Below are 57671 nucleotides of genomic sequence, written 5' to 3'. Positions count from 1 at the left end.
ACGTTCCGCAATCCGGCTTTGAAAACTTCTCATATTCTTTTCCTCCTGTAGGTCACTATTCACCAGCGTTTAATAAACCTCGGACAATACGCAGGGGGGCCTCACTTATAATATCCATTTCCTAATTTGTAAAATATGTATCCATCAGGAATACCTGCTGTTGACTTTTCTTATCTTTATACTAGCAGTAATCGTTTAGCTTTGTACAACCATTAGCACTTTTCTTTGTAAGCATAAATCCCCGTATAACTTCATTTTTAAACAAAAGGGAATGGCTGTATCCTTGAATTTCTATCTTACCGTTCTCGATTATGCACTTTTTACATGAATACAAAATGTCTGTCTCTATTATAATATATAAACTGCAAATTCTACATACCATATAGGTATATGCTGCTCTCCATTATTTAACGTTTTTATAAAATTTAACTCGCCTACCGAATTGAAACCATCAACATATTCCTGTCATTTTACCTAATCATTATTCTCTTTATTCTTTAAGCTTTTGGGTAAGATGATTAGCACCAGCTGTTATAGAAAAAATGATATATGTTTTTCTTGTTAAGGGGGATTATATAAGCATATATAAAGCTTTAAAAAGAAAAGAGGAGTAAAATGAAAATTGAGAATATAATGTAACATTATTGGTTCAATCACATTTTCGGGGTCTCCATTTACTGGCTTCTTCGAGATAATCATGAAGTTGATTTGATACGAGATAGCCTATTCATTACCCGTATTTTGTGAAAAATTCAAATCATCCAAAGGAGGAGAAGTAAGTTGAAAAAATTCTATCTTTTGTTTTTAGCATTCACTTTAGCAATTGTACTTGCGGCTTGTGACGGTGATAATGGCAGTGACAGCGGTGATGAAGGGGCTGATAATACGGAAAACAGTGAGGAAACGGAATCATCTGATCCAGGGGGAGAAGCGGAAGATGGAGAATCTGCAAGTATTGAAACTGGAGAAGAAGTTTTTCAAAATAATTGTGCCAGCTGTCATGGTCAAGATTTGTCAGGAGCAGCCGGTCCAAATTTAACCGAAGTTGGCAGCAATTATTCACAGGATGAAATTGCTGATATCGTTGAAAATGGAACAGACGGAGGAATGCCGGCCTTTCCGGATCTTGGTGATGATGATTTGGATGAACTTGCGAAATGGCTGAGCGAGCATAAATAATATAGTGCAATGATCAGAAAAACAACAGTTCCCATGCAGCTGTTGTTTTTCTTTTGCCATATCCGTAAATAAAAAGGGATTTAAAGACTCTCTGAAGAAGTATGAATATATAAAAATCATTTTGGGGCGGAGAAGCTTTGTAATGTGAACGTTATTTCAAAATAATTGGCCAGTTTATTTAGAAGCTTATTTAACCAAAAAGAGAGAAGGGTAGCAAGATGATAAAAAGAATCAGTATTTTTCTTCACATAGTTTTTTTCAGCTTATGTTTTCCCTATACTTTTTCAGCGGCAGAAAATACAACGCCATCTGGTATTCCAATAGAAGAACTGGAGCAGTTCGTTGACGAATATGCTGAAGAATACATAGGTAGCACTGTAGCAGGAGCGGCAATCATTGCTATTAAAGACAATCAAATTGTTCTATCTAAAGGATATGGGTATGCCGACGTAGAAAATCAAATTCCAATGAATCCGGATACAACTGTTCTCGAATGGGGATCGATTACAAAATTATTTGTATGGGTCTCTGCGATGCAGCTTGCTGAACAGGGAGAACTGGATTTAGAGGAGGATATACGAACTTATTTGCCGGAGGAATTTTTGACCAAATTAAATTACGATGACCCCATTACCATCTTGAATTTAATGCATCATAATGCAGGCTTTGAAGAATATATTTTTGATTTGCTGTTTGAATCTCCGGAGCAGTTGGTTGACTTGGAAGAATCCTTAAAATTAGCAGAGCCGGAACAGGTTTATAAGCCTGGAGAAGTTGTTGCTTATTCCAATTACTCAACTTCTTTAGCAGCTTATATTATTGAAGAGATTACCGGACAGCCGTTTTATGATTATGTGAATGAGCATATTTTTGATGAATTGGAAATGAATCATTCCACCATGCATTTACCTGTAGAAGATAATCAGGAAATTACGCGTCATAAAGGGATAGGTTATTTTCCTGGAGAGAATGGTGATTTTATGGAATCACAGTCTTTTTATATTTCTATGTATCCCAGCGGGGGAATAAATGGAACAGCAGCCGATTTAGCAAAGTTCGCACAGGCTTTGATGCCGTCTGAACCAGAAAAGACTTCTTTATTCCAAGAAGACCAGACACTTCAAAAATTACTTACAACAAGCTATGCTCCAGAAGAAGGAGTTCCCGGACTTGCTCACGGTTTTTGGGAATATGATGGCGAATACAGAGGATTGACCCATTCCGGTAATACGGTCGCTTACTCCAGTAATATGCAAATTGTTCCTGAAGATAATTTTGCGATTGTCATCTTAACTAATCAAGCAGATGAAATCGATCTTTTATTTGGTCTGACAGATGAATTAGTGGGCAGAGGGGATCAAACAGTTCGAGAAAACCTCCCGCCGGCTGCTGAAGTAGAAGGATCTTATTTATCGGCACGCCGTACGTTTAATGGTTTTATGAATCTTTACGCATATCTTGCACCACTCGATGTTAAGCCAATGGATGACAATGAAATTGAATTGGATTTAGCAGGGTTCAAAGCAACTTATGTACAAACAAGTCCTTATGTTTATAAATTAAAAAGCGGAGATGACGTATTTATACCAAGTAATGTCATGTACTTTCATGTAAATGATGGGATGTCCGAACAGATTTCAACTGCTTATGCGGATTATCTTCCTATGGACAAAAATACTCCTTCTCTGCTCATTAGCTTAGGACTGTTTATTTGGTGCATGGTTTATTTTTTAATTTCTCCTTTTGTGTTAATGGTGCTGGCATTTTTTCGAAGGAGACGAAAACGAAAAAAAGCGCCAATTGCAAAGTGGAATTGGTTATTAATGCTATCTGGAACTTTACTGGCAGTGAATATAGCGGTTCTGATTATCCGTATGCTATCTAACCCGATGCGCACCTATTCCGAGCTGCTGCCACACTTTATAGGGAATTATCTCTTTACCGCGACCAGTATTATCGCTGTTGTAATGATGATTTTGGTCAGGAAAAAAGCTCCGTTGTCCAAAATGCAAAAGACCGGCTATCTGCTAACGGGTTTCAGCAGTATTCTGTTTATTATTTGGCTGATTATCTGGCAGATGTACGCATAAAAATAGTTGCATTTTTTTACTATGAAAGCTTAAGTTAAATGTGAAAGCTATAATAGAAAATGAACAGACAAAATGAAAATAGAGAGAGGGTGTATTTTCTTGGTTCTTCAATTAAATATTCAAGTAAAAGATGTGAACCCCGCGAAACAGCGAACACTAATCGTATCGGAACAGAGTACTTTTGAAGAATTGCATCTATTCCTGCAGACTGCATTTGCGTGGTCTGACGAACATTTGCACTTTTTTTCACAGAAAGGTACCTCGATTGTGCCACAAGCAGGAGATCTACTTGAACAGACAGGGGCCGTTGATGAAAAAACGGCGATCTTAACGGATTTCTTGAAAAATCCCGGTGATAAGCTGACCTATATTTATGATTTGAATCTGGATTGGCAGCATGAGATTATTTTGGAACAAAAAGTGGAGCTGCCGATGGATCTGCCATTACCATTCTGTCTTGCGGCAGAAGGGAACCAGCCTTTGGAAAAAGGTTTCGAGAATACGTATACGTTTTCCGACAATGAGGAACTTGTAGAATACATCAATCATCAATTAAGTGTGTTTTACGAAGACTGGCTTCTTGGTGAAGAAGGCGCTGAGGAAATAGAGCCGGATGAATCGGAATGGAATCAATTATTTGATGCAGCTGATCAAGTGAAAGAAAAACAACCATGGCTTGAAATTCAAGATAATCAATTTATTGCAGTCTGGTCGGATAGGGTAAATGATTATGTCTATTGTTCCATCATGGGGAATGCAGGAGAAAGTTATGGCGTTTCCGGTTTTCTGGGTAGCAGAGGGTTATTATCTTATCTGGATCTGCTGGATGACGATCCATTTGATGATAATTTAGCAGTTGTTTTCATGCAGTATTCTCTTACAGTTAATTTTAATAGCAGAGAGGAATTGAATGAGGACGAATATGATTTAATTAAAAGTCTCAACAGAAAGTATCGCGGGAAAAATCAATGGCCTTCATTTACCAGCATGATTCCGGATACCGTCCCATGGAGTTTTAATCAAGAAGAAAGTTTGATTTTCACAGAAGTGATGTCTAAACTGGAATCATTCCTTTCACGTACGGATAATCTGTCTAAAATAACTCCGAGCTTTGATAGCGGCAAAATACTCGCTTTAAATAAAGAAGGCGAACAAATCATTTTGTCAACATTTGATCTGGTTGAAAAGGCTGTCCAAGACCCTGATTTAGAATTGGATATGTCAGAAATAGAATGGAAACGGATGAGGAATAAAATAGATAAAATCAATGGCGTGGAGGCGGAGCTGGCATTCATCCAAGCAGGAGAGCCGGTACAGAGGACACCTGAATCCCGGCCATTTCTTCCATATATCCTTGTACTTCTGGATCGACAAACGGGAGCGGTATTACATTATGATTTAGTAGACTCGATTTATTACTCAGAAGGTATCCAAGAAAAAATATTTCAGCTTTTCGAAAAAATAGAAGCCTTGCCGCAAGCGGTCCATATGTTTGATGATTTCTTTGCAACACATGCGGAACCGTTGTTTGATAAATTGTCTCTTCCTTTAGTAAAAACCGAAGAATTACATGGGATGAATCAATTTATTCAAATGATGGAAGAGGATAAGCCTTTTTAGGAAGCTTCTGAGTATAAATAATAGAAACATCCTTTCTTTGTGATGCACATACACATAGAAAGGATGTTTTTCTATCATTTGATTGAATTGAAATAAAAAAGAACAGGAGACCGGTATATGAAGAGATCCATTGAAATAAGCCTAAGCCTCCTTGGCGGGTTATCTTATATATTATCAATCGGATTGTACATGGAAACCATCGATAAGGCATATGGAGATTCAAATCATTTGGGCGGATTATTAGAAGCATTTACCATCGGTTTCGGCATTATGGGGATAGCAATTATCATTTGCATCCTTGCCATTATATGGTTTAAAGGGGATAAGAAATCAAAAGCTGCTGGCATTATACTGCTTATTTTTGCAGCGGCTACGTTACTTATCACCTATGGCGGCGTATTTATCGGGGCTTTCTTTTATATGATTGCGGGTATATTTGGGGTTGTACGTCAAACAAAGACTGGTTAAGTGTCTATCTATAGCAGGTAACACCGTAAAAAATCCAAGCCGAAATTTCAGCCTGGATTTTTTTATGGTAGAATTGACCTCAATTTGCTTTTTTTAATTTCACATCTCTTTTATCGGGTGATTTATTTGCCCAAATGGTTGCGATAATCGGCCCGGAAATATTATGCCAAATCGCACCCCAGACACTTGGTAAGGCCGCAAGCGGACTGAAATGCGTTGTTGCCAAGGAAACGCCGAGCCCTGAATTTTGCATGCCCACTTCGATGGAAATGGCTCTCCGATCATTTTCGTTAAGTCCTATCAAACGGGCAGTAAAATAACCTAAAAATAATCCGAAGCTATTGTGTAAGAACACTGCAGCAAATACAAGTGCTCCTGCAGAAGCAACATTGGCAGCATTGGCAGCTGTTACTGCTGTTACGATAATCAAAATGGCTGTAACGGATATTAACGGAACAACGGCAATACTTTTTTCTACGGCAACAGGGAAGAAACGCTGTACCAAGAAACCAAGAATAATAGGGATAATAATAACTTGGATAATGGACAAAAACATGGCTACCGGATTAACGGGCAGCCATTGACCGGCTAATAAATAAAGCAGTAATGGTGTCATAATTGGAGCCAGCATCGTTGAAAAGGAAGTCATCGCAACTGACAGGGCAACGTTTCCTCTTGCTAAATAAACCATCACATTGGATGCGGTGCCTCCTGGGACAGAGCCTAATAAAACAAGTCCGGCTGCAAGCTCTGGGGGCAGCCTTAATAAATAAGCGATACCAAAAGCAACAAGGGGCATAATTGTATATTGTGCCGCTATGCCGATAATTACCGGCAATGGTTTTGTAACAATTAATTTGAAATCAACAGGCTTTAATGTCAGCCCCATACCAAACATAACCACGCCAAGCAAGAGTGTAATAAAGCTTCCAAAAACAAGGAAGGCGAAAGGGAAGATAAACGAAATAACAGCTGCTATAATGACAAGTACTGCAAAATATTTACCGGCTAATGCGCTTATCTTCTCTAATGTTTTCATAGCTTATCCTCGTTATCGATATCTACTATTTTAGTAGGATTTAAGATATTATTTGGATCTAACGCTTTTTTAATATTTGTCATAACGTCGAGAGCTGCTCCATGCTCCACGCGTTGATAAGGTTTCTTTCCAACGCCGACACCATGCTCACCTGTACAGGTTCCGCCTCGCTCCAGCGCATACTGAACGACTTTTTCATTAAATTGTTTTGCTTTTTTAACTTCTTCTTCATTCTCCATATCAATCATAATCAATGAATGGAAGTTTCCGTCACCGACATGCCCTAATATCCCTCCTGGAATAGCTAGTTTTTTTAATTCTTCTCCGGCATAGATAACGGAATTTGCTAATTCTGAAATGGGAACAGCAACGTCTGTCAGCATCATTTTTTTACCGACATAATCATGAATATAAGCGTATGCCAAATTGTGCCTTGCATCCCATAAACGGTTACGGGCGGCATTGTCTGTTTCCGAATTAAAATGGTCACAGCCGTGATCTTGCATAATTTCCTTAGAAAATGCAAGGTCTTCTTGTAAACCAGATTCATTTCCGTGAAATTCCAGGAAAAGCGTCGGCTTAACAGGATAATTGGTTTCACTGAATTTATTGATTTGTTCCACTGAGGCTTCATCTACAAACTCCACTCTGGCGATAGGGATGCCTGCGTGCAAAATAGAAGTTACCGCTTCGATGGCATTCGTCAGACTCGGAAACGTTGCCCGCGCAGCAACAATATGTTCTGGTATGCCATATACCTGAAGCGTCAGTTCGGTAAAGCAGCCAAGTGTTCCTTCAGAACCAATGAAAAGACCGTTCAAATGATAGCCGGAAGCAGACTTTGCAGCCAAATTCCCTGTATGAATTACACTCCCATCCGCAAGAACCACCTCCATATCTCGAACCTGATCACGCATGACGCCGTATTTTACGGTTGTGGTACCGCTGGCATTGGTTGCTGCCATCCCGCCAAGCGTTGCGTTTGCGCCAGGATCAACGGTGAAAAAGAGACCATATTTCTTTAATTCTTTATTCAGCTGCTCTCTTGTTACACCCGGCTGGACCCTGACAAGTAAATCACCTTCTTTTATTTCCAGAATCTGATTCATTAATGAAAAGTCTATGGTAATACCATTTTTATAAGGGATGACATGTCCTTCTAAACTCGTCCCAACTCCAAATGGCGTTACCGGCGTTTGGTATTCTTGGGCAATCTCCATAATATGCGTAACATCCTCAGTTGATTTTGGGAAAACAACGATATCCGGAAGACTTGTCTGTTGATAGGTTTCGTCTTTGCTATGTAGCTCTCTCACCGTATCATTGTCAGAGATTTGATCGTGCGCTAATTTTGTACCTAATGCTTGTATTACTTGTTTCATAGCTTTACTCCTTTCAATCGTTAAAATGGAAAATCCGTTGTAAATATATCCTGCTATAAGGATAATATGTATTATCCTTATTATAAAGATTTTTCAGATTAATTCAATGATTTAAAAAAGAAATCCTGCTGGATAGGGGACTAGTCCAGAAAAGTTGCATAAAGCCATTTATAAAACGTAAACATCCCGGCTTGTTTATGTTAATTCTGGTAACAAGCCGGGATGTTTGAACACACATGTATAATGATTTCTATTATTTATTTTACTTCACTGGGTTCAGCATTCTTTCAATCTTACCCATAATTAAATCTGCTGCAATTGCCATCAAGGCTGTAGGAACAGCACCTGCTAAAATAATCGCTGTTCCATCGGTAGCGTTTGTTCCGCGCACAATAATAGCACCAAGTCCTCCGGCGCCGACAAACGTTCCAATTGCTACAACGCCAATCCCAACAACAAGTGCTGTACGAATTCCAGCCATCATGACACTGATAGCAAGGGGTAATTCTACTTTCATCAGCAGCTGGAACCGTGTCATTCCTGAAGCGTAGGCAGCTTCCTTCACCGTTTGATTAACCCCGGTTATCCCTACATAGGTATTTTGAATAATTGGTAATAGGGAATAGAAAAACACAGTTGTTACGACGGTTGTTGTTCCTAATCCCATCGCAACCATGGTGATGGCCATAAAACCTAATACAGGAATAGTTTGAATAATACTTCCAAGTGTGAGTACCCACCCACTTAATTTTCCATATCTGGCAATAAGCACACCAATAGGGATGGAGACGATGGAAGCAAACAACACGCCATAAGCGGCCATTAAGAAGTGACGGTAAAATTCTGTCCAAATATAAGAACCATTTTGAGATACATAGGTTATCAATTGCTCCCAGACACTCATTACATGCCCTCCTTATCTTTAAAGTAGTTGTTTTCTTCCAGAAACTCGCGGGCAATGGTGGCAGGACTGACTAATTCCACGTCACCTTGATAGTTCATTTCCTGCATATCCTCTGTTGTTACGGTATCTCTAAGCTTTTGCATGACTTCTTTGATTTCCGGATTTTCCTCCAAGATTTCATTTCTCGCTACAGGAGAAGCATCGTAAGGAGGGAAGAAGTCATCCTCCAATACTTTTAAATCATACGCCGCAATTCTTCCGTCTGAAGAATAACCAAGAACCGCGTCCATATTACCGGAAGCAGCAGCTTCATATACTAAGCCTATTGCCATTGGATAGACATTGCCGAAAGCAAAGTGTGTTTCTGTAAAAGCCTCGTACCCGTCACCTGAACGGTTGACCCAGGCATTATCTACACCAAAATTCATGTCATCGGCAAAAGGCTCCAGATCATCCACATGTGTAATGTTTTCTTCATCTGCAAATTCTTGTGTAATGGAAATCGTATAGCTGTTTTCGAAACCGTAAGAGTCGCCCCATGTCTGGTCAAATTTTTCATCAAATTCCCGCTGTACGATTTCCATCGCTTCCTCAGGGTCAGTAATATCTTCGTAATTTAAGACGCCGGCAATATCTGTGCCGGTATATCTGGTAGCAGTCATATCTACTTCCTCCTGCATCATTGCTTGATGAAGGACCATCGTTGATCCTAAATTCGTTACTAACTCCGTATCTAAATCTGTATAATGCTCAATCATCTGAGACAGTATATTACCCCAAATTTCGGATTCTACCGTATCTAAGGTTGCAATTCGAACCGTACTTTCTGAAGGCCCACTGAGACCTGGCAGGGCACATCCTGAAAGGAGCAGCGCCGAAAGAAGGGGAATCAGCAATAATTTCTTCATTTATAATCCTTCCTTTTTAAACAGTTTTCCTTAAGGCTTTAGGTGTTAATCCTTTTTCAAGAAGCGATAATAATCCGCTGGCAAGTAAAGCCAAAATCGTTGCCGGCACAGTACCTAAAACAATAAGCTCAGGCTGATATAGATTCAGACCATCGAAAATAAGATCACCTAAACCGCCGCCGCCAATAAATGCTGCCAGTGTTGCCCAGCCGATTAAATAAACGGTTGCGAACCGTATGCCTGACATAATAACAGGCAAAGCAAGAGGGAGCTCAACTTTTCGGATAACTTCAAAGGTGTTCATTCCCATGCCTTTACCCGCTTCTTTTAAACTTGTATTTACTTCCATGATGCCGGTATACGTATTTCTAAGTATGGGAAGTACGGAATAAATAAATAAAGCAATAATCGCAGGTACAACACCTACGCCTAAGAAAGGCATCAAAAAAGCTAAAATAGCTAAACTTGGAACAGTTTGTAATATCCCGACAAACGAGATAAACCGATCCGCTGTTTTATTCGGTATGCGAGTGAGTAAAATTCCCAAGGGGACCGCAACCAGAATACCTAAAACAATCGCAGCGATAGAAATGTACATATGTTCTCCTGTTTTTTCGAGCAGCTCCCATCCATAGGATGCAAGTGTATCTCTAATAGCTTGCATTATTTTTTGCCTCCTTTTTATTCTATAGCAGTAATATCTTCTGTTTCATCGCCCCAAATAGTGTTAAAAACCATATCGGCAAGGGTCGCCCTTGTTACGATTCCTGCTAATTTATTATTATCTGTTACAACGGGTACGTAACTGCTGCCACGACGAAGCATACGATGCATTGTATCCCGGAGCAGGCTGTTTTTATCCACGGCATATTTTGCTGTATCCATCGCTTCATGAACATAGCTTTTCTTTTTATAATTGGAGTCGACCATTTCAATATCAATGTATCCTTTTAAAATTCCAGCTCCATCAACTACTAACAAGGAGTCGACACGATTGGCATGCATTTTTTGAATAGCTTCTTTTAAGCTGCTTTCTTCTTCAATCGTAATCGGGTTTGGATTCATAATTTGTTCAACGCGTGTTACTTCCGGGCGGCTTTCTAATAACCGGTCTTTTCCGATAAAGTCTTCTACAAACTCATTGGCCGGATGGCGAAGAATATCATCTGGTGTGCCGACTTGAACGATTTCTCCTTGATTCATAATCACGATTTTATCAGCAAGTTTTATCGCTTCATCCATATCATGGGTAACAAAAACAATCGTTTTATCCATTTCCTTTTGAAGTTTTTTAAACTCCTCTTGTAAGCTGTCACGAGTGATTGGATCAAGCGCCCCAAATGGTTCGTCCATTAAAATCAATGGGGGATTCGTAGCTAACGCTCTCAGTACCCCGATTCGCTGCTGCTGTCCTCCGCTTAACTCATGTGGGTAACGATCTAAATAATCCTCTGGCAGGTCAACCAGTGAAATAAGTTCTTTTGCCCGTTCTTTCTGTTTCTCCTTATTCCATTTTAAAAGCGATCCCACAAGAGAGATGTTTTCTCCCACAGTCATATGGGGCATAAGACCAATTTGCTGAATAACATATCCAATGGATCGACGTAATTGGACAGCATCCTGCTTGAGGACATTCACGCCGTCTACAAGAATTTCTCCCCCGGAAGGTTCAATTAACCGGTTAATCATTTTCATCGTAGTTGTTTTCCCGCACCCGCTTGGGCCGATAAAAACAACAAATTCTCCTCGTTCTACTTTCAGGTTCAGTTTATGAACGGAAGGAGTATTATTTCCTTCGAATTTTTTAGTTACTTCTTTAAATTCAAGCACTACAAGCACCTCCATTGCTTATTCCGTAAAACTAAAATTTAGACTTACTCAGTATAATAAACAGACAGGTAAAAATGAAAATCCGAAAAAAGCGATTTAAACCGTAAAATCTGTGCAATTTAAACTTTACAAAGTATACAGTGCAGTTTATCTTAGAATTGCTTACTTTTACGCTCATTTACTATCAAACTTGATTTTTCCAATTTTATTTAATCCGTGTTACAGTGACACATATACAAGTTAAAGGGGAGCTTGACGATGGAATCATTTTCAAATAATCAATTGCTTCAAGAAATCAAATCCTGCGAAGAACTGCTCACAGATCGAATCGCAGATAACATGGAAACGTTCGGCGTATCCTCGACAGTCGGACGGCTGCTTGGCATTATCTATATGAATCGCGAGGCAATGACATTAGATTCACTGGCTGAAGAAACTGGAATGAGTAAAACAAGAATGAGTCAGGTCATGCGACAGATGATCTCATTTAATATCGCTGAGAAAGAATACGTGAAAGGCAGCCGCAAAGATCATTACAATGTAGAACGCGATTATGCACAAACATTTATATCCTTATTTACAAGTAACTGGTCAGAGGTTGTAAAACGTAATACGAGTTTAGAACGCCGTCTCAGAGAACAAATTCGTCATTTAGAAACTTTTTTGACAGAGGATTCCTCAGAAGAAGTAAAAGTTCGAATGGAGAGATTACAGCAGGAGCTGGATGAATGGAATGCCTATTATAATTGGATAAATAATCTTGTTGCGTTTTTTGAAAGTGGCGAGATTTTTAACCATGTTCCTATTGTCACCCCAACCAAAAAGGAGGAAGCAAAAAATGAAGAATAAACGAATCATCACTGCAGCACTGACTGGTGCAGGTGATACAACAGAGAAAAGCAGACATGTTCCAATTACGCCAAAAGAAATTGCGGAATCTGCTATTGAATCAGCAAAAGCAGGTGCTGCAATTGCACATATCCATGTTCGTGATCCCAAGACAGGGAAACTCAGTCACGATGTGGCCCTTTTTAGAGAAACCGTGGAACGAATCCGTGAATCCGATACAGATGTGATTATTAATATTACGGCTGGCGGGGGCGGCGACTTTGTTCCAAATCTAGAAAATCCAACTTGTGGAGGAGAAGGGACTGATATTCAGACACCAAAAGAGCGTCATGAACCGGTCGGGGAATTGCTTCCGGAACTCACCACCTTGGATTGCGGCAGTTTAAACTTTGGCAATCAAGTTTATTTAGGGCCGGAAGACTGGCTTCGGGAGCACGCAAAGCTGATTAAAGAAAGCGGCGTAAAACCCGAAATGGAAGTATTTGATACAGGACATATCCGTCTTGCTAACCAATTAATTTCTGAAGGACTAGTAGAAGGAACACCAATGTATCAATTTTGTCTTGGTATTCCATGGGGCGCTGATGCGGATGCAGAAACAATCGAATATATGAAAAGAAGAGTGGTTGATGGCGCGCATTGGTCAGCCTTTGGTATTGGCCGTATGCAGCTGCCGATTGTGGCACAGGCTGCTTTACTCGGCGGGAATGTCCGGGTCGGTTTAGAAGATAACTTATATTTAGAAAAAGGTGTACTTGGTACAAATGAACAGCTGGTTGATCAAGCTGTCAGCATTTTAAATAGTGTCAAGCTGGAGCCGATGACGGCTGCAGAGGCAAGAGAACATTTAAATCTTAAAAAATTTAATTCCTAAGAGGTGAAATATGGCGCAAAAAACAATGGCAGTTTTAGGAACCGGCGTGATTGGCAATGGCTGGATTGCACGCTTTTTAGCAAATGGTCATAAGGTCAATGCTTTTGATCCGGCTCCTGATGCAAAAGAAAAAACAGAAAAAATGATAGATGCTATTTGGACAACATTAGAAGAATACGGAATAAGCAACGAAGCTGCAAAGGAGAATCTGACCTTCTACAACGAGCTGGAGGAAGCTGTAAAAGAAGCCGATTTGATACAGGAAAATGTTCCAGAGCAGGAAGCCTTGAAGAAAAAGGTATTAGCGCAGGTGGATGCTGCTGCTAAACCGACAGCGATTATCGCTTCAAGTACTTCTGGATACATGCCTTCTGTCCTGCAGGAAGATTGTGTGCATCACCCAGAACGAATCATTGTTGCCCATCCATTTAACCCCGTTTACTTAATTCCATTGGTGGAAATCGCAGGAGGAAAGCAGACAGAGCGCAGTTATATGGAAAAGGCAGAGGAGCTTTATGAAAGCATGCATATGAAGCCGCTTGTGATGAAAGGTGAAATTGACGGCCACATTGGCGACCGGCTTATGGAAGCAATTTGGCGTGAAGGGCTTCATATTGTCAATGATGGCGTAGCGACAACGGAAGAGGTAGATAAAGCCATTGTCTACGGCCCTGGTCTTCGCTGGGCACTGATGGGACCATTTCTAACGCTTCATTTAGCAGGCGGTAAGGACGGGATGCGGCACATGCTTGAACAATTCGGCCCTGCATTGAAGCTGCCTTGGACCCGTTTAGTGGCACCTGAACTGACGGAAGAATTAAGTGAAAAAGTGATTTCAGGGACTGCTGAACAAAGCGGAGAGATTTCTATCGATGACCTTGAACATCGCCGGGACCGTTTCTTGATTAAATTAATGGGGCTTTTAGAGGAAGAAGGCTTCTGGCCGGCAGAAAGGCTGATCTCCTATGACAGAAAGTAAACAAGTATGGAAGGGCAATGTGTTACGTGCGTGGGTAGACTATAACGGACATCTGAACGATGCATACTACGCATTGATTTTCAGTTATAGCCTCGATGCTTTCATGGATGTGATCGGTCTGGATGAAGAAGGACGAAAAGCAAGTGCTTATACCATTTTTACGCTGGAAGCGCATATTAAATATGTAAAAGAGGCGCATGAAAACGAGGAGCTGCTTACAAAGGTCACTGTGTTGAACCGGGATGCAAAGCGTGTGCATCTTTGGTTTGAAATGAAAAACAAAGAAAATGATACTGTGGCAACCAGTGAACAGATGGTGATGGGGATAGATCAGTCATCTGGACGCCCTGCGCCGTTTCCGGAATCTGTTGATGTACGGATTAATCAATTTCCAAGACTGGCAAAAGAAAACTGGCCAGCAGGGGCAAACACGCTTATGGGGATTCGTGAGAAAAAGTAAAATATACAATAGCAGCTGAAAGCAGAATTTCATGCAGTAATCTGTAATGATGCTCCCTTTATCGTGGATAATGAAACGAATAAAGGGAGCTTTTGTAATATTAAAAAGAGAGAAAAAGCAAACACTGCAAAGCCAAACTGGTTGATGAAACGTAATTTCATGTTTGAAAAAAGAAATCAGGATAACATCATCAGGAAATATATGTTATACTGCCAATTGTAAAAGAAATTGAATAAAATCTACGATACAAAGTAGAAGAGGTTCTAGCTAACACCCTCTATAAAAAACTAAGGATACCCATACCGCGCCTTAGGTATGGTTTTTTGCATTTTTCGGGTGTTTAGAATTCTCTTTTTCAAATTGGAAAGGGGATTTTTTTATGGAAAAAAATAATCGAGCAGTTGTTGTATTCAGCGGTGGTCAGGATAGCACCACCTGTTTATTTTGGGCATTAGAAAAGTTTGAGCATGTAGAGTTAGTCACCTTCGACTACAATCAGCGCCACAGCTTAGAAATTGAGGTGGCAAAGGAAATCGCTGGAGATCAGGGATTGAGACATCATATTTTAGACATGTCTTTACTGAATCAATTAGCGCCCAATGCGCTGACCAGGGAGGACATTGAAGTAGAGAATGCAGAGGATGGCGGCATACCGAATACGTTTGTTCCGGGAAGAAATTTACTGTTCCTTTCTTTTGCAACCATTCTAGCCAAGCAAATTGATGCCAAGCATATTATTACGGGAGTTTGTGAAACAGATTTCAGCGGATATCCGGATTGCCGGGATATCTTTACCAAATCATTAAATGTCACCTTAAATCTATCCATGGATGAAGATTTTGTGATTCATACGCCATTAATGTGGCTGGATAAGGCAGAAACATGGGAATTAGCGGATGAACTGCAAGCCTTTGATTATGTCAGAGAACGGACGTTGACCTGTTATAACGGGGTTAGAGGAGCAGGATGCGGAGAATGTCCTGCATGTCAATTACGCCAGCGTGGATTAGACCAATACTTAGTTAGAAGACAGGAGATGAATCAGTAATGTTCGGGTTTCGTATTGTCGAAGAGCTGCAAAAGCTGGATAAAGATATTCATAGAGAAGAATTGGCCTATCACCAAAAACGCGTGATGGTAAGTAAAGAGTTTTCCTTCGATGCAGCGCACCATCTTCATTGTTATGAGGGGAAGTGTAAGAATCTGCATGGACATACGTATCAGGTTGTATTCGGTATCAGCGGTTTTGTAGATAAGGTGGGTTTCGTAATTGATTTTGGTGATATAAAAGAGATTTGGAAGAACAAGATTGAAACATTTTTAGATCACCGTTATTTAAATGAAACATTGCCCAAAATGAACACAACTGCTGAGAATATGGTCGTCTGGATTTTTGAACAAATGGAAGCGGCAATTCAGGAACTCCCTAACCAATGCCAGGTGGAATTTGTTCGGTTATTTGAAACACCGACAAGCTATGCGGAAGCAAGACGGGAGTGGATGAATCATGCGTAAAATACCGGTCTTAGAAATATTCGGCCCTACAATTCAAGGTGAAGGAATGGTAGTCGGAAGAAAAACCATGTTCGTCCGAACTGCTGGATGCGATTACCGATGTGCCTGGTGCGATTCCGCATTTACATGGGACGGAAGCGCCAAAGAAGATATTGTTCAGATGACGAGTGAAGACATTTGGCAGCGGCTGCAAGAAGTAGGAGGAAGCTGCTTTGATCATGTGACGATTTCAGGAGGGAATCCGGCTTTGTTATCTGCTATTGATAATCTGATTGATTTGCTTCAGGAAAAGTCTATTGAGGTTGCACTGGAAACACAGGGAAGCCGCTACCAGGACTGGTTTGTAAAAATTGATGATCTGACCATTTCTCCTAAACCGCCAAGCTCTAAGATGAAAACAAACTGGGAGACGCTAGATGATATCATCCATCAATTGGAAATCAATGATCGATTAGCGCATGCCAGCTTAAAGGTAGTAATTTTTGATAAAGAGGACCTTCGTTATGCAGAAAAAGTGCATCAGCGCTATCCAAAACTGGCTTTTTTTCTGCAAGTTGGAAATGATGATTTAGAGGAAATCGAACCACAGCAATTATCCCGGCATTTATTAAATAAATATGAATGGTTAATTGATCAGGTAGTGGCATCCACAGTGCTGAATCGTGTTCGTGTTCTTCCGCAGGTACATGCATTAGTATGGGGAAATAAGCGGGGCGTATAGTAAGGGAGATTAAAAGCTATTATCCTATTAAAAAGGCAGTAAGAGCTGTCGCCTTTTTGATAGGGTAATCTTTTCTTTCACTTTCTGGCTTTTCTCCGAATGGACAGGAATCTAAATCAATAAAATAATCCCGCCGATTAACGGCACAGCAACCATTGCAATTTTTAATATCATTGGATTCAGACGAGTGGTGAATTTCGCGCCGATATAAGAACCTATAATTGTTCCGATAACTACTTCTGCAAATAATTTCAAATCGAGAAAACCGACAGAATAATAACCGATACCGCCTACCAGTGCGATTGGTATAATAACAAGCATCGTCGTGCCTGCAGATAGCTGAATCGACAAACCAAAGAATACTAGCAACCCGATTTGGATAAACGGCGTTGAGCCAATCCCGAATGCACCTGATAGTAAGCCGGTAATGATGCCGATCCCAGCAGCTGTCATCCAAAATCTGCTTTTCGAGGAACGGTTTTTCTCAGCAAATTTTTGTGTGGCAAACTTGCCAAATCCTGCTGTTACACGAATCCACAGCAATATGGCTGATACAATGAGCATTCCGGCAGTAAAAAATTTCAATTCACTTTCCGGGATAAAGCTTGCCAGCCTGGAACCAAAAAAAGCTCCAACTGCGCCAAATAGCCCAGTTGCCAGCCCGATTTTTACCATGGTATTTCTTTCCCGCAGGTGACTGAGTGTGCCCGATAAGGATGTGAAGACCATTGCAGCCAGAGATGTTCCAAGCGCTGTGTGGATAGGAATACCAAAAACTTCCGTCAATATAGCAATAATAAATCCGGAACCGCCAGCCCCGACAAAACCAAGCAACAATCCAATCACTAACATCGTACATAAAACAATCAAAACAAAAATCCCCTTCTTTTTCTTTACTACATAAGTCATTATAGCATAGCGGGCGAGAAATTTTGGGATGAAGGCACTTGAAGTATATGTTGACAGTCTATTCAAGTTATAGTGAATACAGCTTTTACTATTATCAATATTATATTTTATTGACTCAACTTTCGCACATTAAAAAGTAACTTCATTTCTATAGAAACAGGGGTTGAAACACCCTTGACCAAGAATAAAAGATGAAGTGTAAAGCACCGCTGCGGCGGACCATTTTGCTTTCCGACGTACAGGACGTACTAGTGCAGGCGTTGTCACAACGCCTGCACTTGCACGTCCTGGGACTGCGATTACTCGCCCCATCAAAAACATTTGTGCATCGCAGGGCGAGCTGAAGATCCACTTGAAAAGCGGTTTTCTTATCAAGTTAGCTGAAGCCGCCCCCATGGCAGACTAGGACCGCAACGTCCTGGGGTTGCGATTACTCGTCCCATCGAAAACATTTGTACGTCGGAAAGCGGAGTGGTTGGTTGCAGGAGCTATGCACCATCACCAATTCCAAAAAGGCCGGATATTTAACCAAAATGCAAGTATGATAATGAAGAACACGTTCATCTTGGAATAGCAAAATATATTTGCTTATTCTTAGGTGCGAAAGTTGAGTTACTGAAAAAAGAAAAGCGATATGGAAGCATACATAATTCAGCTTCCATATCGTTTTTTCAGCTCGTTATAACAATCCAACCCACTGCCAATAGGTTGCACTAAACAGAATAATAAGCAAATACCCAATCACAGTAAGCGGCACACCGGATTTGATAAATTGTTTTAAAGTAAATGTACCTGTGCCATAAGCGAGCATATTTTGCGGAGCGCTGACCGGCAATAGGAAGCCAAAACTGATCACAAATTGCATAATCAAGACAAGACCTGGACCATTAAAGGCTGCTGGCTCCATTGATCCGACCAGAGCAATAACGATTGGAATAAAAGCAGATGCCAGACTGGTGGCACTTGCAAAGCCCAAGTGAATCAAAATATTAAATAAAGCAAGTACGGCAATCATCGCAACCAGAGGCAGGGAAGACACCCCGAGTATTTCAAAGGAATTAGAAGAAAGCCAGGTTGCTCCCTCTGTTGCTAACAGAACAATCCCTAATGAAATTCCTGTTGCGAATACAATTAATGTGCCCCAAGGTACTTTTCTTTGCACTTCTTTCCAGGAAAAGATACCGATAACAGGTGTCAGCATGATGGCAACTGCAACAATGGTAACTGTAGTAGAATCTAAGGGATGCAAAACACCTTCCGTCGACCAGAATAATAATAACAAGCCGGCGATAATGATTAAGCGCCATTCTTTTCCACTGATTTTCCCGAGCTCCTTCAGCTGGTTCGTTATGCTTACTCCTTCCTTTATTTCCGACATATTTGGTTTAATTAGTTTAACCATAACAATATAAAGTACGATAGACATGATAAATGCCCAAGGAGCAGCGTAGAGAAACCATTCACCCCATGTCACATCTATACCAAAAGCAGATTCCATAAAACCTAAAGCAACCATGTTCTGTGCGGCCGCTGTTTTTATTCCGACGTTCCATATAGAAATAGATTGTACGGCGGTAATCATTAATAATGCTGCAAGCTTACTTTGCTTTGCCAATCCAAATGCAGCTACAATTCCTAATAGGATAGGGACAAGCGTACCTGCACGCGCGGTGGCACTTGGTACAAACAGCGCCAGTACAAAGCTGACAATAATGGTTCCGATCACAAGTGCTCCAGGCTTTGTTCCAACCTTTGACATAATATACAATGCGATGCGTTTATGAAGACCTGTAATCTCCATAGCAGTAGCCAAAACAAGCGCTCCTCCAACAAGCAGCACAGCGGAAGAACTGAATCCTTCTACGGCCATGCTTAACCCCTGACTTGTTCCATATATCGTACCTGGATCTTCGATAGCAGGGGAGATTCCGATAAGAACGGCCAGCAGACTGACTATCATTACCGCACTGACAGGATAGGAAACTGCTTCCGTAACCCATAAAACAACCGCAAATGCTAAGACAGCAAGCGCTCGCTGTCCAACTAGAGGCAATGAATCAGGATTAGGCAGAATTAAAATAATAAGAAGAACTAAAAAAGCTGCAATAAGTGCAATAGCATCTTTCTTTTTCATGAAAACCCCTCCCTTTAGTTACTTTAATTGTAATATAAAACCCTATATTTGTGATTGATTTCACATGTTACAAATAAATGAATTTGTGTATTTATTCACAATTCATTCAAAAAATACATTTCATTTTTATAAACTGGCGCTTAATAGAGCCGCATTTTAAATAACTGTTATCCAATCATATAATCGAAAGCTGATTGACGAAGGATATACATTATATTAATATATTCAATATACGAATATAGAATAAAGAAGAAGGTGACAAAGTGGAGAGAAATTTATTTGTACCAGCTTTACCGAAAACAGAGCTGGATGCAGTCCGTTCCTTAGGAGTCTATATTTTTACGAATATCCAGCTGGCGGATTACGATTTAAACAGCTCCTCAGCGCAGAATCGATGGATAAGGAGTTTATCGGATAACTTATCAGATAACGCTAACAATGATTTGAAATTATTAAGAACTGTTTTTGCGCATGGAGTGATTTTAAGGGATTTCTATATCCAAAAGACCGCGGATTTAACCATGGATTGGGATGCTTTTATCGATTGGTGGAAGCAGCTAGAGGAGTCAGACATGATGGAGCTTCTTATTTATGGAATTAGAGAAACAATGGACTATTACTATAAATACCTGCCTCGTATACCGGTTGTGGAAGAGGCAATGCGGGAAGTTTACCTGGACGAAAGGCAATTACAGGACCCTGATAATCGTAAGAAAGCCGTGAAAGCAGTACTGCTCAGCTGGTCTGTTCCGATGGAAAAAGTAGAAAACAATGCAGCGGATTATGATAGTTTATCCGATATAAAAGAAAGCATTATCCGATTGATAAGGGCATTTTGGGCTGCCGGTTTGAAAAAACAGTGGGAAGAAAAGCAGAAAATGCTAGCAGCATGGGTAAGACAGCAAGAGTCTTTACTGTCAAAATCCTATCGTACCAATGGAGAAGCGATTTTTGCAATCACAGGCTTGTATCCAGATACCGCAGAATTGGAGAACATTAACAGAGCAGAAATGATAACCTTTGTTCCTGTTTGTAATATGGAAAGGCTGCTTTCTTTTATTCAATTTGATAAACATGTTTACCTGATGTTTGACCCGCAGATAGAAACGGCAGGAAATAAAGAAAAGCTGGCAGACTATTATACTGCTTTTGAAGGATTGGGTGACAGGACAAGACTGCAAATCATTGACTTATTAGCTGAAAATAAAGAGATGTTCGCCCAACAGATTATCCAGCAGCTGAACCTGAAGCAAAGCACGGTTTCTCGTCATTTAAATCAGTTGCAGCAATCTGGTCTTGTTATGGTGCATCAGGAAGGAAATACAAAGTATTTTTCACTAAACAGAGATGAACTGAAAAAAGTAGCGGAAAGCCTCCATTCATTTTCCAACATGTAAAGAAGAGGAAAATAAAGATGACAGATTTTCGAATCGAAAAGTTAAATACAATCGTTGTTCCAGTAAAGGATTTAGACAGATCCATTGCATTTTATAAGGATATATTACATTTAGAGCAAGGTTTTACTGATCAAAGTATGGCCTTCATTTCTGCAGGGACTTCAGAGCATGATACAACTATATTATTGCATATCATTGATGAGCCAGAACCGGTAGAAAAAGGAATGGTAATAGAATTTCTGGTCAATGATGTCAGCTCAGCTGTTTCATCTCTAAGAAATCGAAACGTAAAAATTATACAAGACCCGATTGAGCGTCCCTGGGGTGTGAAGGAAGCGGTTATTGCCGATCCGGATGGATATCGAATTTGGATAGTAGAAACCATATATCGGGGTTAAAGAAGGGAGGAATCAAAATGGATATAGCTATTGAGACAGCAGTCACAGAGCATGTCAAATCCATTGCTGCTATTTGCTCCTTTGGCTGGAAACAAACTGTAGAAGGTAAGTTAAGTGAGAAGTACCGGAACAAGCATGCAGAGGAATGGTATAACCACGAACGAGTAAAGGCGGATATAGAACAAGGCTCTTATACCCATGTTGCTATCGTTAATTCAAAGGTGGCAGGCGTTATTGGCGGTGCAATAACGGAGAGCAGAGTCAGCCAAGTTTTTGTATTATATGTAGAGGAAAAATATCGATACAAAGGAATAGGAAGACAATTATTAAATATACTTACAGAAGAACATAAGAAAGCAGGAGCAACAGAGCAATGGGTGTCTGTACAGGATGGAAATCAAAGAGGAATCCCTTTCTATGAAGCAAGAGGATTTCGGAAGCAGGAAAAGAAAAGCGGCGTGACGGATACAGGCGAACCATTTGTTAATCTTCGGTATTCGCGAAGCTTATAATATTAACTTAGTATTAGCTTAAATTTATTTTTTTGAAAATATCGTCTATTTATTATGGTAAAATAAAGATTACCTTGGTTTATAAAGGTTATTAAAATGAATTTCATTAAAGGAGGCGTTCATATGATAAATAATAAAAAGAATGTAATAAGTAAAAAAGGGAGAGCGTTTAACTAGTCCGTTACATCGTGTTTCCCTAAATTGGAAGGGGACTTAAATTGAATCAGGTCTTATTAGTTATTGATGCACAACAGGAATTAATCGAAGGCAATCATGAAAGAAACGCAGTTTTTCAAAAATCACAGCTTATTGCTAATATTAATTTAGTAATTGAAAAAGCAGAAAATGCAGTGGTGCCAAGTGTATTTGTAAGGGATTTAGATGTCGGTGATGGAAAAGGAAGCGGATTTGAAATTCACAAAGACATCTATGTGCCTGCAGAATCAAAAATCTTTGACAAATCTGCTACCAATGCTTTTTATGGAACAGGTCTGTTGGAATACCTAAAGTCACATCAAGTAAAACATATTGTTGTTATGGGCTGTGAAACACAGCATTGCATAGACAGTGCCGTCAGAACAGCAAGCATTAACGGATTGGATGTCACATTAGTTAGAGACGGCCACTCCAGCCTGGGGAACGACTTGCTGAATCCAGAACAAATTATAAAACACCATAACGATACACTTCATGGACATTATAACGTGGACCATTTTTCCATAGTAAGAAATGCAAAGGAAGATTTATTTCACCCTGCACATGATTCATATAGATAATTTGATAGAAAAGCGGCATATACCTGTGCCGCTTTTACTGTTTTGAGAATTATTTCACGAAGCTCACGAGACAAGTATCTGTTAGCAAAAATTTTTGTGAAAACAGTCTTGGATATGTCTTCCATTTATGTTCCATTTGTACTATAATAAAAATGTCATTTTAAAGAATAATTTGTCAAATAGAGGAGGATAAAATGAATAAACAGCGAATTATTATTTTTATGTCATTATTACTATTTATTGCCGGATGCAGTACGTCCGAGGAATCCACTGCATCAGAAACTTCTTCATCTGAATCTTCCGAGGAAAACACGAATTCAGAACAAGCAGAGGAAGAGGAAGCGGAACAATTATCCTCTGGTTCAAGCACCAGTACATATTCATTATCAATGAAGCTGCAGCCTCTATACGCGAATGGAGATTATGAAGAAGCTTTAGAGCTAATCGAGGAATCTCTGGAAGATCACGCTGAAGAGCCTTTCCTTTATAATGATAAGGGTTTTATTCTCATTGAACTTGGACGACCGGAAGAAGCAAGAGAAGCGTTAGAAAAATCAATTGAACTGGATGACAAGATGGAAGCTGCTTACAGCAATCTTGCATATGCGTTAATAGATCTGGGCGAATATGAAGAGGCTATGGAAGCTGCGCAGGAAGCGATTGATTTAAATCCGAATGCACCGGAACAATATGTTGCTATGGGAAATGCACTATCTTTTCTTGATGAAGATGAAGAAGCTCTGACTTATTTTGAAGAAGCTTTAGAAATTGAACCCAAGGCAGATTTCGCTTTATATGGTATGGGAGCCAGCCTGCTCTATTTAGATGAAACAGAAGAAAGTATTGTTTATTTAGAAGAATATTTGAAACAGCATCCGGAAGATGTCGATGCACTGGATATGCTTGTATATGCTTATGAACTTATAGAGGATTATGAAGAAGCGTTGGAATACGCTGACGCCGTATTAGAAGTAGATGATGAAATGCATATCATTTATAATCTGGATTATAAAGGCATCCTTTTAACAAAAAATGGGCAGCTGGATGAAGCAGAAGAACTCTACGAAGAAATGCTAGAGGAGCATCCGTTAGATAAAGGAATTGCTTATTACGGCCTGGCTTTTATCGATATTGAGCGCGGGGAGATAGAAGAAGGCTTGGATCATTTGGAAGAGGCAATGGATGAGGACCCCAGCTTAATTGATTATGCTGTGACAGATCCTTTATTTGAAGATGTTTTAGATAATGAAAGATTTATAGAACTTGCTGAATCCTATGAGGACTCCTATAACGAGCTGTAGTTAAAAAAGCAAAAGATGATTGATAGTTGTAAAACAATCATTTTTTGCTTTTTCGTTTATTGGAAGCATTGCGGAACAGGATGCTTCATCGTCAAATAAGGATATACTTGGTATCCTTTTATCATGAGAGGATAATATATTGAATATTATTGCAAATAGAGAGAGGTTGGTATTTCAACACCCGATCTTTACCTATTCAAAACATTGCATTGGTTAAGTTTTAAGAAGTTTAAGTGGATAGAACGTCAGATATTACAGATTCAACGGGATCTTGAAACTGCGAAGAGCAGGAAGATTTTTTGATATGAGAAGACGGTGAATGAGCGAATAAAGGCTTCTCTTGCCGAGTCAGAAGGAGAAAAAACAGCTTTCTCATAAGTACAGCTTGTATTTCTCCTTGAAAAATTTCTCTGAAAGTTATTTTTCATTTTATAAACTATGTTCCGAAATCTTTTCTCTATTGATTCTCCAAATTCCAAAAGATACACCGGCGATAATAAAGAAAATACTAATCGATTCTCATACGGAGGGGAATGACAATTGATAAATAAAAGAATAAAGCAGTCCAAATAAAGACTCAAAAACAATCATCATCCCTGCCATGGAAACCGTCAGACGGATGGAAGTTTGGTTCCATGCCCATGTTGCCACCCACAAAGCAACGATGCCCAACACGATAATACCAATCAAATATGCAGCGGATGGACTGTTAAAAAAGGAATTAGAGGAGGTATTGGATACCCTTCCTCTCCGGGAAGAAAGTATTCTCCGTCTCCGTTTTGGATTGGATGACGGGAAGTCACGAACGCTGGAAGAACTGGGAAAAGTATTTGGCGTGACCAGAGAGCGTGTCCGTCAGCTTGAAACAAAAGCATTGCGGAAATTAAGGCTTCCAAGACACAGTAAACGTTTAAAAGATTTTCTTGATTAGCGTAGGCGGAAGCGGTATATTTAAAGGATAATTAATACAATCTACCTTCATGTATTTAAGCCCGATAACTTCATTGTGATTCGGGCTTTTTTGGTGGAAAGAATAAAATCCCAATCATTTCATCTGTGAGTTGCTTATTTAGGTCATTGTTCGCTATGATAGTAGAAGATATCTTTGATTAGCAGAATGAAGCTAAAAGTCTAGAATATATTCATTTTAGTGCGCGAATAAAGAGTATTGGCAGGGTTATTCACTGTACGTTAAAATCTACAACACAATTGGGGAATCCATATGCACTTCACACTTGACCGTTCAGCAAAAACACCACTATACAAACAAATCGCAGCATATATTGAAAACGGAATCTCTACGGGTAATTTTTCTCCGGATATGCCGCTTCCTTCAGAACGCCATTTGGCAAAAGAGCTGCAAGTTAATCGCAGCACGGTCGTTGCCGCTTATGATGAGCTGCAATCCATAGGAATTGTTGAAAGAAAGAAAGGAAGCGGTACGCATATTAGTACGGATATATGGGGAATCTCCGATAAAAGAATTCCCAACTGGGGAAGGTATGTGGAGGATGGCTCATTTCTTCCTAATTTGCCGTTAGTTCAAAAAATACGGACGGAGACACAAAATAATGAAATGATCAATATGGCAAGCGGAGAACTGGCGGCGGATCTATTTCCGGCAGAACAATTTTATTCCATTTTTAAAGAGAAGCCTTTTACAGAGCATCTGGGATATGATCACCCTCAGGGCAATGTCCGTTTAAGAGAAACGATTTCTAATCATTTGTATGCGTATAAAGGAATCTCTATTGATGCAGAATCAATCCTGATTACCTCTGGTGCGCAGCAAGCTCTTCACCTTATTGTGCAATGTTTACTGAAGCCTGGTGATGCTGTCGCAATAGAAGATCCATCGTATGCTTACTCATTGCTATTATTTAAATCAGCAGGTTTACGTCCCTTTCTTTTAAAGAGCAGTAAAAATGGGATTGATCCGGATGATATCGTCGAACTGCATAAAAAACATCGTATTCGAATGGTTTTTATCAATCCGGATTTCCAAAATCCAACCGGAGTGCAAATGCCTTTAAGCAGACGGGAAAGAATATTAGAGATTTCTTCGGAGTATGGCATTCCTGTTGTAGAGGATGATCCGTACAGCATTACGGCATTTGATGGAAACGTAGCAGCTTCTTTAAAACGAATGGACGATAACGGAAATGTATTATATATCAGTTCTTTATCCAAAATCGTTGCATCTGGATTACGAATCGGCTGGATCGTTGGACCGAAAAAAGTTATTCAACGCTTAGCTGATGCAAAACAGCAGATTGATTTTGGACATAGTATTTTTCCGCAATGGGTTGCAAATGAGTTTATCGGATCTCCGCAATTCGATGAACATATTCATAAAATCAGGAAGCAGCTGGAAGTACGGAGAAAGCAATTATCCAAAGCACTGATTCATTTTTTAGGCGATCAGGCAGAATTCCTGGAACCAGATGGCGGGATTCATTTATGGTGCAAGCTGAAAGATCCGGTGGATGAATTTCAATTGCTGGATGAATCATTGAAGAGAGGAGTTGCTTTTGTTCCAGGCTCTATTTTTGGTGAGAGCAAAGGATTTGTTCGTTTTACGTATGGCAGGAGTACGCCCACAGATATTTGGGAAGGAATATCCAGATTTTCGAAAGCTCTTCAGCATTTGCGCGGAAAATAAAAAAGCGATAAAAATCTGTCTGCTCGTAAAGTGGATGGGGGATTTTTATGCGAATTGGATGGTATCATTTTTGGGATATCCAGTACAATAAAACTAGGTTAGGATAAAATCAGCAAGCTGTGTAACCTTATATCAAAATTAGAAAGTGATAGTTTATCAGGGAGATGGAATTCGAAAATGACATGGACATTTATATTAATTACGCTGGCAGGAATTATATTGAAATTTTTAACCAGCCCGCCAAGCGCTTTGGTAGGATGGGTTTTAAATAAATTTGAACTGCATCCTAAAATTGATGCAGGAAACAGTACGATAACCATCGACGGAGCACCGCTTGATGGAGATGAAAAAAGGAGATTTATAGATTCTTTCAATGAAGCTCAATTTTTATATAAGAATCATATCTTTCCAGGGAAGGAAGCTTTGTTTCTTCATCCTGAAACAAAGATGCCCCCATATATTATTCATTTTAAAAAGAAAAATAAAGAAATGACCTTCCATGTTTTCGGATATGAAAATCGGGTAGATGTCGTGAAACAATGGAAGAAAAAGACCGCTTCCTATACGCTGGATTCAGATTATCTGCAACAGGCTGCTTTAACAAATAATCAGCTGCATAATGCCTGAAGTTATTGTTATGCGGCTGCGTTGACTATTTTATAAAGGTGGGGAAAGGGAGATGTTGAATACCCTTATCATACTGGTGATTATCGTATGTGTTCTTGCATTAATCGGAACACTTTTTGTCACAAAAAAGCTGGACGATACTTACGAACGAAAGAAGAGTTTTTCAAGTCTTACTTATATTTATTTTCTTGGACTGCCCGCGATTATTTTGGTTTCTGTTCTTATATGGGTTTTCATTTAAGACTGGGTTCAAATGGAATAGGTGTAACAATAGAACTTTCTAGGAAATAGGAAGTTCTATTGTTATTTAAAGGGCATTTTCAATTATTCTGATGTTGGAAATTCGATTGATTAAAAAATGCTTTTCTTACATAGATTGTATAAGCTAGCATAGCCAGAGAAGGAAGCATATTAACTATATATGGCAGGTGAGTTTGATTGTTTACGAGCAGAGAGCTAATCATTCCAAAATAGACTAAATAAGCTACCATTGTCCAAAAGCCCCATTTTTCAATTGGATATAACCATAGACCATTACTAATGAAAATAAAGCTACTATTGCTCTCATTAATTGCTCAGGTATATTCGGTAATGCAAAACGTTTCGCTATACTGCGCATGGAATCGGTATCCGCATCATAAAAAATAGCAGAAAATAATAAAAGCATTGAACTAAAAGCAAATATATAACTTATTATTATAACTCCCCACGGTCTTTTCAAACGTTGTGACACCTCCCATACTTTATTTTTTTAATAAGTATAATTGCTTGTTTTTAACTTTTCTTCTAATTGCAGTCTCTATCCGCTGATGCTGACAGGAAAAGAGTACAGACTTATAGAAAATTTACCCTCTTCATCGATTCTTTACACTAAAATAACAAATTCCTTTCATTAATTATTTGCTTATATTCGTTCTTGTTCGCTATCATAAAGGTATAAACTGGATGAAAGCGAGAGGAACGACTATGCGTAAATTAAATATTGCTAATTTGGATACACCCATTAAAAAGCTGGAAAAACTCAGTAATGAACTTGGGAAAAATATTTATATCAAACGAGATGATTTTACAGGAGTGGAAGTCTCGGGAAACAAAATAAGAAAGCTGGAATACCTTATTGCCTATGCATTGGATAATAAATATGACACAATCATTACTACAGGAGCCTGCCAATCAAACCATGCCAGAGCGACAGCCGCGATTTGTGCCATGATGGATTTAGAATGCCATCTGGTGCTTAGAGGCGAAGCGAAAGAATATGAAGGAAACCTGTTTCTTGACGATATGCTTGGAGCGAATGTAAATATTATTCCGCCGGATGCATCCCGAGAAGATGCGATGGAGGAGAAGAAGCAGGAGTTAGAAGAACAAGGGAAAAAGGTATTGATTATTCCGGTAGGTGCTTCAAATGCCATCGGGTCTTACGGTTATATTAATTGTTATAATGAAATCATGAAGCAGGAAGTAGAGATGGGTGTTCATTTTGATTCTATCAACCTTGCAATTGGTTCTGGCGGAACATATGCAGGGCTATGGTTTGCAAATGAGGGGGCAGATACCAGAAAGAAAATCATTGGCTATTCTGTTGACCAAATAGCAGAAGTGTTCAAAGAAGATGTGATGGAAATAGTAAATGATTTGGAAAACATCAGCCATCATTTTGATTCTATTACTATTAATGATAACTATATTGGACTTGGCTACGGTCAGGCAACTGATGAAGAACTGGCATTTTATTTGGATATTGCTAAAAATGAGGGAATGATTCTTGACCCTGTTTATACAGGGAAGGCTTTTAAAGGGTTAGTGACTGAAATTAAAAACGGAAACTATGCTGACCAGGAAAATATCCTTTTTATTCATACCGGCGGACAGCAAGGCTATACGAAAGAGATGAGAGAAAGAGTGAAGGATATTTTAAGAAAGAATGATGGAGAATAATTTTTGTTAAATGATAATGCAAGCATTAACTAAAAGGCAAAGGGTCAGTGTGAAAACAGCGTCTCTTTGCCTTTTGGCATAAGTGCTGCTTGTTGTACAACCATAGTAGGTTGCTGAATTCGCAAGCAAAATATAAAACAGATCTTGAAGATAGGGGGGACGAAGAAAGTGAGAAGCTGGAAAGAAAGTAAAAACTGCATTTTCATAAAAGCACCGGAGCCGTTTAATTTTAAAGTGAATGTAGACTATTTCCTGAGGGATCCAAATGAATGCATGTATGAAATAGAGGAGAATACGATTACCCGTGTGATTGAAATAAATCATCTGCGTACATTGATACAGATAAGTGAAGCAGGAAGTGACTATCTGGCTGTTGAGTGTTTAGCCGGTACAAAACCGGAATCATTTGAAGATAAAGAGACCATCGTAAATTATATTTGTGAATGGTTTGACTTTGACACCGACCTGCTGCCTTTTTATGAAATGGGTCGCCGGGATTTGTTACTGCAACCAGTCATTGAAAGATTTTACGGACTTCGGATTATGGGTTTAAATGATTTATTTGAGGCCTTATGCTGGGGGATATTAGGCCAGCAGATTAACCTGAAGTTTGCGTACACATTAAAACGTCAATTTGTTGAAAAATTTGGAGAACATTTGGATTATAATGGAAAAAATTATTGGATTTTCCCTTTGTATGAAAAAATTTCTAAATTAACTGCGGAAGATATGGCTGATATTAAAATGACAAAAAGGAAAAGGGAATATATTATTGGTGTAGCAAAGTTAATGGCAAATGGAGATTTATCAAAAGAAAACTTATTACATGTAGATGATTTGAAGCAAGCGGAAAAAGAATTGATCCGTATTCGCGGGATTGGTACATGGACAGCGAATTACGTATTGATGCGCTGTCTTCGGTATCCGGACGCTTTTCCTATTGATGATGTGGGATTAATCAATGCCATCCAATTTGTAAAGGGAATGGAACGAAAGCCGACAAAAGCTGAGATTAGAGAATTATCGGCAGCATGGTCAACCTGGGAAGCGTATGCTACGTTTTATCTGTGGAGAATGCTGTATTGAACGGCCGATTGGAATGCTAGATGGTTCTTCCTTTTTTCTTAACATCTGCGTCTAAACCTGCTCCAATCGCTACACCAACAGCTAAGCCAATTGGCAAACCTAATGCAAGGCTATCGAATAAGAGTCCAAAAACTAGTCCTAAGCTGAGACCACAGGACATATAGATACTGAGATAATAGTCTTTCGCAACTAGTTTGTGTTTTTTCATGAGGTGTGTACGGATGTTATTTAATATTTGGTGATGGTTTTTAAAATCATTTTTTGTCAGCTGATCTGACTTGTCTAAAAGCTGGGCTATATGACCTTCTAAATCAACAAAATATTGGTTACATGCTTCACAGCTGGAAGAAAGCTCAACCAATCTTTGAATCATTCGATGACAGTTATCCAAATCAAGCTTTTTGGAAACTTTTTCTTCTAAACTATTTTTTAAATCTTCTATACTGGCGTTAAGTTTGTCAGCAGCTTGGGGACTTATCATCATGGTTGACCTCCTTGTATGTCCGGATAAGAAATGATTAGATATTTTCAATATGTAAAAAAGCTTAGTTTATATAATTATATTCAAATGGCACAAGCGATGCAAATTTCATTTAAAATGAAGACTAATATAAAAAGTTAAGTATATCATTTAAAAACTCGATTTAAATATACAACTGTGACTTGATTGTTCTTTATATCAATTGAGAAAGATTTTAGCAGGAAATTTAGTCCGATTTGTCGAAAGGAGGATATAGGCATTACTAAAAATTATTAAAATAGCAACCTGTCTTGATATAAAAGTGAGGGAGGAATTCAAAATGTATGAAAAAATAGTAGAAGCAGCAAATCGCCTAGAAGGAATTGCACATAAAACCCCAGTCCATACGTCAACATTATTGAATGAATTAACCGGAAACCAAATGTTTCTCAAGTGTGAAAATTTCCAGCGGATGGGAGCATTTAAATTTCGGGGTGCTTATAATGCGATAAGCTCTCTGCCGAAAGCGTCCCAAAATAAAGGAGTAATCGCTTATTCTTCCGGAAATCATGCAATGGCTACGGCTTTAACCTGCAAAATACTTGGTATCCCTGCGACAGTAGTCATGCCGGATGATGCGCCGCAAGTCAAAGCAGCAGCTGTGAAAGACTATGGTGCAACGATTATAAGATATAACCGCAAGACGGAATCCCGAGAGGAAAAAGCGCAGGATTTAATAGATGAATTTGGTTATACATTAATTCCTCCTTTCAATGCGGAGCCAATTGTAGCCGGACAAGGCACCGTTGCAAAAGAATTGATTGAAGAAGTCGGGGAGCTTGACTATCTGCTCGTTCCTTGTGGAGGCGGCGGGTTGATAAGCGGATGTGCCATTGCTGCAAAACAGCTGTCGCCTCAATGCAAGGTGATTGGAGTGGAGCCTGTGGTATCCAATGATGCGACGAAATCATTTAAGGCAGGAGAATTGCAGACGATTGAAGCTCCAAACTCGATAGCTGACGGTTTAAATACACCTTCGTTAGGAAAAATTACTTTTTCTTTCATTCAAAAGCATGTAGATGATTTTATCACGGTTTCTGAAGAAGAGATAAAAGCTGCTATGTACTTCCTATGGACGCGATTAAAACTTGTTGTGGAGCCATCTGGAGCAGTCGCTTTAGCAGCATATCAAAAGCTTTCTGTTAAAAACAAAAGAGCAGGTGTCGTATTAAGCGGCGGAAATGTGGATGTAAGAAAAGCCGGGGATTTGTTTAAGGATATAACAGATTGATTTGATGAGGGAGTTTGCATAATGATTGATGCACATATTCATTTAGATTGGTACCAGCCTGACGAGCAGGAACAGTTAATTCAAACGCTTCAAGCAGATGGGATGATAGCCGTTTCAAGTGATTTTGAGAGCTGTCAAAAGGTATGGTGGTTAGCACAGAAATATCCGTTTGTTTATCCTGCTTTCGGCTGGCATCCGGAACAAGCATTGCCGCCTGATCAAGAAATCAATCGTATCTTTCAGGAGATTGAACAAAAATTCGAAAAAATCGTGGCTATTGGAGAAGTAGGGCTTCCGTATTATACCAAACGTAATGATGACTCGCTGGATATTGCACCTTATCATGCCATATTAGAGCGGTTTGTACAGGCTGCAAAAAAGTATAATCTGCCAATCGTATTACATGCTGTTTATGAAGATGCCTCTGTTGTCTGTGATATGCTTGAAAAATATCAACTGGAACAAGCCCATTTTCATTGGTTTAAAGGGGATAAAGCTACGATTAACCGTATGATAGATAATCGATATATGATTTCTATCACGCCTGATTGCTGGTATGAAGAGGAGATTCAGTCTTTAATCAAACAATATCCGTTAGAACTTATTATGGCAGAAACAGATGGGCCATGGCCGTTTAAAGAGCTTTTTCAAAATCAGATGACACATCCAAATATGATTATCGATGTGATAAAGAAAATAGCTGAGGTAAAACAGCTGCCTTTTGATAAAGTTCGACAACAGCTGACGAATAATACGTATCAGTTTTATCATTTAGAACGGTTTAATAAATAAACTGTAAAGGGATTAATATCCATTCAGGTTTTGTGAAAAGAAATGGAATGATAGCCCGGACTCTAAAGGGAAGTACGTTAATTAATTTCAAAATAAGGGAATAAGATAGTGAAAGAGGATGCTTTTTTATAAGGGATTAAAAATAACATCCTAAAAAAATCCTGACTTGATAAGTTAGCATTCCTGATTGGATTCAAATTAAAAGGGTGAAAACCATATCTAAAAAAAGCATATATTTGAATTTATAATGGGAATTATTTATCTTATTGTTTACGGTATTGTGCCTATCATTTGGGGATCTATTATGTACTCTGGTACGGGTGAACCATTATTCCTTGTGCTTCCATTAATCGGGGTTGCAGCTATTATGATAGCGATTGTAAAACTAAAAAGTTCTAAACGTAAAATGAAAGATTCGTAATATTCCCCCTGAGCAGCTCATTACAGATTGTAATTTAAAAGGAAGTCCAAAAAACGTAATCGAAGGTAAAAGTGTCACCTAGATACACTTTTACCTTTTCATCCGTTGATTTTAGCTGAAATAGTCTTCTAATCCGGCAATAATACCTTCTGCTGCATGATTTTGATAATTATCCGTTTGAATTGTCTGCTGTTCCTCTGAATTGCTGATAAAACCAAGCTCAATTAAAATCGCAGTTTGCTGATTCTCTCTTAGTACTTGGAAATCTGCTTGTTTAGCTCCACGATTGTCGAGATGAACATGACTCATCAATGACGTTTGTACATACTCAGCAAGCATCTGGCTTTCGCTTTCATTCTTGTAAAAGGTTTCCACTCCATGCGCAGCCTGGTCTTCCGACGCATTATAATGCAGGCTGATAAATGCATCTGGATTGGCAGAATTACTTATGTTGACCCGTTCTCCCAATGAGAGATACGTATCATCTTCTCTGGTAAACGTAACAGAAGCTCCTTGATGGCGTAATTGTTCTCCTAATTTTTTTGCTGTGGTTAAAGCTAATGTTTTTTCATGTGCTTCGGATCCCACTGCACCGGGATCTTTCCCGCCGTGACCTGGATCAATCACAAATTGACGGCCGGCAAGCGGATTTTCAGTGCTTTGTTCCGCTTGAACTTCTTTTGTTTCGCCATTTTCCTTTTCGCTTTCACCGTCTTTTGGCTCAGATGTTGCTTCTGACGCTTCATTTTCGGTTTCTTCTACTGTTTCTAATGATTCTGTTTTTTCATTTTCTTCTGATGTGTCACTATTTCCATTTGATTCGTCATCTTTATCAAGTAAATATAAAGTGATCCATACTTCTTCATCATGATAATATGTTTTGCCCCAGCCGTACAATTCTTCAAAAATAGTAACCTTCTCACCATGATTCATCTGCGTAACGACAGCTGCATTCTTATCAGGCGCATTGCGTACATTTACTGCTGGTGCTTGAATTCGGTACAGTTGTCCGTTTTCTGCTGGTTCGGCAGTTTCTGTATTTGTTTCTGCTGCAGCAGCTGCTGTTTCAGCTTGATTATCTTCTGTATCGGATTGTTCGTTTTCTGGCTCTGTCTGTATCTCATCCACTGCTGATAGGTGATGTAACGCGACCCAAGCTTGTTCGCCGTTATAAAATGTTTTGCCCCAGCCATTGGATTCTTCAAAAATAGTAACCTTATAGTCTTTTTTTAATTCACTTAGAAGGACTGTATCCTGAGCAGGCGCATCCATTAACTCTGTTGTTTCCGTATCAACTTTGTACAATGTCCCATTATCTGCATGTACTGTTGGTATAAAAATGAATAGGCAAATAAGAAAAGCAATGCCTATCATTAGGTTGTACTTCATATTGGAAATACCTCCAATTAATAGTTTGTTATATTGACAGGCTCTCCAATAAATTTCATAGATATACCTTTTATTCAAAATTATTAGATTGGAAGTTTGCGGGTACAGGTTAATATGAAAACTGTTTCCTGGATGAAGCTGCGTTTTATCAGTGTTAACACATTGGGGCATCGCAGAGCAGATGCGTTGATTGCAGTCTATTAAAAATGGGTGTCTTGACAATAGGATGTACATTGCCATAACATATATATATTGTGCAAAATTATTCCTCCTCCTTTCCTGTAAAGGGGGTGGAAAGTAGAAAAGAAGGTATTAGATGGAGAAAAATAGAGCAAGAACAAATAGTCTGACTGAGGAAGCATCCTCTAATAAGAGAATGCTATATTTGATTGCTATCATGGTGATTGGTTTTAACCTGAGGCCGGCAATTACTTCCGTTGGACCGTTGTTAGGGACCATTCGTGATCAGATTGGACTGGAAAACTGGAGTGCGGGGACGATTACCAGTTTACCGCTTATCGCATTTGCCATAGTATCGCCGCTTGCGCCAAAGCTTGGCCGGAAGCTGGGGAATGAAGGAGCGGTCTTGCTTGGCCTGATCCTGCTGTTCGCCGGAATAGGCACCCGGTCCATTCCATATACACCGACATTATTTATCGGAACAGCTATTATCGGGGTTGGCATCGCAGTAATGAATGTGCTGCTGCCGGCAGTCATCAAGGAAAAATTCCCGCATAAAGTCGGTCAAATGACGAGTGTCTATTCCACATCGATGGCAATATTCGCGGCCACGGCTTCTGGACTTTCAGTTCCGCTTGCAAAAGGAGCAGGCTTAGGATGGGAATTGGCTTTATTATCGTGGGCTGTGCTGGCTCTTGTCGGAATCATTGTTTGGATTTTTGTTATCAGCCGGAACCCTGCGCCTAAAGAAGAACAAGTGGAGTTAAGCAATAAGCCTTTTAATGACAGCAACCTGTGGAAATCCCCATTGGCTTGGCAGGTTACGTTATTTATGGGTCTGCAATCTTTTATATTTTATGTAATGGTATCGTGGCTGCCAGAAATCATGCAAAGCTTTGGATTTTCCGTATCTGCTGCCGGCTGGCTGATAGCTTATGTGCAGTTTGTCGGATTGCCGTCTACTTTTCTGGCACCGGTGCTGGCAGAGAAATTCTCTAACCAGCAGGGGATCGTACTGGGAATCAGCGGCGGTGCAGCAGTTGGATTTATCGGACTGCTAATCGGGGGACCGCTTCCGCTGATTTTCATCTGGGTAACACTGATTGGAGTTACTTTTGGAGGGGCCATCAGCCTGTCACTTGCTATGCTTGGCATGCGCGCACGTAATGGACGTCAGGCTGGAGCGCTGTCTGGGATGGCGCAATCCGTCGGTTATATTTTTGCTGCCATTGGACCGTTATTTATCGGGCTTCTATTTGATATTACGCAGGCCTGGTCTGCGCCGATTATTGCTATCATCGTTGTTTGCTTGTTAATGATGGTTGCAGGATTAGGTGCTGGCAGGAATAAGTTTGTGTAACGATCTGCCCTTTGATAATTAATAAGAATGTTTGATAAAAATCCTGCTACGAGCAGGATTTTTTGTTGTGTAGAGAGTTAAACGAGAGCTCCAGAGTGTTTACAGGATCCACTGACCAAGTCCAAGGGGGCCTATTTTTGATTTTGCGTTAATCTTCATCCCGGTTTATTTCTCGAGCATGAAAAAGAATACATCAGATTTTCAGTAATTGTGTCCATTAATTTAAGAATGACTTGTGTTCGGGGATATTGTCTTATTTCATATGAATGTCCGTTCCATATTGTATTAAATGTAATTTTCTTGCTACAGATTGGGATGCAAAGTTATCCCAGGAGGTACTATACAATGCAAGTAATCCTTGACTTTGAATTTCAGCTGCCCAAGCAATGGAAGCGTCTATCGCGTATGCTCTTCCACGATACGTTTCAAATGTAGCTAAGCTTGCTTCAGCCGCTTCATTAGTTTGTCTCGCGCTGCAGCAAACGGATACAGCTGCTTCATCTTCAATAATAGCAAAGCAAGGCTGTTTATATTTAAGCACTTCGTAGATATATGGGAAATTTTGCTTCAGGCAGTCTTTGTTGAAGTCGGTAATTCGTATTGCTTTTGTTGTTATGCTGCTGACATCAGGAAACACGAAAGCAGGTCCAGTCCAAAAATTGCTGATTTGCCGGTCTGTGTTTAAAATGGTGATTATTTCTGCCAAGTCTATAGCAAAATCTGCATGAATGCTTCGTTCCAGCTTCTTTATTACGTTCTCCTCAAGGGCATTGGAGTATCTTACTACATTACCAAGCTGCGTCCCGCCAATGAAAATACGAGGTGCAGCCTCGTTTGGCGGCTCATTCACAAAGGTCATTCGATTATTATCATCCTTTTTAAATAACACGTTTACATGATGTTTCATCAATGCTATATCAGATACCAATAAAGTGTTCCTCCCTTTCCTAACCATTTGCTTAGCTAACAATATGATTTTTTAACAGAATATTATATGTTCTTTTTACCATAAAAGGCATCCTTAGGCAAAGTACATCTATAAAGTGCAAAGGAATGTGTTAAACTTTATGAAATACCTGTAAAAATCTCTGTAATATATAAAGAGGCAGGCAAAAGGGTATAGTCGGCAATAAAGATAATAGAAATCTATTAAACTAAAATTTCATAGGAGGCTGTCTCACTTGAACAATAACATTCTCATCGTAGAAGATGATATCTCAGTAAGCGAAATGATACAAAATTATTTAGAAAAAGAAGGCTATAAGGTAGTTACTGCTTTGGAAGGCGAAGAAGGAATGCAAAAATTTCAAAACGATACATTTGATTTAATCATTCTTGATATTATGATGCCGAAATTAGATGGCATAGAGGTAATGAAACAAATTCGAAGGGACAGCTCCGTCCCGATACTAATTGTATCAGCGAAGGATACGGACGTGGAAAAGGTGCTAGGCCTGGAGCTTGGTGCAGATGATTACATAGCGAAGCCTTTTTCCATGATAGAGCTTTCCGCCAGAGTAAAATCGGCATTGCGGCGTGCCACCAGTTATTCGGAGACAAAAAAAGAAGAGCAGGTGATAAACCATAAAGATTTAACAATTGATATCAATAATTTCTCTGTTCAAAAACATGGTAAGGAAATCAAACTGACTTCCAAGGAATTCGATATTTTAAAGCTGTTTCTCAAGCATCCCAATAATGTTTTTACAAAGGCTCAAATATATACCACGGTCTGGGGAAACGACTACTTTGGAGACGAAAATGTCATCAATGTTCATATTAGAAGACTAAGAGAAAAGATTGAGGACAACCCGGCTGAGCCTCATTATATTATGACCATTTGGGGAATTGGCTACAAACTAGGGGAATAGATGTGTGAATATCTTTTGAAAAGGGGGGAAAAGGCATGGCTTATTTCTTTATAGGGATTACCCTGATTTTAACCGGGATTATCATTTTTCAATATAAAGCAAAGATAGCAAGAGACAAGCAAATAAAATATATGCATGAAAAATTGGATAAGATTATCGCTGATAAAACCAGTGAGAATCTGCTTGTTTTTACCGATGATAAAGAGCTTATTCCTTTATTGATCAGCATCAATCATCTTTTAAACCATAATCAGAAAATATTGGCGGATTATACAAAAAAGGAAGAATCGATTCGGAAAATGATTTCAAATATTTCTCATGATTTAAAAACACCGCTGACTGTTATTGTTGGATATTTAGAAATCATTCAATCGAATAAAGTTATCGAAAAAGAAGCGGGCAAAGAGGTTCGTAAAGCACATGAAAAGGCGGCAGAGCTGCTGACATTGATCAATACGTTTTTTGATTTGGCAAAGCTGGAGTCTGGAGATAAGGAGATAACACTCGAAAAGATACATATTAATGAAATTTGCAGAAAGAGCATTTTAGAGTTTTATGAAATGTTAACTCAGCAAGGATTAGATGTTTCCATTAACATTCCAGATGAGCATATCTATGTAGCTGGAAATGAAGAAGCTCTGGACAGAATCCTTAGAAACCTGATATCGAATGCCATCAAGTATGGAAAGGATGGTCAAGTAGTGGGGTTAAACTTAAAACATGATAACGCATTTGCTTACATCGAGGTTTGGGACAAGGGGAAAGGTATTGATGAAATGAATAAAGAAAGCGTATTTGAAAGATTGTATACGCTTGAGGACTCGCGAAATAAGCTGTATCAAGGAAGCGGGCTGGGGCTTACCATTACGAAAAGATTAGTCGAAAGTCTGGAAGGTGAGATATCATTATCCAGCAAAGCTTATGATAAAACAGTATTTACTGTGAAATTAAAGAAACTGTCTTCGCAGGAAAACTAAAAATCCGCTTCCGTCCCGTTCTTTGCAAACTTAAGAAATTCGTAAGACATTGTTAAGAAAAAAGATAATTTTAATGTTTATGATTATTAATATAGCAATTTTGCAGAGAAAGGGAGGGATTTATTATTATGGAATACATTTTAAGAACACATGATTTAGGAAAATCTTTTCATGGAGGTCATGTTGTTTCCAATGTCAATATGAATATCAAGAAGGGAGAAATCTATGGGCTTTTAGGCCCGAACGGCGCAGGTAAAAGTACAGTCATGAAAATGATTTTAAATCTGTTTAAACCAAGCCAGGGTGCCGTTGAAGTGTTTAACGAAACATTGACGGATACTTCTTATGAGTTATTTAAAAGGATGAGTGCAATTATCGAATATCCCATTTTTTATGAGAAGCTAACTGCAATGGATAACTTGGATTTGCATTGTGAATACATGGGTTATCACAATAAAAAAGAGATAGAGACCGCTTTGAATCTTGTGAATCTAAAAAACATCGATAACAAGCCGGTTAAAAATTTCTCTTTAGGTATGAAACAACGGCTGGGAATTGCCAGAGCGGTAATCACGAAGCCAGAGCTGTTGATATTAGATGAGCCGGTTAATGGACTGGATCCAGTTGGCATTATTGAGATGAGAGACTTACTGGCAAGCCTGAATAAAGAGTATGGCATAACCATTCTGATTTCAAGTCATATTTTAGCGGAAATAGAGCAAATTGCTGACACAATAGGCGTAATGAATAATGGATATCTAGTAGAAGAAGTTTCCATGGATTCGATTAGAGAAAATAATGCAGAGTATATAGAATTAGAAACCGATGATGCCGGGAAAGCAGTATATATTATTGATTTAGAGCTGAATATAAAAAATTTCAAAGTACTTGATACGAACAAAATAAGGATATATGAATCAGGGACATCACAAAATCAAATCTATAAGAAGTTAATGGAAAAGGATGTTTCCATTACATCAATCAATACGAAGTCGGCTTCATTAGAGGACTATTTCTTGTCCTTAATTGGAGGCGGAAAAAATGTTTAAATTAATTCGTTTAGAATTAAGAAAAATAAATCTCAGACAGTATGTCTTTGGTGCTTTAGCAGCAATTTTTATTCTTGCCGGATTGTTATTCTTTGCAATGTATACGGATAGAAACACGATTGGTGCCACCAGTGAAGATTTTTTCTTTGTTGTTGACAGCACGAGAATGGTTTTTATTGTGTTTGCAGGTATATTAATTTCGAGGCTGTTTATTGAAGAATACAATGATAAAACCATCTCTTTGATGTTTACGTATCCCATCAGCAGAAAAAAGATTTTTATCTCTAAATTATTGATTATCATTTGTGCTACATTTTTCCTTATACATGTATCAAGAATCTTTGTAGCAGCAGTTTTATACATGTTAAACAGCCAATTGGATTTTATCGATGGAGGCATAACGATTCATTTGATAATGGAATATTTTAAAAACACCGTGATCTATGACCTTTCTTTCAGCGGTATCAGCTTAGTTCCTTTATTTTTTGGGATGCTCAAAAAATCTGTTAGAACAACCATTATCACATCGATTATTATTGCCATTTTCTTTGGCATAAGTAATGAAAATCTATCAGACCTTTCGATAGGTTCCTTCATTGTCAGATCATTGGTATTTATCATTATTGGTGCGGCTGCTTCGTATTTAGCGATAAGAAATATGGAGCGCAAGGATGTAACGTAGCGATGAGGGTATTCCGGAATATTACTGCCAACAATGTAATTTTCAATGTCAATAGGAAGAGTGGTGAGAAAAATCTTTAAGTTAATGAGTTTGGAAATGAGAAAAATAAATTTTAGCCGATATATAAATAACTCCTTAGCGGCATGCTTTGCCGTTACCGGATTTTTATTCTTCATGCTATATATAGACAGGGAACAATTTGCTGCCAGCAGTACAGATTTTTTATTTCTGATTGACAGTATAACACGAATGGTATTCATCGTTTTTTCAGGAGTGTTAATTTCAAAATTAGTTATCGAAGAATACAATGATAAAACCATTACCTTGATGTTCACATACCCAATCAGCAGAAAAAAGATCATTATCTCGAAGCTATTGATTATCATAGGCTTTACCTTTTTCTCTATGCTTCTGTCCAGAATTTTTGCTGCATTTGTTTTATCTATGTTAAACAGCAACTTAGGATTTATTGACAGTGACATAACGATTCCCATGCTCATCGAACATTTTAGAAATACGATTTTATATGACCTTTCTGCCAGTGGTGTCAGCTTAGTTCCTTTGTTCTTTGGAATGCTTAAAAAATCAGTTAGGACGACCATTATTACCTCTGTTATTATTGCCATTTTCTTTGGTGTCAGTAATGAAGACTTATCGATAGGATCCTTTATTGGTATTCCGGTGACACTTAGTCTTATTGGTATCGTTGCTTCTTACTTATCAATAAAAAACATTGAGCACAAAGATATATCTTAATGACATAAGGTCTCTATTTTGAAAAGACCGAAAAATCAAAATATACAGGAGTTACTAGCGATGAAACAAGACTACATTTATTTGTTATTTACAAACACTGGTACTTTATTGACGAAAGCTATTAGTCTGTATACCAAAGCAGAATACAATCATGTTTCGTTAGCCTTGGATTTGGAATTAAATGAAATATACAGCTTTGGCAGGAAGCATTTACGCAATCCATTTTGGGGAGGATTTGTGAAGGAAAATACAGAAGAGGAACTGTTTCAGAAAGCGGACTGCTCCATCTATGCTTATGCAATCAGTTCAAAACAAAACAAGAAATTACAAGAAACGTTAGCATTTTTTAAGCAAAGAAAAGACAATTACCACTATAACGTAATAGGACTGTTTGGAGTCATGTTTAATAAGCCCATTCCACGGTCAAATGCTTACTTCTGCTCGCAATTTGTGGCTTATCTGCTGATGGAAGCTGGTATGGTTTCTTTTGACAAGCCGCCGGAGCTTATCACACCGCAGGATATTCAGCAGCTGCCTGGATTAATTTCTATCTATCAGGGCAAATTACAAGGCGCAGTTTAACCAGAAGAGGGAGGCTCAAATTTCATACATTTTTTACCGAATAGGAGGATGCTGTTTGAAAAGATTCGTTTTATTAGTTTTCATGCTGATTGTATCCATCGTAACGTTGTTTGTCACTGCTTATTTTCAACGGGATGTCAATACACTGTCGTTAAATGATCCGCAAGTTATCCAAGCAAGTATTATCATAATGATTATTTTGTTCATTCCTCCTGTGTTATTATCTTTTTTCAACCATAAATTTTGGAGGGTTATCTCAGCGATTTATCAATCTATTTTTTTCTTGGGGTTTATCATCCTTGTACCGACCGGTGTATTCAGCTTCCAGGCTGTGGGTATCAGTATTGTGTCATTAATTGGTGCAGTTATCAGTCTTTGGAGCATTTTTAGCACATTGCCAGAAAGCTTTTTTAAAGAATATTGATTTAGCGTAGAGGTAGGAGACTTTCTGTATAACCCAGCATCCGCAGTTCAAGAAATAACATACGACATTGTCTCGGGAAAGGGTCTTATCCATGGTAAGGCCTTTTCTGTATGGGATAAGACCCATCTTACTTTTATTAAAAAATGATCGTTTAAAAATTTTTAACAAAATCTTTTTGACTGTAGAATGACTTATGATACTCTAGCGATAACTTGCATGACTCGAAAAGTATGTTGATATGTAACCAAGTGAATGCCGATTGTACAGCACAGCGTATTTCACTTTGAAAAAATGGAATCATAAGACGAAATATTATGCAGTGGGAGTCAGCGCCGTTATCCCCCGCTAAAATAAATTCATTTTCCACGCTCTATTTGAAGGCGGAAGTTTTACGGGCGTTTCTCCGTGATAAAAAGTCAGGTTCGGACGTTTACAAGTTTGATTTATGGTGAATAAAGCAAACTATAAAAGATTTTTTATTAAGTCTCGATATCCTCTTAGCTTTTCTTATTGTAGAAAAGGGAGTTTTTTTACAAATATACCCGATAGATTGAATCGTTTCCCGAATATTTCTATTAAATAGGTATCTGGATTGTCTTAAAAGATTTCAAATAAATCAAGGTGGTGAACCGCATGGAAGTTTTATATTTTTCAGCTGGACGTTCTCTTTATGAAATGAAGAAAGAGGCACAGGAATGGATAATGGAGGAAAGACCGGCCCCGGTTTCATTTATATGCCTTGCTGCAGATCCCAGCCGGAAAGGACGGCTGTATGGAGGGACCTTTAACGAAGGGTTATGGATAAGTAATGACAGCGGCAAGACATGGGTACCCGCTGGATCAGGAATATCACATAACAGGGTGATGAGTGTTGCGGTCAGTTCAACAGAGGTTAAAAATGGATGTCATGTCGTTTGGGCAGGCACCGAACCGAGCGGGCTTTTTCGTTCAGAAGACGGAGGAGAAACCTGGGTTGATTGCCCGGCTTTACTGGATTTACCTTCAAAATCTTCCTGGAGTTTCCCGCCTCGGCCGTACACGCATCACGTACGTTGGATTGAACCGGATATTCATGAGAAAAACCGCATATTTGTCGGCATTGAACTTGGCGGCGTGATGAAAAGTGAAGATAAAGGGGGCAGTTGGGAAGATCGAAAACCGAATTCCCAACATGATTGTCATGCTTTAACAACACACCCGCAAGCTCCAGGACGGATATACGAAGCTGCGGGCGGCGGGTATGCTAAAAGCTTTGATAGCGGAAACTCCTGGCAGACGTTCAATGAGGGTTTGGAGCCTTATAACTATTTGGTTGATATTGCCGTAGATTCAGGGGATGCAGATACAATGGTGGCTGCTGCGTCCAGGAGTCCTTATGAAGCATACGATCCATCCCGTGCAAGAACGATTTTAGTACGGCGTGAAGATGGCGGTTCTTGGTCGCCTGTATACAAAGGCTTGCCGGATGCAGAATGCTCCTCTGTTTTTGCGTTAACTTCTCATCCATTCCAGTCAGGTATTTTTTACGCTGTGAATAATCTCGGCTTCTATCTTTCTTTTGATGCAGGACAAAGCTGGGAAAAAGCACCGCTGGATTGGCCGGATGATTTAACGGGAGAAAGAATTCATGGATTCGCGATGGTCGTTTCCGAGGATTAAAAGACCATCGTGTCCATGGTCTTTATACGAATACGGGAATGTTAGATAAATGATATTTAACAAAAAAAAGCGCAATGACATCATGGAAGGAGTTGCATTCATGCAGGTGAAAAGGCGTAACCAGCGCCAGAGCAGTTTAATTTTTACTTTTACCGCAACGGTATTGCTGTTGCTTAGCGGATGTGTCTCAGAGGAAGAGACGGACCAGCAGCCTGAGCCGAATCCATCAGAAGATGAAAGCGAGAGACTGATTCCGCCAGAAAATGAAGAAGAGCCAGAACCTGAAACAGATGTGCCAGAGGCTTATGGTGTCAGCGCAGGGCATCCAGATGCTGTAGAAGCTGGAATGACTGTTTTGGAAAATGGAGGTAATGCCGTGGATGCGGCCGTTGCAGCGGCGTATGCCATTTCTGTTGTAGAGCCCTTTGCATCAGGAATTGGCGGCGGCGGAGTAACACTCGTTCAAGAGCAGGGTCAAGACCCTGAGGCATATGATTATCGTGAAGTTGTCCCTGAAGGCGGCATTCCTTCATCAGATATTGGTGTACCTGGATTTGTAGCCGGGACAAAGGAATTACATGATGACTATGGGACTGCTGACTGGGAGACAGTAATTGACCCGGCGATTGATTTGGCAGAAAGTTCGGAGGTATCTGCAACGTTAGCACAGCAGCTTCAATCTGCTCAGGACCGTCTGCCGGTTGAGCAGCTGGAGCATTTCTATCCGGATGGGACAGCGATTGAGGCAGGAGCCACTTTAGAACAGCCGGCATTGGCCGAAGCATTGCGTGATATCCGTGATAGTGAAGGAGCTTCCTTTTATGAAGGGGATACTGGAGAAGCGTTAGCAGCGATTCAAGGTCTGGACGGAGACTCACTTGCTGACTTTCGTGTCGGACGGCATGCCCCCGTGACCGGAGAGTTTGCTGGATACGAGGTGACTGGTGCTCCGCCGCCGCTTCCTGGTGCCAGCGTCATTCAAATGCTGCAAATCCTTGAAGAGCGGGGAACATTAGAAGAAGAACGGAATAGCACGCCATTTGTGCATGACATTGCGATGTCGTGGCGAATCGCTCAAGCATTTATTTATACGGATTTCGGTGACCTTTCGTTTGTGGATGTTCCGGTTGATTCTTTCGTTGACCGTGAACAGAATGCTGCTTTAGCAGAAGAAATCTCCGGTGACAGCTTGCTTCCTGAGGACGAAGAGCGGAGTTATGACGACTCGGACCCTAATACGACACATATTACAGTGATTGATGACAACGGCACTGTTGTTTCCATGACGAATACACTGACCAATTTCTTTGGCTCCGGTGTCTACACAGAAGGTTTCTTTTTGAATAATCAAATGTCTCGATTTGATATTGGTCAAACGGAGCAAAATGAACCTGAGCCTGGACGGCGTTCCGTTACCTGGTCCTCTCCAATGATTGTGGCAGATGAGGAGGGACCTGTTTTAGGGATTGGCAGTCCGGGAGGCGAACGTATTCCAATTATGCTTACGCAGGTGATTGCTGACTGGGTTCAAGAAGACTCGGACCTGGAAGCTGTTGTTGAAGCGGATCGTTTCCACCTGACGGATAATGCGCTTGTGATGGAATCCGCTCCGGAAGCAGATGTAAGGGAAGGATTGCTTAATATTGGGTATAACGAGATTCGTGAAGCTCCGACTCCGCTGTATTTCGGGTCTGTTCAGGCTTTGATGATCGATCGGGAGAATGATGACATCTCTGGTGCGGCTGATCCCCGGCGAGATGCTGATTGGCGTGTAGAACCACGGGATTAGGCAAGAATCTAGTATTCTAAAAAATGTACTTGGGCATTTTAATGTAAGGAGTTAAAGAGGATTCTATGACATCAATGAAGCAAAAAAATCAACATCAACGAATTGCTATATTAGACCAAATGCGGGGCGTTGCTTTACTTGGAATCTTTTTAGCCAACGTCCCGGGGCTGTCTTCCGTCGATACGGAAAATTTGTCTCCGGTTAATGAAGTACTAAGAAGCTTAGAGGAGATTATATTAACAGACAGTACCCGGCCGCTGTTTGCATTCATGTTTGGCCTGAGCCTTATGTTACTTTATAATCGCCTAAAAACGAAGCAAATCAACCCTTATCCAGTATTATTCAGACGATTATTTTTGCTTGCCCTCGTTGGTGCTGTGCACGGTTTTGCAATTTGGTCGGGAGATATTCTGCTCATGTATGGGATGGCGGGATTTTTCCTTCTGCTGTTTATGAATTGGTCAGCAGCCGGATTGGTTATTACTGCTTTCCTTTTCTGGATCGGCTATACCATTGGAGCGGATGTAATCAGTTATTTCTCATCCTATCATTTGTCTCTGGAAGCCGGTTTGAAAGGTCTGTTGCCTGACTCAAAAGAGCCGCCGACAGGAACAGAATATCTTATTATTGAATTTTCTTCCATGGTCGCACACATCAGCTTTTTCCTGTTTGGTATGTATGCGTATCGGAAGGGGCTGCTTACAATAATCGAAAAGCGAAGAAAAACCATGAGCTTATTGTCAGTACTTTTTCTTGTGATTGGGTTAGCAGGGAAAGCAAGCCTTTATGATAGAATTGCATTACATCCATTGGAAAGCTTCTACCCCTTTTTGGTGACAATCGGCATGATTTTATTCATTGTCCTTTTAGGAACTAGCAAGGGGAGCATGTCGAAGTTGCTTGTCCCGTTCACATCGGTCGGTAAGATGGCGTTTACGAATTACATCATGCAATCTCTGGTTTTTGTAAGTTTGTTTCAATCGAGCGGACGAACGGTTTTTATCAATTTAGGGATTTGGGAGGAACCAAGCTATGCGTTCGCTCTTGGGGTTGGAGTCATTTTATTCGCGGCACAAATGATTTTCAGTCATCTCTGGTTGAAAGAGTTCTCCTATGGACCGTTTGAATGGCTTTGGAGGATAGGGACTTATGGGAAAATGGTTTCTATCAAAAGAAAAGCAGAATAGATACATTTTATATACTAATGTAAAAAAATCCAACTGCAAGCTAGTTGGATTTTTTTACTGACTATTACTAATGAGCAAATTAAGCCCAAGCACCTTTTCGGAAGACCGGAACACGGCTGCCGTCTTCTTTAATGCCATCAATATCCATTTGATCCGAACCAATCATGAAGTCAACATGTGTTGCTGAACGATTCAGACCAGCTTCTTTTAATTCTTCTTCTGACATCTCCATTCCGCCTTCTAAGTTGAACGCGTATGCAGAACCCAGCGCTAAGTGATTTGAAGCATTCTCATCAAATAACGTATTGAAAAAAGTCAATCCGGATTGAGAAATAGGGGACGCGTCCGGAACTAAAGCAACTTCTCCTAAGCGGGAAGCACCTTCGTCTTGCTGGACTAATTTTTGAATAACCTCTTCGCCTTTTTCAGCAGTCACTTTGGTTACTTTCCCATTTTCAAAATGAAATTCCATCCCTTCGATGACAGAACCGGCATAACTTAATGGCTTGGTTGATACGACAACGCCATCGACCCGGTTGGCATCTGGGGCTGTAAATACTTCTTCTGTCGGCATATTGGCTATAAAGCGTTCTCCGCGGGAGTTAAAGCTTCCAGCACCTTCCCAGCGGTGGTTTTTCGGCAGGCCGACCGTTAAATCTGTACCCGGCGCAGTGTAATGCAATGCTGTAAATTGTTCCTTATTCAATGATTCCGCTTTCGTTTCCAGGGTCTTATCTTTATCCTCCCATGTGCGGATCGCATCGTCATCATATAAGTGAATCGCTTTGAAAATAGCATCCCATAATGCATCCGTTTGTTCTTCCGCTGAATCTAAATCCGGAAAGACTTTCGCTGCCCATTCCGGACCGGCTGCAGCTGCCACGACCCATGAGATTTTATTCGACTGTGTTGCTTGCGATAATGGCTGAAATGCTTCACCAGACGCTTTTTGCGTTGCAGCGATTTTTTCACCATCTAATCCTTTTAAGGCATCCGGATCATTGGAAACAACATTGATACGGCTGGCACCTTGTTCAATAATATAGTTCATTTCTTCAATGCGATAATCTGGAATATCTGTTAGGGTTTCGGTTGATTGATGCTCAAACCCAAGTCTTGAGATTTTATCGTCTCCCCATTTGACAATAACACGTTTTGCGCCTTTTTCATAAGCAGCTTTTGTGATTTTACGTGCTAATGGAGCCTGTTCAACATCAATCGTTAGAACGAGAGAATGTCCTTCTTGAACGTTGACACCGGTAGAAACGATTAATTCAGCATATTTTTGCAGGTATTCATCAAAATTTTCCAAAGCCATACATAGAGCCTCCTTGTGAAGTTGATATACGATTTTATCGTAGCACAATCATTTATGAATCACAAAAGAGGAGCTAGGCATTGATTCACCTCAAACGATTTTTCTTCATAACGATAACGTAAAAATGAAAAACTCGGCTTTTTTATTCCATTTCCAAGCCTATATTGCCAAATTGATTCCCGGATTTCATTCTCTCCAATGCATGTTCGATTTCAATAAGCGGATAAACGCTATCAGCACCGGTTTTATGTTGTGATGCGTTATACTGTTCGAATTCTTCCTTACTTTCCATAGAAGTTCCTAAGATATTAAATTGCGGGTAAAAGAGGGAGGGTAAAGAAAGGTCAATACTGTCTCCGGAGCTCGCTCCAAAATTAACCAAATTTCCATCTGGCTTTAAGACATCAATGTATTTTCGGGAAGAGTGCCGGCCCAATACTATCTAATATGATATCGAATTTTTCATCTTTCATTTTAGCTGTCCAATCCCTGTCTGTTTTTAAAAGATAATCCGCTCCGAGATCTCCAGCTTTACGCAGCTTCTCTTCATCTCTTGAAGTGACGCTCACCTTTGCTCCGATACAAACTAGATGATATAAAGAAAAATAGCATTTATTCATAAAAACTGATTTTATTGATTAACTTACCTTAGAATGTCTTGATTTCTTTTTTGCATTAACCAAAATAACGCCAAAAATAATCACCGCTGCGCCGATAATATGGTAATAATGAAAAGGCTCGTTTAAAATCAGTACTCCAGACAGGATGGTAATTAACGTAGCCACATTATTAAACACACTTACTTGAATAACCGGCAATTTGGACACAGCATAAATAGACAATAAAGACGTTCCAAATGTAGACAGGACACCCAAAAATAAAATTGATAATAAATATGGAATTTCTGTCAGGGAATCGATATACTCGCCGGCAGAACCGCCGTTTATGAAGTAGATGACATTAAAGAACAGAAAACCAATGAACATGATATATATCGTAATTTGAATTGGTGCGATAGATTTTGTTGCACTTCTGGACATTACCTGCCAAATCGCTGTTGCAAGAATAGATACGATAATCAGCAGGTTGCCAAGCAGATGAAAATCATAGCCTCCCGAGCTGTTCATCAGCTGCAGGAAAACGACTCCGGCAATGCTAAAAACGATTCCTAATCCTTGTACTATTCGGACCTGTTCCTTCAAAAATACACTTGCTAAGAGAACAGTTGTGGCCGGAGCAATCGCCTGAATGATTCCTGCCTCATAAACCGTTGTTTGATCAAGACCAAGTATTTGACTGCTGAAAAATATAATCGGGTAGAACAAGGAAATAATAATCACAATCATGATTTCCTTCCGATTCAACCGTAAATGGATTGGTTTTATGACAAGAAATAAAAGCAATCCCAAAAAAGCAAATATAAATCGCTGCGCCAATATAAGTAATTGCCCTTCATACGTCAAAGAAATTTTCACAAACATAAAGGACAATCCAATAATAATGGAAAAAGTGACTGCTGCCAGTAATGCATTATTTTTTTTCATGACTTCCTCCTCCTTCTATTCCAGAGTATAGAAAGAATGTCTAAACGGAAGCAATTCTTTTTTTAGGTGTATCGATACAAACAAGATAAAGGAAAATACAATTGAAATAGATTCATGGTAATCTGTTTGTAGAGGGAAAAGGGGCTGCTTATGAAGAAATATCAATTCGTAGCTGATAAAATCTTAAAACGTATAGAGGAAGGAATATATATAGATAGACTGCCGACGGTACGTAAATTAATGGAAGCCTTTGGAGTAAGTCAAGTGACGGTAACGCAGGCGCTTAAATATCTAGTTGAGAACAATAGAATATATGCCAAGCCTAATGTCGGTTATTATATTATTTCCAGAAAAGAAAAAGCTGCTGCTTTTAACGGGGTATATGATTTTTCAACTGCTTCCACTTCCTGGACGGACTTTCCATTGGACAGCTATTCGCAATGCTTGGAAGCTGCTATCCAAAATGAAAAAACAGAATTATTTACGTATGGTGCAACGACCGGCAATGAGGAGTTGAAAACCTTATTTCAGAAGCTGTTGATGGAGGACCAGATATTCACAAAAAAAGAGCAGATTATGATTACAAGCGGTACACAGCAGGCTTTGCATATTCTTGCTTTAATCATGCTGACCAGAAAGGAATCCATTCTAATTGAACAGCCCACCTATCATCAGGTCATCAATCTTATAGAACGCCTTCAGTTAGATTATGTCACATGCTGCCGAGGGCTGGATAAAATAGATTTGCAGGAATTAGAGAAAACGATTAAAATCAAGCGTCCAAGCTATGTTTATTTAATGCCGCGCCTGCATAATCCGCTTGGTACAACCATGAATGAACAGGAAAAAAAGCTGCTGTTGGAATTAGCAGAGAAATATGATTTTTATATGATTGAAGATGATTACCTGGGAGATTTTGAAGGGGACAACAGTTATAAAACACTCTACGAAATGGATAATGATCAACGTGTTATTTACTTAAAAAGTTTTTCTAAAATCATGTTTCCAGGGCAGCGGTTAGGTATTACTGTCGTGCCAAAGAAATTAATCGAGCCCTTTCGGAGTTTTAAAGAAATTATTGATATCCATACCAATTCTTTGAGCCAGGTTATTATGCAGACATTTATGGAGAGCGGTCTATATGCACACCATAAAGACAAAATCGTCTCCAAACATCAGCAGAAAGCAGAGATACTGCGGCATGCATTAAATACCTTTTTATCCGGGTATGCATTTAATGACAATCATCAAATGCATACCGTAATCAAGCTGCCAAAACAGATAAATATACAGAAACTTCATGAAGCATTAGCGAAACGTCATGTTTTAGTCGATGACTATAAAACAAATTATATAGCTGATTATAAGCAGAAACATAAATTCTTAAAGTTGAATACAACGAGTATTCAAGAAGGAAGAATCCATGAAGGTGTTCAATTAATCCATGAAGCAATAGAAAGCAGCAAATATCTCTAAAGCAAGAGGCGTCTGTATCGATACAGGCTTTACATATTTTTAAACAAAGGGAGGTCACTTCTATCATAATGAAACGTAACAAATAAGATAGGAGTGATTTTCAATGGAATCAGAATATATTTTAAAATGGATGCAAGAGCGAAAAAGCGTCCGAAGCTTTACAGAGCAGGAGGTAGATACGAATCTGGTAGCTAATATTATCGATCATGTCCGTTTGGCTCCGAGCGGATTCAATGCACAGCCTTGGCGATTTGTTATTGTGAAAGACAAAACCATGATTCAAAAGCTCTACCAATATTCCGCTTATCAAAAGCAATTAGATACTGCCTCCTGTGTCATCGTGCTATACAGTAATCTGATGGATGTGCGGGAGAAAGCAGATGATGTCCTTCATCCGGAAATGAATTTGGAAAAGAAGAAAAGTGACAAGGAAGCTCTTTTAGAAACGCTGGATATGGCTCCTGAGGTGCTGCAATCGCAAGGGTATATTGCGCTTGGGTATTTGCTGTTAGCGCTCACCGCTTACGGTATATCCAGCGTTCCGATGCTGGGTTTTGATCTGGAAAAGGTAAAAGCATTATTGGAGATAGAGGGGAATATTCTTTCTGTGGTTGCAGCAGGATATGGAGCTGACGAGGGGCATAGTCACCACCGTCTGACTTTGGGAAAAATTGTTCGTATATATTAGAGGTAGCAGGATATCATGGTATTTTTAAGCTTCTGTGTGCAGCATCCTATTTAACAAACCTGTATCTGCTGATAAAATGAAGAAAAGCAATTTACCCGTTTAATTTATCAGATGAAGGTGATTTTAGTGAGCAGAGATGCAGTTATACATTATGCAAAAAGAAAATACGATACAGAGCCAGATTATCCTTGGGCTAAATTTTCTAATTACGCTGTGCTTCGGCATAAGGAAAACAGCAAATGGTTTGGGTTGCTGATGGATGTGAACAAAGAGAAATTAAATATAGAAGGAGAAGGGACTGCAGCCGTTTTAAATGTCAAATGCGACCCGGAATTGGCATCGATTTTAAGAAAAGAAAATGGAATACTGCCAGCTTACCATATGAACAAAGAACATTGGATCAGCATTCTGCTGGACGGTTCTATTTCAGAAGAGGAAATATTTGAACTTTTAGATGCCAGTTATCATTTAACCATGTAGACAAATCATGACTGCAGCAGACAATAATGTTTGCTGCATTTTTGAATAAAAGGAAATTAATTGAAAGAAACGTATGTTCTTTTTCTTAGGATAGTGTTATGATAAGATAACGCAATTTACAAATGAAGGAGAAAAAAGAGCATGACAGGAAAAACACATATTATGGCTGGAATCACAGCGACGACAGCCATCGTCGCCATCACAGATGCATATCAGCCCGAATGGTTCATTGCAGCAGGCGCAGCAGGGGGCTTGCTTCCGGATATTTGCCATAGCGGCAGCAAAATCGGACGGAGGTTTCCAGCGGTTTCGAAAGTAGTTAATACCCTCTTTGGTCATCGAACCTTTACACATAGTTTATTATTCTTAGCGCTGGTGGCGTTTATTTTATCTAAGTTCATCAGTAATCCGTCGATCACCATGGGGATTTTAGCTGGTATGGTTACGCATTTTATACTAGATGCTGCGACAAAGCAGGGAATCAAGCTGCTGTACCCTGCAAAGATTACGATTCGTTTTCCATTCGCTGCAACAACTGGCGGAAAAGCGGAAGGGGTTGTTTTACTGGCGTTGACAGTAGTTACGCTATTTTACGCCAACAGTATACTGGCATTTTTCTAAGCATGTGTTTTTGACCAGCTTCACAGCAGGCAAGGAGGTTATCATGGAAATTCAAATTTCAAAAATACAGAAAGAACAAGCATGGGAGCTTAGGCATGAAGTCATGTGGCCGAATGAGGATTTCAACTACATAAAGTTAAAGGATGATGCTTCGGGTATTCATTTGGGACTTTTTAAAGATAATATACTGATTTCCATTGTTACGCTGTTTATAGACAAAGAGGAAGCTCAATTTAGAAAATTTGCGACGCTGATATCAGAACAGGGAAAAGGGTATGGAAGCAGATTGTTAGAGTCCGTATTTGAGGAAGCGAAAAAACATGATGTGAAAAGAATTTGGTGTAATGCCAGAAAGAATAAGAGCCATTTTTATCGGAAGTTTGGTCTCCAGGAAACAGATAGAAGTTTTATGAAAAATGGGGAGGCCTACGTTATCATGGAGAAATTTCTGTAGTCCTCCAATAAATGAAAGAAGCCGTCTGTGCAGCACAGACGGCTTCTTTCATTGTGGAAGCTCGGACGTCTTCCCGACTAATTATGGTGCATGGTGTATTAAAGTTGTTCCAGTCATACACAGAAAGAAACCTTCAATGAATACTTTTCATTTTTTTGCTAAAAATAAATTCTATTACCATAAGGAACAGCAATTAGAACCATCTATTCGGGATACCCGTAATCAAGAGATGATTTCTAATGAAGGGAAAAAGATCGTGGATGATGAAAATTCACTGACTGCCGGAGACCGCGGCCCGACTCTGATTGAAGACTTTCTTGCCAGAGAAAAGATAGCGCATTTTGATCGAGAGAGAGTACCGGAACGGGTCGTGCACGCTCGAGGAACAGGTGCTTATGGAGAATTTGAACTGTATCAATCTATGAGTGAAGTGACTATGGCAGATTTCTTACAGGATCCTTCCAAAAAAACACCGTTATTTGTACGTTTTTCACAAGTAATCGGTTCACGGGGCTGTAATGAAACCGTTCGCGATGTACGAGGTTTTTCTATTAAATTCTACACAGATGATGGAAACTTTGATATTGTGGCCATCAATTTCCCCATTTTCTTCATCCAAGATGCGATTAAATTCCCTGATTTGATTCACTCTGTCAAACCGGAGCCTGATAATGAATATCCTCAAGGGCAGACGGCACACGATACATTTTGGGACTTTATGGGAAGTAATCCGGAGACGACTCATATGGCGATGTGGATTATGTCTGACCGGGCTATTCCAAAGAATTTTCGTACCATGGAAGGCTTTGGCGTTCATACGTATCTTTTTGTAAACAAAGAGGGAGTTGCTCATTTTATCAAATTTCATGTCAAGCCTGTCCTGGGTGTTCATCCATTGATTTGGGACGAAGCACAAAAACTTGGCGAGGATGCCGATTTTCATCGAAGAGACCTTTGGACAAATATCAAAATGGGCAATTATCCGGAATATGAACTTGCTGTACAGATTATCAGTGAAGATCAGGAGTTTATGTTTGATTTCGATATTTTAGACCCGACAAAGTTTTGGCCGGAGGAGGAAGTCCCGCTTCAAAAAATAGGAAAAATAACGTTAAACAAAACGGTCGATAATGCTTTTTCGGAAACAGAACAAAGTGCGTTTCACCCAGGGAATATTGTTCGGGGAATGGATTACTCCAATGATCCGCTGCTGCAAGGGCGATTATTTTCGTATACAGATACACAGCAGGTGCGAATAGGCGCAAATTATCAACAGCTTCCTATCAACAAGCCGGTTTGTCCGGTTTTTAACAATCAGCGGGATGGAAACTCGCGTCATGTGATTGACCGAGGAAAAGTATCTTATCATAAAAACATATTAGCGGATAATACACCATCAGAAGTTCCGCCAGACAAGGGAGGCTTTGTTACGTATCCTTCCACCGTAGAAGGGTTGAAGCAGCGTAAAACAGCGGATTCTTTTAAAGATCACTATACGCAGGCAAGGATTTTCTGGAACAGCATGACACCTGTAGAGCGGGAGCATATTATTGGAGCGTATAGCTTTGAGCTGGGAAGATGTCTTCATGTACCTGTGCGTCAGCAGATGGTGGACCGCTTGGCAAGGGTCAGCAAAGAGCTTGCAGAGGCTGTTGCGTCAAATGTTGGTGTTACTGTACCAGACGTAGAAGAGTCAACTGCTACGAAATCATCGCCGGCTGTAAGCTTAATGAATACCAATTTTGTGGCGAATACACTGAAAGTAGCTGTTTTTCTGGCAGAAGGTTTTCCGGGTAAGGAAGTGGATGCTTTGCTCAAGCAATGGAAGAAGGCCGGGATGCATCCCGTTATTGTCAGCAATAAGCTCGGTGAAGTAAAGAGCAGCGAGGGAATGACTTTTGATGTAGACCAAAACTTTCTGACAGGATCTCCGTTAAGCTATGAGGGTGCATATCTTGTTGGCGGTACCGGAGTCAATGACTATTTTCATCATCAAGCCCGTACCTTTATTATGAATATGTACAATCATTTCAAGCCGATAGGTGCTAGAGAAGAGAGTGCTCATTTATTGAAGGAAATGGGTATTGAAGGACAGCCTGGAGTCGTGATGGATATCGATTCGCAATTCGGACAGAAGTTTATTGATGCGATGGCGAAGCAGCGTTTTTGGGAGCGTCCGAGTTTCCTTTATAATATGTAAGGTAAAATAAGAAAAACATCAAATTACGATAAAGTGAGTAATTTGATGTTTTTTTTATTTGGGATTTCATTCTGTGTAAGGTTTATAAACGTTTCTTTCTGAAAAGAAATTATTCTGCATTTCTTAAGAAAAGCGGGGAAGGGAAGCTTTTTATTGAATAATAATTATCGCCATGCAATGGAATAATGTTCCGCTTTATTGTCCCTTGTCATTCTCCATCCTTTCTGCCTTTAATTTTGATTGGAAATTCCTAAACCAGTCGATTTCAAATTTAATTTTCTCTATACCTAAATCCAGCGTTGCATATTGGAAATAGGCAATTGATTTTACTCCCTCTTCCGTCATAAATTCTGTTGCACCGCCAGCTTCTTTTAAATTATTTATATAGTCACGGCTGAAATTATTTCTCTGATCAATCGTTATGTTAATAGCTTCCAAGCGATGTAATTCTTTTTCTAATTCTTCCAGATAGCTGTTGATAAACGCTTCGTGCTCTGAATGATCTGCGAACCCTTGAAAGAAAAATTTACTTAATTCCATATTTTTTTCCTTGTATAACATAGGTGTTGATATATTTTCTCTAAAATGTTTTACTCCAGCTTCTGTAATATAATATGTTTTTTTGTTTACACTCCCCTCTATGTGTTCTTCAAAAGTAATCCATTCCTTTTTCAATAATTTTTTGATTCCTGCTTGAATACTGCCTGTGCTGTCGCTGCTGACATTAGATAAGGTTTGTTTGATAGATTGCCTTAACTCATAAATCGTTGAACCTCGAATCATCAGAAAGCCTAAAATAATAGTATCCATCGTAATCCATTCTCCTTTAGTTAAAAAATGCTGTAATAAAAAAACACATAGATGACAAGAAAGACAAAGGGGTCATAACATACTTTTCCTTTTTGCTGGAAGATATGATGTTCATCCCTGTATTCAATAATAAATAAAATCCAAAGAAAATACATAATCCTCTTTCGATAGAAAAAGGGAAATCTATTATAATTATCCCGCCAACGTCAAGTATCGTTATAATTGCAATCATTTGGATGACCAGCGAGATTCCGCTTATTATTCGCATTTTTATAGGTAAGATCCTGAATTTACCTCCTAAAGTAAATTCACCTAATGGCAACCCTAAAGTTACCAGCAGCGTAAAAAGTGCAATGAACCCAAAAATAAACGCACCTAGGAATGAAAAAGAAAGCATCACAGTTCCTCCTTGGTCAGCTTTTAAAGCTGACGTTACTATTAGTAATATTACTAATAGTAACATTAATTATAACCATTGTCAGCATTTTTTAAATAATAATGAAATGAATTAACTGGAGTAAAAAATCAAGAGAGAATAGATAATATAACTCAACTTTCGCACCTAGAAAAACTTAATAAAATCAATAAGCTCAAGTACTTGTAGCTACTGTAGTAGGTTGCTTGACACAGATTTTAAACATGAAAAAACA

At 39.4% G+C, this 57671-nt stretch carries 58 protein-coding genes, 1 pseudogene and 1 riboswitch (1 of these 60 running past the window's edge); of the genes and pseudogenes, 40 read left to right on the top strand and 19 right to left on the bottom strand.

All coding sequences use genetic code 11. From position 1 onward, the window contains the following. Positions 1–33, bottom strand: partial view of an alpha/beta hydrolase fold domain-containing protein gene (locus ACFO3P_RS15880; RefSeq protein ID WP_042533920.1) — the start only. The gene continues 870 nt to the left of window position 1, outside the view; 33 of the gene's 903 nt are visible here — the first part of the coding sequence; the start codon lies at positions 31–33; its stop codon lies beyond the left edge, outside the window. A 747-nt stretch (positions 34–780) separates the two neighbouring features. Between ACFO3P_RS15880 and ACFO3P_RS15875 the strand changes: the two genes are divergently transcribed. The 4 genes from ACFO3P_RS15875 (at position 781) to ACFO3P_RS15860 (ending at position 5357) form a co-directional block, all read left to right on the top strand. Further along, positions 781–1179, top strand: coding sequence for a c-type cytochrome (locus ACFO3P_RS15875; protein ID WP_042533922.1), 399 nt, complete (start codon positions 781–783; stop codon positions 1177–1179). A 218-nt stretch (positions 1180–1397) separates the two neighbouring features. Beyond that, positions 1398–3269: a serine hydrolase domain-containing protein gene (locus tag ACFO3P_RS15870; RefSeq protein ID WP_289585263.1), complete on the top strand. Its 1872-nt coding sequence runs from the start codon at positions 1398–1400 to the stop codon at positions 3267–3269. Positions 3270–3368: 99 nt separating this feature from the next. Continuing rightward, positions 3369–4889: a plasmid pRiA4b ORF-3 family protein gene (locus ACFO3P_RS15865; RefSeq protein ID WP_193062099.1), complete on the top strand. Its 1521-nt coding sequence runs from the start codon at positions 3369–3371 to the stop codon at positions 4887–4889. A gap of 117 nt (positions 4890–5006) precedes the next feature. Continuing rightward, positions 5007–5357, top strand: coding sequence for a hypothetical protein (locus tag ACFO3P_RS15860; protein ID WP_052485059.1), 351 nt, complete (start codon positions 5007–5009; stop codon positions 5355–5357). A 79-nt stretch (positions 5358–5436) separates the two neighbouring features. Here the strand turns inward: ACFO3P_RS15860 and ACFO3P_RS15855 are convergent, their stop codons facing one another. The 6 genes from ACFO3P_RS15855 to ACFO3P_RS15830 all read right to left on the bottom strand — a co-directional run bounded on the left by ACFO3P_RS15855 (position 5437) and on the right by ACFO3P_RS15830 (position 11420). Further along, on the bottom strand, positions 5437–6396 hold the full coding sequence (locus tag ACFO3P_RS15855; RefSeq protein WP_289585262.1) for a bile acid:sodium symporter family protein: 960 nt from the start codon (positions 6394–6396) through the stop codon (positions 5437–5439). Further along, positions 6393–7778: an FAD-binding oxidoreductase gene (locus tag ACFO3P_RS15850; RefSeq protein ID WP_042533927.1), complete on the bottom strand. Its 1386-nt coding sequence runs from the start codon at positions 7776–7778 to the stop codon at positions 6393–6395. Before ACFO3P_RS15850 ends, ACFO3P_RS15855 begins: the two co-directional genes overlap by 4 nt. A gap of 262 nt (positions 7779–8040) precedes the next feature. Then, the gene (locus tag ACFO3P_RS15845) at positions 8041–8682 is read right to left on the bottom strand and encodes an ABC transporter permease (protein ID WP_289585261.1); all 642 of its coding nucleotides are present in this window, start codon (positions 8680–8682) and stop codon (positions 8041–8043) included. Next, positions 8682–9590: an osmoprotectant ABC transporter substrate-binding protein gene (locus ACFO3P_RS15840; protein WP_289585260.1), complete on the bottom strand. Its 909-nt coding sequence runs from the start codon at positions 9588–9590 to the stop codon at positions 8682–8684. Before ACFO3P_RS15840 ends, ACFO3P_RS15845 begins: the two co-directional genes overlap by 1 nt. 16 nt (positions 9591–9606) lie before the next feature. Next, a complete protein-coding gene (locus tag ACFO3P_RS15835) occupies positions 9607–10254 on the bottom strand; it encodes an ABC transporter permease (protein ID WP_042533932.1) in 648 nt (215 codons plus the stop codon). Between the two features lie 17 nt (positions 10255–10271). Further along, positions 10272–11420: a betaine/proline/choline family ABC transporter ATP-binding protein gene (locus ACFO3P_RS15830; protein WP_042533934.1), complete on the bottom strand. Its 1149-nt coding sequence runs from the start codon at positions 11418–11420 to the stop codon at positions 10272–10274. Between the two features lie 258 nt (positions 11421–11678). On the opposite strand from ACFO3P_RS15830, the gene ACFO3P_RS15825 reads away from it, so the two are divergent. The 7 genes from ACFO3P_RS15825 (at position 11679) to queE (ending at position 16818) form a co-directional block, all read left to right on the top strand. Beyond that, positions 11679–12269, top strand: a complete 591-nt coding sequence (locus ACFO3P_RS15825; RefSeq protein WP_042533936.1) for a GbsR/MarR family transcriptional regulator — start codon at positions 11679–11681, stop codon at positions 12267–12269. Then, positions 12259–13143, top strand: coding sequence for a beta-keto acid cleavage family enzyme (locus ACFO3P_RS15820; protein ID WP_042533939.1), 885 nt, complete (start codon positions 12259–12261; stop codon positions 13141–13143). Before ACFO3P_RS15825 ends, ACFO3P_RS15820 begins: the two co-directional genes overlap by 11 nt. A gap of 10 nt (positions 13144–13153) precedes the next feature. Further along, a complete protein-coding gene (locus ACFO3P_RS15815; RefSeq protein WP_042533941.1) occupies positions 13154–14122 on the top strand; it encodes a 3-hydroxyacyl-CoA dehydrogenase NAD-binding domain-containing protein in 969 nt (322 codons plus the stop codon). Next, the gene (locus tag ACFO3P_RS15810; RefSeq protein WP_042533943.1) at positions 14109–14582 is read left to right on the top strand and encodes a thioesterase family protein; all 474 of its coding nucleotides are present in this window, start codon (positions 14109–14111) and stop codon (positions 14580–14582) included. The genes ACFO3P_RS15815 and ACFO3P_RS15810 overlap by 14 nt, the downstream gene beginning before the upstream one ends. A gap of 251 nt (positions 14583–14833) precedes the next feature. After that, positions 14834–14879, top strand: a riboswitch (PreQ1 riboswitch). Positions 14880–14961: 82 nt separating this feature from the next. After that, positions 14962–15630, top strand: a complete 669-nt coding sequence (gene queC / locus ACFO3P_RS15805; protein ID WP_289585259.1) for a 7-cyano-7-deazaguanine synthase QueC — start codon at positions 14962–14964, stop codon at positions 15628–15630. Further along, on the top strand, positions 15630–16097 hold the full coding sequence (gene queD, locus ACFO3P_RS15800) for a 6-carboxytetrahydropterin synthase QueD (RefSeq protein WP_289585258.1): 468 nt from the start codon (positions 15630–15632) through the stop codon (positions 16095–16097). The genes queC and queD overlap by 1 nt, the downstream gene beginning before the upstream one ends. Beyond that, complete coding sequence (gene queE / locus ACFO3P_RS15795; RefSeq protein WP_193062104.1) at positions 16090–16818, top strand: 7-carboxy-7-deazaguanine synthase QueE; 729 nt, start codon at positions 16090–16092, stop codon at positions 16816–16818. The genes queD and queE overlap by 8 nt, the downstream gene beginning before the upstream one ends. 111 nt (positions 16819–16929) lie before the next feature. Here the strand turns inward: queE and ACFO3P_RS15790 are convergent, their stop codons facing one another. Together ACFO3P_RS15790 and ACFO3P_RS15785 are read right to left on the bottom strand one after the other, a co-directional pair. Next, the gene (locus ACFO3P_RS15790; protein WP_289585257.1) at positions 16930–17688 is read right to left on the bottom strand and encodes a sulfite exporter TauE/SafE family protein; all 759 of its coding nucleotides are present in this window, start codon (positions 17686–17688) and stop codon (positions 16930–16932) included. A 718-nt stretch (positions 17689–18406) separates the two neighbouring features. Beyond that, entirely contained in the window at positions 18407–19861 is a 1455-nt protein-coding gene (locus tag ACFO3P_RS15785; RefSeq protein ID WP_042533951.1) for a DASS family sodium-coupled anion symporter, read from the bottom strand. Positions 19862–20124: 263 nt separating this feature from the next. Between ACFO3P_RS15785 and ACFO3P_RS15780 the strand changes: the two genes are divergently transcribed. The 8 genes and pseudogenes from ACFO3P_RS15780 to ACFO3P_RS15745 all read left to right on the top strand — a co-directional run bounded on the left by ACFO3P_RS15780 (position 20125) and on the right by ACFO3P_RS15745 (position 27534). Continuing rightward, entirely contained in the window at positions 20125–21258 is a 1134-nt protein-coding gene (locus ACFO3P_RS15780) for an ArsR/SmtB family transcription factor (RefSeq protein WP_289585256.1), read from the top strand. Between the two features lie 17 nt (positions 21259–21275). Further along, a complete protein-coding gene (locus tag ACFO3P_RS15775) occupies positions 21276–21656 on the top strand; it encodes a VOC family protein (protein ID WP_193062106.1) in 381 nt (126 codons plus the stop codon). Positions 21657–21673: 17 nt separating this feature from the next. After that, positions 21674–22168 (top strand): GNAT family N-acetyltransferase, encoded by a 495-nt coding sequence (locus tag ACFO3P_RS15770; protein ID WP_212928205.1) that lies wholly within the window; start codon positions 21674–21676, stop codon positions 22166–22168. Between the two features lie 218 nt (positions 22169–22386). Then, a complete protein-coding gene (locus tag ACFO3P_RS15765) occupies positions 22387–22944 on the top strand; it encodes an isochorismatase family protein (protein WP_289585255.1) in 558 nt (185 codons plus the stop codon). 194 nt (positions 22945–23138) lie between these two features. After that, positions 23139–24245 (top strand): tetratricopeptide repeat protein, encoded by a 1107-nt coding sequence (locus ACFO3P_RS15760; protein ID WP_256706248.1) that lies wholly within the window; start codon positions 23139–23141, stop codon positions 24243–24245. A gap of 694 nt (positions 24246–24939) precedes the next feature. Then, a pseudogene (locus ACFO3P_RS15755) lies at positions 24940–25176 on the top strand (sigma-70 family RNA polymerase sigma factor); the annotation flags it as partial. Positions 25177–25467: 291 nt separating this feature from the next. Beyond that, entirely contained in the window at positions 25468–26907 is a 1440-nt protein-coding gene (gene pdxR / locus ACFO3P_RS15750) for a MocR-like pyridoxine biosynthesis transcription factor PdxR (protein ID WP_289585254.1), read from the top strand. A 177-nt stretch (positions 26908–27084) separates the two neighbouring features. Continuing rightward, on the top strand, positions 27085–27534 hold the full coding sequence (locus ACFO3P_RS15745; protein ID WP_289585253.1) for a YfmQ family protein: 450 nt from the start codon (positions 27085–27087) through the stop codon (positions 27532–27534). Between the two features lie 484 nt (positions 27535–28018). Here the strand turns inward: ACFO3P_RS15745 and ACFO3P_RS15740 are convergent, their stop codons facing one another. After that, positions 28019–28255, bottom strand: coding sequence for a hypothetical protein (locus ACFO3P_RS15740; RefSeq protein ID WP_289585252.1), 237 nt, complete (start codon positions 28253–28255; stop codon positions 28019–28021). A 245-nt stretch (positions 28256–28500) separates the two neighbouring features. Between ACFO3P_RS15740 and ACFO3P_RS15735 the strand changes: the two genes are divergently transcribed. Beyond that, entirely contained in the window at positions 28501–29475 is a 975-nt protein-coding gene (locus ACFO3P_RS15735) for a D-cysteine desulfhydrase family protein (RefSeq protein ID WP_289585251.1), read from the top strand. Positions 29476–29643: 168 nt separating this feature from the next. After that, positions 29644–30561 (top strand): DNA-3-methyladenine glycosylase family protein, encoded by a 918-nt coding sequence (locus ACFO3P_RS15730; RefSeq protein ID WP_289585250.1) that lies wholly within the window; start codon positions 29644–29646, stop codon positions 30559–30561. 16 nt (positions 30562–30577) lie between these two features. Here the strand turns inward: ACFO3P_RS15730 and ACFO3P_RS15725 are convergent, their stop codons facing one another. Further along, positions 30578–31045: a glycine zipper domain-containing protein gene (locus ACFO3P_RS15725; RefSeq protein WP_226894679.1), complete on the bottom strand. Its 468-nt coding sequence runs from the start codon at positions 31043–31045 to the stop codon at positions 30578–30580. Positions 31046–31361: 316 nt separating this feature from the next. Between ACFO3P_RS15725 and ACFO3P_RS15720 the strand changes: the two genes are divergently transcribed. After that, a complete protein-coding gene (locus ACFO3P_RS15720) occupies positions 31362–32312 on the top strand; it encodes a threo-3-hydroxy-L-aspartate ammonia-lyase (RefSeq protein ID WP_042533969.1) in 951 nt (316 codons plus the stop codon). 21 nt (positions 32313–32333) lie between these two features. Next, a complete protein-coding gene (locus ACFO3P_RS15715; RefSeq protein ID WP_042533971.1) occupies positions 32334–33104 on the top strand; it encodes a TatD family hydrolase in 771 nt (256 codons plus the stop codon). A 532-nt stretch (positions 33105–33636) separates the two neighbouring features. Here the strand turns inward: ACFO3P_RS15715 and ACFO3P_RS15710 are convergent. Further along, a complete protein-coding gene (locus ACFO3P_RS15710; RefSeq protein ID WP_052485062.1) occupies positions 33637–34914 on the bottom strand; it encodes an N-acetylmuramoyl-L-alanine amidase in 1278 nt (425 codons plus the stop codon). Between the two features lie 316 nt (positions 34915–35230). Between ACFO3P_RS15710 and ACFO3P_RS15705 the strand changes: the two genes are divergently transcribed. Beyond that, positions 35231–36454, top strand: coding sequence for a CynX/NimT family MFS transporter (locus ACFO3P_RS15705; protein WP_084612967.1), 1224 nt, complete (start codon positions 35231–35233; stop codon positions 36452–36454). Positions 36455–36707: 253 nt separating this feature from the next. Here ACFO3P_RS15705 and ACFO3P_RS15700 read toward each other — a convergent pair whose 3' ends face one another. Next, positions 36708–37382: a GNAT family protein gene (locus ACFO3P_RS15700; protein WP_042533973.1), complete on the bottom strand. Its 675-nt coding sequence runs from the start codon at positions 37380–37382 to the stop codon at positions 36708–36710. 253 nt (positions 37383–37635) lie between these two features. Here ACFO3P_RS15700 and ACFO3P_RS15695 point away from each other — a divergent pair, with 253 nt between their 5' ends. The 10 genes from ACFO3P_RS15695 to ACFO3P_RS15650 all read left to right on the top strand — a co-directional run bounded on the left by ACFO3P_RS15695 (position 37636) and on the right by ACFO3P_RS15650 (position 47430). Further along, a complete protein-coding gene (locus ACFO3P_RS15695) occupies positions 37636–38325 on the top strand; it encodes a response regulator transcription factor (RefSeq protein WP_042533975.1) in 690 nt (229 codons plus the stop codon). A 35-nt stretch (positions 38326–38360) separates the two neighbouring features. Beyond that, complete coding sequence (locus ACFO3P_RS15690; protein ID WP_042533977.1) at positions 38361–39302, top strand: sensor histidine kinase; 942 nt, start codon at positions 38361–38363, stop codon at positions 39300–39302. Positions 39303–39430: 128 nt separating this feature from the next. After that, entirely contained in the window at positions 39431–40351 is a 921-nt protein-coding gene (locus ACFO3P_RS15685) for an ABC transporter ATP-binding protein (protein WP_289585249.1), read from the top strand. Further along, on the top strand, positions 40344–41033 hold the full coding sequence (locus ACFO3P_RS15680; RefSeq protein ID WP_289585248.1) for an ABC transporter permease: 690 nt from the start codon (positions 40344–40346) through the stop codon (positions 41031–41033). The genes ACFO3P_RS15685 and ACFO3P_RS15680 overlap by 8 nt, the downstream gene beginning before the upstream one ends. Positions 41034–41129: 96 nt before the next feature. Beyond that, on the top strand, positions 41130–41789 hold the full coding sequence (locus ACFO3P_RS15675) for an ABC transporter permease (protein ID WP_175297059.1): 660 nt from the start codon (positions 41130–41132) through the stop codon (positions 41787–41789). A 60-nt stretch (positions 41790–41849) separates the two neighbouring features. Further along, positions 41850–42371 (top strand): hypothetical protein, encoded by a 522-nt coding sequence (locus ACFO3P_RS15670; protein WP_042533983.1) that lies wholly within the window; start codon positions 41850–41852, stop codon positions 42369–42371. A 55-nt stretch (positions 42372–42426) separates the two neighbouring features. Continuing rightward, positions 42427–42795, top strand: coding sequence for a hypothetical protein (locus tag ACFO3P_RS15665; protein WP_042533985.1), 369 nt, complete (start codon positions 42427–42429; stop codon positions 42793–42795). Positions 42796–43428: 633 nt separating this feature from the next. Then, a complete protein-coding gene (locus ACFO3P_RS15660; RefSeq protein ID WP_289585246.1) occupies positions 43429–44454 on the top strand; it encodes a WD40/YVTN/BNR-like repeat-containing protein in 1026 nt (341 codons plus the stop codon). A gap of 100 nt (positions 44455–44554) precedes the next feature. Continuing rightward, positions 44555–46243, top strand: coding sequence for a gamma-glutamyltransferase (locus tag ACFO3P_RS15655; protein WP_379542513.1), 1689 nt, complete (start codon positions 44555–44557; stop codon positions 46241–46243). A gap of 65 nt (positions 46244–46308) precedes the next feature. Next, positions 46309–47430 (top strand): DUF418 domain-containing protein, encoded by a 1122-nt coding sequence (locus ACFO3P_RS15650; RefSeq protein WP_042533987.1) that lies wholly within the window; start codon positions 46309–46311, stop codon positions 47428–47430. A gap of 79 nt (positions 47431–47509) precedes the next feature. On the opposite strand, the gene ACFO3P_RS15645 is transcribed toward ACFO3P_RS15650, so the two are convergent. From ACFO3P_RS15645 to ACFO3P_RS15630, 4 genes are all read right to left on the bottom strand, one after another. Beyond that, a complete protein-coding gene (locus ACFO3P_RS15645) occupies positions 47510–48748 on the bottom strand; it encodes an aminopeptidase (protein ID WP_289585244.1) in 1239 nt (412 codons plus the stop codon). Positions 48749–48890: 142 nt separating this feature from the next. After that, complete coding sequence (locus ACFO3P_RS15640; RefSeq protein WP_052485066.1) at positions 48891–49130, bottom strand: MDR/zinc-dependent alcohol dehydrogenase-like family protein; 240 nt, start codon at positions 49128–49130, stop codon at positions 48891–48893. A 22-nt stretch (positions 49131–49152) separates the two neighbouring features. Further along, entirely contained in the window at positions 49153–49368 is a 216-nt protein-coding gene (locus ACFO3P_RS15635) for a zinc-binding dehydrogenase (RefSeq protein ID WP_084612970.1), read from the bottom strand. Between the two features lie 18 nt (positions 49369–49386). Beyond that, positions 49387–50292, bottom strand: coding sequence for a DMT family transporter (locus ACFO3P_RS15630; RefSeq protein WP_379542512.1), 906 nt, complete (start codon positions 50290–50292; stop codon positions 49387–49389). Positions 50293–50442: 150 nt separating this feature from the next. On the opposite strand from ACFO3P_RS15630, the gene ACFO3P_RS15625 reads away from it, so the two are divergent. From ACFO3P_RS15625 to ACFO3P_RS15600, 6 genes are all read left to right on the top strand, one after another. Continuing rightward, positions 50443–51768 (top strand): aminotransferase-like domain-containing protein, encoded by a 1326-nt coding sequence (locus ACFO3P_RS15625; RefSeq protein ID WP_289585242.1) that lies wholly within the window; start codon positions 50443–50445, stop codon positions 51766–51768. A 103-nt stretch (positions 51769–51871) separates the two neighbouring features. Continuing rightward, positions 51872–52456 carry a nitroreductase family protein gene (locus ACFO3P_RS15620; RefSeq protein WP_256706258.1) on the top strand — a complete coding sequence of 195 codons (585 nt, stop codon included), beginning with the start codon at positions 51872–51874 and terminating at the stop codon, positions 52454–52456. Positions 52457–52582: 126 nt separating this feature from the next. Then, complete coding sequence (locus tag ACFO3P_RS15615) at positions 52583–52936, top strand: MmcQ/YjbR family DNA-binding protein (protein ID WP_244882398.1); 354 nt, start codon at positions 52583–52585, stop codon at positions 52934–52936. Positions 52937–53077: 141 nt separating this feature from the next. Then, positions 53078–53557, top strand: coding sequence for a metal-dependent hydrolase (locus ACFO3P_RS15610; protein WP_042533996.1), 480 nt, complete (start codon positions 53078–53080; stop codon positions 53555–53557). A 49-nt stretch (positions 53558–53606) separates the two neighbouring features. Then, complete coding sequence (locus ACFO3P_RS15605) at positions 53607–54011, top strand: GNAT family N-acetyltransferase (RefSeq protein ID WP_042536250.1); 405 nt, start codon at positions 53607–53609, stop codon at positions 54009–54011. Positions 54012–54147: 136 nt separating this feature from the next. Further along, entirely contained in the window at positions 54148–56211 is a 2064-nt protein-coding gene (locus ACFO3P_RS15600) for a catalase (protein WP_289585241.1), read from the top strand. Between the two features lie 195 nt (positions 56212–56406). Here the strand turns inward: ACFO3P_RS15600 and ACFO3P_RS15595 are convergent, their stop codons facing one another. Together ACFO3P_RS15595 and ACFO3P_RS15590 are read right to left on the bottom strand one after the other, a co-directional pair. Then, positions 56407–57021 (bottom strand): PadR family transcriptional regulator, encoded by a 615-nt coding sequence (locus ACFO3P_RS15595; protein WP_193062128.1) that lies wholly within the window; start codon positions 57019–57021, stop codon positions 56407–56409. Between the two features lie 16 nt (positions 57022–57037). Further along, a complete protein-coding gene (locus tag ACFO3P_RS15590) occupies positions 57038–57418 on the bottom strand; it encodes a hypothetical protein (protein ID WP_042534001.1) in 381 nt (126 codons plus the stop codon). Positions 57419–57671: the final 253 nt, after the last annotated feature.

Origin of the sequence: Oceanobacillus aidingensis (genome assembly GCF_042654105.1) — a bacterium.
GTDB lineage: Bacteria > Bacillota > Bacilli > Bacillales > Amphibacillaceae > Oceanobacillus > Oceanobacillus oncorhynchi.
This window is presented reverse-complemented; position numbering and strand designations above follow the sequence as displayed.

Bases quoted from the DNA above. Each gene is read 5' to 3' on its own strand.
- ACFO3P_RS15870 (WP_289585263.1), top strand. From the start codon at position 1,398: ATGATAAAAAGAATCAGTATTTTTCTTCACATAGTTTTTTTCAGCTTA.
- ACFO3P_RS15860 (WP_052485059.1), top strand. From the start codon at position 5,007: ATGAAGAGATCCATTGAAATAAGCCTAAGCCTCCTTGGCGGGTTATCT.
- ACFO3P_RS15855 (WP_289585262.1), bottom strand. From the start codon at position 6,396: ATGAAAACATTAGAGAAGATAAGCGCATTAGCCGGTAAATATTTTGCA.
- ACFO3P_RS15850 (WP_042533927.1), bottom strand. From the start codon at position 7,778: ATGAAACAAGTAATACAAGCATTAGGTACAAAATTAGCGCACGATCAA.
- ACFO3P_RS15845 (WP_289585261.1), bottom strand. From the start codon at position 8,682: ATGAGTGTCTGGGAGCAATTGATAACCTATGTATCTCAAAATGGTTCT.
- ACFO3P_RS15840 (WP_289585260.1), bottom strand. From the start codon at position 9,590: ATGAAGAAATTATTGCTGATTCCCCTTCTTTCGGCGCTGCTCCTTTCA.
- ACFO3P_RS15835 (WP_042533932.1), bottom strand. From the start codon at position 10,254: ATGCAAGCTATTAGAGATACACTTGCATCCTATGGATGGGAGCTGCTC.
- ACFO3P_RS15825 (WP_042533936.1), top strand. From the start codon at position 11,679: ATGGAATCATTTTCAAATAATCAATTGCTTCAAGAAATCAAATCCTGC.
- ACFO3P_RS15820 (WP_042533939.1), top strand. From the start codon at position 12,259: ATGAAGAATAAACGAATCATCACTGCAGCACTGACTGGTGCAGGTGAT.
- ACFO3P_RS15815 (WP_042533941.1), top strand. From the start codon at position 13,154: ATGGCGCAAAAAACAATGGCAGTTTTAGGAACCGGCGTGATTGGCAAT.
- ACFO3P_RS15810 (WP_042533943.1), top strand. From the start codon at position 14,109: ATGACAGAAAGTAAACAAGTATGGAAGGGCAATGTGTTACGTGCGTGG.
- queC (WP_289585259.1), top strand. From the start codon at position 14,962: ATGGAAAAAAATAATCGAGCAGTTGTTGTATTCAGCGGTGGTCAGGAT.
- queD (WP_289585258.1), top strand. From the start codon at position 15,630: ATGTTCGGGTTTCGTATTGTCGAAGAGCTGCAAAAGCTGGATAAAGAT.
- queE (WP_193062104.1), top strand. From the start codon at position 16,090: ATGCGTAAAATACCGGTCTTAGAAATATTCGGCCCTACAATTCAAGGT.
- ACFO3P_RS15785 (WP_042533951.1), bottom strand. From the start codon at position 19,861: ATGAAAAAGAAAGATGCTATTGCACTTATTGCAGCTTTTTTAGTTCTT.
- ACFO3P_RS15775 (WP_193062106.1), top strand. From the start codon at position 21,276: ATGACAGATTTTCGAATCGAAAAGTTAAATACAATCGTTGTTCCAGTA.
- ACFO3P_RS15770 (WP_212928205.1), top strand. From the start codon at position 21,674: ATGGATATAGCTATTGAGACAGCAGTCACAGAGCATGTCAAATCCATT.
- ACFO3P_RS15760 (WP_256706248.1), top strand. From the start codon at position 23,139: ATGAATAAACAGCGAATTATTATTTTTATGTCATTATTACTATTTATT.
- pdxR (WP_289585254.1), top strand. From the start codon at position 25,468: ATGCACTTCACACTTGACCGTTCAGCAAAAACACCACTATACAAACAA.
- ACFO3P_RS15745 (WP_289585253.1), top strand. From the start codon at position 27,085: ATGACATGGACATTTATATTAATTACGCTGGCAGGAATTATATTGAAA.
- ACFO3P_RS15735 (WP_289585251.1), top strand. From the start codon at position 28,501: ATGCGTAAATTAAATATTGCTAATTTGGATACACCCATTAAAAAGCTG.
- ACFO3P_RS15725 (WP_226894679.1), bottom strand. From the start codon at position 31,045: ATGATGATAAGTCCCCAAGCTGCTGACAAACTTAACGCCAGTATAGAA.
- ACFO3P_RS15720 (WP_042533969.1), top strand. From the start codon at position 31,362: ATGTATGAAAAAATAGTAGAAGCAGCAAATCGCCTAGAAGGAATTGCA.
- ACFO3P_RS15715 (WP_042533971.1), top strand. From the start codon at position 32,334: ATGATTGATGCACATATTCATTTAGATTGGTACCAGCCTGACGAGCAG.
- ACFO3P_RS15710 (WP_052485062.1), bottom strand. From the start codon at position 34,914: ATGAAGTACAACCTAATGATAGGCATTGCTTTTCTTATTTGCCTATTC.
- ACFO3P_RS15705 (WP_084612967.1), top strand. From the start codon at position 35,231: ATGGAGAAAAATAGAGCAAGAACAAATAGTCTGACTGAGGAAGCATCC.
- ACFO3P_RS15690 (WP_042533977.1), top strand. From the start codon at position 38,361: ATGGCTTATTTCTTTATAGGGATTACCCTGATTTTAACCGGGATTATC.
- ACFO3P_RS15685 (WP_289585249.1), top strand. From the start codon at position 39,431: ATGGAATACATTTTAAGAACACATGATTTAGGAAAATCTTTTCATGGA.
- ACFO3P_RS15680 (WP_289585248.1), top strand. From the start codon at position 40,344: ATGTTTAAATTAATTCGTTTAGAATTAAGAAAAATAAATCTCAGACAG.
- ACFO3P_RS15675 (WP_175297059.1), top strand. From the start codon at position 41,130: ATGAGAAAAATAAATTTTAGCCGATATATAAATAACTCCTTAGCGGCA.
- ACFO3P_RS15670 (WP_042533983.1), top strand. From the start codon at position 41,850: ATGAAACAAGACTACATTTATTTGTTATTTACAAACACTGGTACTTTA.
- ACFO3P_RS15660 (WP_289585246.1), top strand. From the start codon at position 43,429: ATGGAAGTTTTATATTTTTCAGCTGGACGTTCTCTTTATGAAATGAAG.
- ACFO3P_RS15655 (WP_379542513.1), top strand. From the start codon at position 44,555: ATGCAGGTGAAAAGGCGTAACCAGCGCCAGAGCAGTTTAATTTTTACT.
- ACFO3P_RS15650 (WP_042533987.1), top strand. From the start codon at position 46,309: ATGACATCAATGAAGCAAAAAAATCAACATCAACGAATTGCTATATTA.
- ACFO3P_RS15645 (WP_289585244.1), bottom strand. From the start codon at position 48,748: ATGGCTTTGGAAAATTTTGATGAATACCTGCAAAAATATGCTGAATTA.
- ACFO3P_RS15635 (WP_084612970.1), bottom strand. From the start codon at position 49,368: ATGAATAAATGCTATTTTTCTTTATATCATCTAGTTTGTATCGGAGCA.
- ACFO3P_RS15630 (WP_379542512.1), bottom strand. From the start codon at position 50,292: ATGAAAAAAAATAATGCATTACTGGCAGCAGTCACTTTTTCCATTATT.
- ACFO3P_RS15625 (WP_289585242.1), top strand. From the start codon at position 50,443: ATGAAGAAATATCAATTCGTAGCTGATAAAATCTTAAAACGTATAGAG.
- ACFO3P_RS15620 (WP_256706258.1), top strand. From the start codon at position 51,872: ATGGAATCAGAATATATTTTAAAATGGATGCAAGAGCGAAAAAGCGTC.
- ACFO3P_RS15610 (WP_042533996.1), top strand. From the start codon at position 53,078: ATGACAGGAAAAACACATATTATGGCTGGAATCACAGCGACGACAGCC.
- ACFO3P_RS15600 (WP_289585241.1), top strand. From the start codon at position 54,148: ATGAATACTTTTCATTTTTTTGCTAAAAATAAATTCTATTACCATAAG.
- ACFO3P_RS15595 (WP_193062128.1), bottom strand. From the start codon at position 57,021: ATGGATACTATTATTTTAGGCTTTCTGATGATTCGAGGTTCAACGATT.
- ACFO3P_RS15590 (WP_042534001.1), bottom strand. From the start codon at position 57,418: ATGCTTTCTTTTTCATTCCTAGGTGCGTTTATTTTTGGGTTCATTGCA.